A 57,671-nucleotide genomic window follows, 5' to 3' on the forward strand; every position below is an offset into this window, starting at 1 on the left:
CAGTGAGATCGCGCGACAGCCCATCACCGGTCCCGTCGGCGACAACGGCCGGGGGCGGCGTCGTTTCGCCGTGCGCCGGGGCACGGATGGTGTCCCGGCCGTCCTGGAAGGAGCGCGCGATGAGCGTTCACAGTGCTACGACGACCGCTCGGGCCGGTACGGGGTGCTGGCATGAGTGACCCCGAGCGGGCCCGACCCGGACGTTTCCGGCTCGGTGCGGCCGCCCTCGGGCTGGCCCTGCTGGCCCCGTTGGCCGCCTGCGGCTCCGACACCGGCGGGAACGGCGGCGTCCCCACCGTCAACCTCTACTACCCGCCGGAGCAGAACCTCCAGAAGGTGGTCGACGACTGCAACGCCCAGGCCGGCGGGCGGTACCGGATCGCGTACCGGATCCTGCCCCGGGCGGCCGACGACCAGCGGGTGCAACTGGTCCGCCGGTTGGCTGCCGAGGACACCGGGATGGACGTACTCGGGCTGGACGTGACCTGGACCCAGGAGTTCGCCAGCGCCGGCTGGCTGCGGGAGTGGACCGGCGAACAGCGGGCCGAGGCCGAGCGGGGCACCCTGGCCAAGCCGCTGGAGACCGCCCGGTACGAGGACAAGCTCTTCGCCGCACCGAAGAACACCAACGTGCAACTGCTGTGGTACCGGTTCGACCTGGTCGACCAGCCGCCCCGTACCTGGGACGAGATGATCGAGGCGTCCCAGCAGCTCAAGTCGCGGGGCGGGCCGTACCGGGTGATCACCATGGGCGCCCAGTACGAGGGCCTCGTGGTCCTCTACAACACGCTGGTCGCCAGCGCCGGGGGGCAGATCCTCAACGAGGAGGGGACCAAGGCCGTCTTCGACGACGGCGCGGTACGGGCACTGGAGGTCCTGCGTCGGTTCGCCACCGCGGGCATCACCACCCCGTCCTTCTCGAACACGATCGAGGACCAGGCCCGGCTGGAGTTCCAGTCCGGCGGCGGGGCCTTCCAGATCAACTGGCCGTTCGTCTACCCGGCCATGCAGGAGGCCGACCCGGAAATGGCCAAGAAGGTCAGGTGGGCGCGCATTCCCGGCGTGGACCCGCAGACCCCGAGTCGGGTGACCATCGGCGGAGTGAACCTCGCGGTCAGCCGCTACTCGCGCCACCCGGAGGAGTCCTTCGAAGCGGCGAGCTGCCTGCGCAGCCCCGACCACCAGAAGTTCTCAGCGATCAACGACGGCGTACCGCCCACGATCGAGAGTGTCTACGCCGACCCGGAGATGGCGCAGGCGTACCCGATGCGCGACACCATTCTCGAGGAGCTGAAGGACGCGGCGACCCGACCGCGCAGCCCCGCCTACCAGAACATCTCCACCGTCCTGTCGGCGACGCTCTCCCCACCGAGCGGTATCCGGCCCGAACAGACCGCCGACCGGTTGCGGGACGCGGCACAGGACGCGCTGGAGTCCAAGGGGGTACTGCCGTGAGCCGACCCGATACCGACACCACACCGGACCGGGCCGCCTCGGGGAAGGCCGAACAGGCCGGTCCGCCGGCCCGGATCCCGCGACAGCGCGGCGGGCGGGCGCCACTGAGCGAGGGCAAGCGGGCAGAACGCCGACTGGCCTGGCTGCTCTGCGCCCCGGCGGCGTTCGTGATGCTCGCGGTCACCGCGTACCCGATTCTTTATTCGGTCTGGTTGTCGCTGCAACGCTTCGACCTCAAGTTCCCGGACCAGCGGGAGTTCGTCGGGCTCGCCAACTACGCCACCGTGCTGAGCAACGAGTACTGGTGGACGGCCTTCGGCGTGACGATGCTGATCACCGTCGTGACGGTCGCGGTCGAGCTGGTGCTCGGCATGGGACTGGCCATCGTCATGCACCGGACCATCGTCGGGCGCGGGCTGGTCCGCACCGCGGCCCTGATCCCGTACGGGATCGTCACCGTCGTCGCGGCCTTCTCCTGGCGGTACGCCTGGACGCCCGGCACGGGTTACCTGGCCACCCTGTTCGGTGAGGGCGCGCCGTTGACCGAACGGGCGAGCGCGCTCGGGATCATCATGGTCGCCGAGATCTGGAAGACGACCCCGTTCATGGCGCTGTTGCTGATGGCGGGGCTGGCCCTGGTCCCCGAGGACCTGCTCAAGGCGGCCTCGATGGACGGGGCCACCGGCTGGCAGCGGTTCACCAAGGTGATGCTGCCGGTGATGAAACCGGCGATCCTGGTCGCCCTGCTGTTCCGGACCCTGGACGCGTTCCGCGTCTTCGACAACATCTTCGTGCTGACCGCCGGATCGAACGAGACCTCGTCGGTGTCGATGCTCGCCTACAACAACCTGATCAGAGGGCTGAACCTCGGCATCGGTTCGACCATGTCGGTGCTCATCTTCCTGACCGTGGCGATCATCGCGTTCGTCTTCGTGAAGCTGTTCGGCACCGCTGCCCCGGGCAGCACCGACGAGGGGAGGCGCTGATGGCGGCCGCCGACACGACCGTCGCGGCGAAGTGGCGGTGGGGACTGCTGGACCTGGTCGTGGTGGTCTTCGCGCTGGTCCCGGTGCTCTGGATCGCCTCGCTGTCGTTCAAGACCACCGCCACGCTCACCGACGGCAATTTCATTCCCCGCGAATGGACGCTGGACAACTACCGGACCATCTTCGAGACCGACCAGTTCGTCTGGGCACTGGCGAACTCGATCGGGATCGCGTTGATCGCGACGGCGATAGCCGTGGTGCTCGGCACGATGGCCGCGTACGCGGTCGCCCGGCTCGACTTCCCCGGCAAGAAGCTGCTCGTCGGGGTCTCCCTGCTGATCGCGATGTTCCCACAGGTGTCGCTGGTCTCGCCGCTGTTCGAGATCGAGCGGTCGCTGGGACTCTTCGACACCTGGCCGGGCCTGATCCTGCCGTACATCACGTTCGCGCTGCCGCTGGCCATCTACACGCTCTCGGCGTTCTTCAAGCAGATCCCGTGGGACCTGGAGAAGGCGGCCAAGATGGACGGCGCGACCCAGGGACAGGCGTTCCGTCGGGTGATCGCGCCGCTGGCCGCGCCGGGGGTGTTCACCACCGCGATCCTGGTCTTCATCTTCTGCTGGAACGACTTCCTGTTCGCGATCTCGCTCACCTCCACCGAGCGGTCCCGTACGGTGCCGGTCGCGTTGTCGTTCTTCACCGGTGAGTCGCAGTTCGAGGACCCGACCGGGGCGATCTGCGCGGCCGCGGTCGTGATCACCATTCCGATCATTCTGTTCGTGCTGTTCTTCCAGCGTCGCATCGTGTCCGGTCTGACCTCCGGCGCAGTCAAGGGGTGAATTGCAGTGGCTGACATCGTGCTGGACAAGGTGAGCAAGAAGTTCCCGGACGGGACCGTGGCGGTCCACGACGTCGACCTGGAGATCGCCGACGGCGAGTTCGTGATCCTGGTCGGCCCGTCGGGCTGCGGCAAGTCGACCACCCTGAACATGATCGCCGGGCTGGAGGACATCAGCGGCGGTGAACTGCGGATCGGCGGCCAGCGGGTCAACGACAGGGCGCCCCGGGACCGGGACATCGCCATGGTCTTCCAGTCGTACGCCCTCTACCCGAACATGACGGTCCGGGAGAACATGGCGTTCCCGCTCCGGCTGGCGAAGCTGGACAAGGCGACGATCGAGCGGAAGGTCGACGACGCCGCCCGGGTGTTGGAACTGACCGCACTGCTGGACCGCAAACCGGCGAACCTCTCCGGCGGCCAGCGCCAGCGGGTGGCCATGGGCCGGGCCATCGTCCGCAACCCGAAGGCGTTCCTGATGGACGAGCCGCTGTCCAACCTGGACGCGAAACTGCGGGTCCAGATGCGTACGGTGGTGTCCCGGTTGCAGAAGCAGCTCGGCACGACAACCGTCTACGTCACCCACGACCAGACCGAGGCGATGACGCTCGGTGACCGGGTGGTGATCATGCGGGCCGGAGCCGTGCAGCAGGTCGGCCCACCCCAGGAGCTGTACGACAACCCGGTGAACCTGTTCGTCGCCGGGTTCATCGGCTCGCCGTCGATGAACTTCCTGCACGCCGAGGTGGCCGACGGCCGGCTGCGTACGGCCGTCGGCGAACTGCCGCTGGGCGACCGTCTCCGGCGGGAACTGGAGGCCGCCGACGCACCACGGAACCTGATCCTCGGCATCCGCCCCGAACACTTCGAGGACGCGGTCCTGGTCGACGACGACACCCGGGAGCGCGGGGTGGAGTTCGAGGCGCCGGTCGACATCGTCGAGTCGATGGGCTCGGACAAGTACGTCTACCTCAGCGTCGAGGGGGAGCGGGCCACCGCCGCCGAGCTGGAGGAACTCGCCGCCGACGCGGGTGCCGAGGGACTGGGCGGCTCCGGTGCGGACCTGGTGACCCGGCTGTCGGCGGAGTCGACGGTGGCCGAGGGCGAGAGCCGGCGGATCTGGTTCAACCTGGAGAAGATCCATCTGTTCGACCCGACCAACGGCCGCAACCTCACCCTGCACGAGGGCCGGGCGGCGGGCGCTCTCGCCTCCTGACCGGCGCCCCCGGGACCACGAGGGGCTCGGCCCGGTCCGTACGGGCCGAGCCCCTCGTGATCTCCCGGATCGTCCGACCCGTGCCACGGAACTCGGCACCCGAGGCGCCGGCGATCACGTAGCGTCATTTGTGTGCGTACGGGATCAGGGGTGCCTCGGCGCCAGCGGGACGATCCGTGACCCCCCTCGCGATCCTGCTGGCCCTCTGCGCCGCCGCCTGCTTCGCCCTGGGAGCCGCCCTACAGCAACGCGCCGCCCGGCGGGAACCGCCGCACAACACCTTCGACCCCCGGCTGTTCATGCGGCTGCTGCGCCGGCCCACGTGGCTGCTGGGCAAGCTGCCCGACATCACCGGCACCGTGCTCCAGGCGGTCGCGCTCCGGTACGGTCCGCTGACCCTGGTCCAACCGTTGCTGATCAGCGGCATGTTCCTGGCCATTCCGCTGGAGGCGGCGCTGGACCGCAGACGTCCGCACCCCCGCGACGTCATCGCCGTCACCTCGTGCGTGATCGGGCTCGGGGCCTTCCTCATCGTCGCGCGCCCCCGGCCGGGCGTGCCCGAGCCGTCGGTGATGGCCTGGGTCGGGGTGGGGCTCGCCAGCGGCCTGGTCGTGGTGATCTGTCTCGCGCTCGCCCACCGTGCCACGAGCGCGCTGCGCGGCACCCTGCTCGGGGTCGCCACCGGGATCTTCTACTCCGGGGTGGCGGTCCTGCTCAAGGCGTTCACCGGACGGGTCTTCGCCGACCCGTTCTCGGCACTCACCGACTGGCACCTCTACGCCCTGATCCTGGTCGGTCTGGGTGGCGTGATGCTGAACCAGAACGCGTTCCAGAACGGTCCGCTCGCCGCACCGCTGACCGCGATCACCCTGGTCGACCCGGTGGCCAGCGTGGTGATCGGCGTGACCGCGTTCCACGAGACCCTCTCGATCAGCGGGCTGCGGCTGCTCATCGAGGTGCCCGCCGTACTCGCCATGATCTTCGGGATCTGGTTGGCCAGCACCCGGCCCGGTGGTCGGGGCGGCGGCGGGGAGAAACCCGGACCGGATCCCGACGTCTGAGCACCCCGGACGGGGGTCTCGCGGGCGAACCGCCCGCGAGACCCACGGGGTGCCGTGCGGTCGGGGCACACCACCCCTTCCCCCGCTCGGGTCAGGACCTGTCGAGGGCAACCTGGTCGGTGGCGGAGCCGTCCAGCGCCGGGCCGCCGGTCGTGCCGATCGGAATCCGGCGGGGCTTGGCCTGCTCGGCGACCGGGATCGTCAGGGTCAGCACACCGTCCTGCCAGGTCGCGCTGATCCGGTCGAGGTCGAGGCCGTCGCCCATGGTCAGCCGCCGCTCGAACGTGCCGGTGGCGCGCTCGCGCCGTACCCACTGCACGTCGGCGTCGGTGCGGGCGCTGCGCTCGGCCCGGATGGTCAGGACCCGGCCGTCGACGCTCACGTCGACCGAGCCGGGGTCGATGCCGGCGAGGTCGCAGTGCAGCACGAAGTGGTCACCGGATCGGTACAGGTCCATCGGCATCGCCATGGTCGCGGCACCGCCCCCGGCGGTGCCGAACACCTGACCGGCCAGACGGTCGAAGTCGCGGAAAGGATCGAAAGTCAGCACCACGCCAACCACCTCCTCGAGACTGCCCACCGGCGGATCCGGTGGGTCTGTGGCGCTCGGATTCCGAGGTCGCCCCTGCCTCGTCGCGGTGGTCGGTCACCGCACGGGCCAGGTGCGACAGTTAATTTTTTAGCACTCTCCCCCCGTGAGTGCCAACCCGTTCGGGCAGAAAATTTTCGTCCCCGTCGTGCCGCTGCTCGACGCGGCGTCACCCGTTCGTGCGAAAGCGCACCGGCATCGGGTCGTACGACCCCGGTTACCCGGCATTCGCGGCGTTTCCGGGTACCCGTCTCACTACCATCCAGGTGACAGCCAGTGCCCGACCCGGCCCGCCGGGCGCGCCTGGTACGACAACCTCGAAACCCTGTCCCGGCACCGCTTTGCCGGCGGCCTCGCCGTGGCCTTGACCGCCCGATCCGTAGGGAAGCGTGAGGCACGATGAAGGATGCGGAAACCGTAGTCATGCCCCGGCTCGCGGCGGAGGTCGGAGCCGAGGATCCGTGGGGCGAGGACCGGGACGGGCGGGGACGCCGCGACGGGAGGACGGATCGCGGCGAGCGCGGCCGGTCCGGCGTCCACCGGGTCGGCTGGCGGGTCGCCCCATGGCTGGTGCCGGGGCTGCTGATGGGCGGGTTGAGCGCCCGGGGTGTCGCCGCGCCCGGACTCTGGATGGACGAACTCGCCACCTGGGGCATGGCGACCTCGACGTGGCGGGAGAACCTGTCCCCGCAGCGGTGGGCCGATGTCACCGGCACCCCGTACCACCTGTTCATGCGGGTGTGGGTGGAGTACTTCGGTGCCTCCGACCTGTCCCTGCGAGCCCCCTCGATGCTGGCCATGACCGTCGCCGCGGCACTCGTCGGGGTGCTGGGCGCGCGGCTGTTCACCCCGAGGGTCGGACTGTTCGCCGGGGTCATCTTCGCCCTGCTGCCGACCTCGACCAGGTACGCGCAGGAGGCCCGGCCGTACGCGTTCGCCCTGCTCGCCGCCGTACTCGCCACCCTGTTCCTGGTGCTGGCCATCCACCGGCCGAAGCACTGGAGGTTCGCGGCGTACGCGGTCGCGGTCGTGCTCCTGGGGCTCTCCCACGTCGTCGCGCTGGTGCTGATCGCCGGGCACGGGTGGGCGGTGCTCGCCTTCGGCCGGAAGGTGGCGTACCGGTGGGCGGTGGCGGCGTCCGCCGGTGTGCTGCCGGTGGCCGGACTGCTCTGGCTCGGTTCCCGGTACGCGACCCGGATCAGCCGGTTCCCCGATGCCGGCGGGCAGTTGCTCGCCGCCACCCCGAGAGAGCTGTTCGGCGCCACCGCGATCGGTCTGGTGCTGCTCGGGTTGGCGCTGTTCAGCCTCCCGCTGCGCTACTCCGCGGCCATCTACACCGCGTGGGCGGTGGTTCCGCTGCTCGTCCTGTTGCTGGTCGCGCAGGTGACGCCGGTGGGGCTGCCGCAGAGCCTGATCTTCACCCTCCCGGCCTGGGCCACGCTCGGCGCGGCGGCCCTCGGCCGGGCACCCGTCCATCTGGGGATGGTGGCGCTGGTCGCGATCGGGTTGATCGGACTGCCGGTCCAGGCGGCGTTCCGCGCACCCGACGGTCACCGCCAGGCCACCCGGCAGCTCGCCGCGATCGTCGATTCCGGGATGCGTCCCGGTGACGGTGTCGTCTACCGCTCGGCCGGTGGCGACGGGAGCTGGGACGGTAGGGGTGTGCTCGCGCGTTACCTGTCGGACGACCGGCAGCCGGCGGACCTGCTCGCCACCGGCTCGGTACGCGTAGACGGGCAGCTACCGACCAGCGAGTGCGCCGACGTCGCGCGGTGTCTCGGTGACACCCGCCGACTGTGGGTGGTCCGGCTCGGCACGCTGGCCGACCCGATCCACGACCTCGGCGACCGCAAGGAGTACGTGCTGCGTGCGCGGTACGAGGTGGCGCAGGTGTGGCGGGTCACCGGGTTCACCCTGGCCCTGCTGGTCGACGAGCGGACAGCGCTCTGAGGGTTGGCACGCGTCCGGGGCCTCAGGGCCGGGACGAAATTTCGGGGTGAATTGGGCCTGACGCCAGGCTTTCGGGTGACTAGTAGGGATCGCCTGGTTTGTCAGCGCCACCCGCTTAGGATCTGGTCTAGCAGGGTTTGTGCGAGCAGAGTTCAGGTTCTTGGGGGAATTGTGAGCGTCGCCGGCCAGACACGCCCGTCCCAACCCGCCACCCCAACCATGTCCGAGCGCCCCGGCACCATCCGGCCCGGGTCGGCCCGCCGACGTCCCGGCCGCCGGCAGCGCAACATCAGCGCCCGGGTCGCGTACGCGGGCTGCGGGACCACCGCCGGCCCGCTCGTCCCACCACGGGCGGAGGAGTCGCCGGTCGAGTTCCGCCACGTCGCCTCGCCCGCGTCGAGACTGGTCCTGACCGTCCTGGTGTTCGTCAACGCCGGCGCCGGACTGCTCTTCGTCGGCTGGCTGATGCTGCCCGGACACGTACCCGGAGCGGGCGGGTCCGGGTTGGGGGCCTGGCAGACGATGCTGGCCCGGATCGGCTTCTGCGTGGTCGTCGCCGTCGAGCTGATCCGCATCGCGCAGAACGTGTCGGTCTGGGTCTTCGCGTACAACGCCAAGGACCCGGTCCCGGTCGACCCACCGATCGGCCTGCGGGTCGCCCTGCTCACCACGATCGTGCCGAGCAAGGAACCGATCGAGGTCGCCGAGCGGACCCTGCGCCGGATGAGACAGATCGTCTACTGCGGACCGGTGGACGTCTGGATTCTCGACGAGGGCGACGACCCGGCCGTGAAGGAGATGGCCGCGCGGCTCGGCGTACGTCACTTCAGCCGCAAGGGGCGGCCGGAGTACAACCAGCCCAGCGGCGAGTTCCGGGCCCGGACGAAGTCGGGCAACCACAACGCCTGGCGGGCGGAGCACGAGCACCGCTACGACGTGGTCGCCAACGTCGACCCCGACCACGTACCGCTGCCCGGTTTCCTCGAGCGCACGCTCGGCTACTTCCGCGACCCGGACGTCGCGTTCGTGGTGACGCCGCAGGTCTACGGCAACATGCACCAGAACTGGGTCGCCCACGGGGCCTCGGTCCAGCAGTACCTCTACAACGGGCTGATCGCGCGCGGCGGGAACGGACTGGACGCGCCGTTGCTCACCGGCACCGGCCACCTCTACCGGCCCTCGGCGTGGCGGACCATCGGCGGCTACCAGGACTCGATCATCGAGGACCACCTGACCAGCATCCGGATCCACGCCGCGGCCAACCCGACGACCGGGAACCGGTGGAAGGGCGTCTACACCCCCGACGTGGTGGCGATCGGGGAGGGCCCCACGTCCTGGGCGGACTACATGAACCAGCAGAAACGGTGGGCGGCCGGCATCTGGGAGATCCTGGTCCGCCCCGACCTGCGGGCCCCGCGCGACCTCGGCTCCCGGCGGCGCTGGCAGTACCGCCTGCTCCAGTTCTACTACCCGAGCGTGGCGGTCAGCCTGCTGCTGGGCAACCTGGCCACCGCGCTCTACATGCTCACCGGCGTGAGCACGGTCCAACTCGACACCCGGGTCTGGGCGGTGCTCTGGGGCTCGACCATCGTCACCTGGTTCATGCTCTGGCTCTGGCTGCGCCGCTACAACATCGCCCGACACGAACGCGAGGAGATCGGCGTCGTGGGCATGGCACTGGCCCTGTTCGTGGGACCGATCTACGTGGCGGCGGGACTCGCCGCCGTGCTGCGCCGCCGGCTCGCCTTCGTGGTCACCGCCAAGGGCAAGCTGCGTACCACCGAGTCGCTCGGCACGTTCCGGCTGCACTTCCTCTGGGCCGGCTTCGCCGCCGCCATGCTCGTGCTGAGTTTCGTCCTGGACCACAGCTACCCGCTGCTGCGGGTCTGGCCGGCGCTCACCCTGGTGGCGAGCCTGGCCCCGCCCGCGATCGCGATCGTGACCGGACTGGTGGCGCGCGTCGAGCAGCGCGACGACCCGACCGGCGCCCCTACTCAGGGCACGGCGGGGCACGGCGACACGGCCCGGTGGGCCATCTACTACGTCGACGGGCACGGCCGCAACGAGTGGTCACCCCCGGCCGCGGTACGCATCGACGCCGGCGTGCACGGTCGGCTCGATCCGGGCGGGTACGCCCGACTGGACACCGGCGGTCACACACGGTTGGACGCGGGCGGTCACACCCGACCGGCGCACACGCCAAGGAACGGTTGAGGAGCGGGCGATGCTGAGGCTGACGCTACCGCGCGTACTGGTCGCGCTGGTTGCCGTACTCCTGTTGACGTACGCGTTCGCGGTCGCGCCGCGAACCGCGGACCGGTGGGGTGGGGGAGTCGGCGCGGACGTGGCGGCGACGACGCGGCCGAGCGTCTCCCCGCCGACGCCGCCCAGGGAGCCGGAGCTGTTCCCACCCGCGGGCAAGGCGTTCATCGGCGTCATGACGCACGAGGGACCGTACAACTTCAAGGCGGTGGACGAGTTCACCAAGGCCGCGAAGCGCCAGCCGCAGGTGATGCTCTTCAGTGCGGACTGGGCCTCCGGCAGGTTCGACCGGTCGCTGTTCGACCGGATCAGCGACCGCGGCATGATGCCGATGCTGGCCTGGGAGCCGTGGGACTACCGGATCGACGAGAAGGCCCGCAAGCAGGGCCTGCGGTTGCGGGAGATCGACGAGATCCGGTCCGACCAGCCGACGTACCGGTTGGCCCGGATAGCCTCCGGTGACCTCGACGACTACGTGCTCTCCTGGGCGGAGGGGATCAAGTCCCTCGGTTACCCGGTCGCCCTCCGGTTCGGACACGAGATGAACGGCGACTGGTACCCGTGGTCGGAGGCGACCAACGGCAACCGGGCGGGCGACTACGTCAAGGCCTGGCGGCACGTGCACGACCTGTTCCGTACGGCCGGGGCCACCAACGTGACCTGGGTGTGGAGTCCGAACGTGCAGTGGGACGAGTCGACGCCCCCGCTCGAGTCGCTCTATCCGGGCGACGCCTACGTGGACTGGCTGGGACTCTCGGGCTACTACGGCACCGGCTACTTCTCCGACTACCGGAACTTCGACGAGATCTTCGGGGACACCATCGAGGAGTTGCGCACCTTCAGCGAGCGGCCACTGGTCATCACCGAGACGGCGGCCGCCGACGACAACGGTCGCAAGGTCGAATGGATCAAGGAGACGTTCCGGCTGCTGCCGAAGCACAGGGACATCATCGGGGTCATCTGGTTCGAGGTGGACAAGGAGCTGGACTGGCGGATCGTCAGTTCGCGGGCGTCGGCCACGGCGTTCGCCCAGGCCGTTGCCGCCCCACGGTACGACCTGCGCTGGTCACCCGAGATGGTCCCGCGCGGCGAGGTCGACGACTGACGCCCCACGCACACTCCTCCGTACGGGGTGGGTCAAGATGGCGCCATGACCATCCCGATCGACCATCCGCGGGTTCACGGGTACGACCGGACCATCGTCATCGTCCGAGGCGACGCGCTCCCGTCCGAGCTCCTTCCGGCCAGGCTGCCCCGGGAGGCCGACCGGCACACGGTCATCGTGGCGGCCGACCCACCGGTGGAACTGGCCGCCCTGATCGAGTTGCTCGCCCGGCACCTTCCGGTCCGCTGCGAGTCGATCCGACTCGTGCTCTCCGACGCGGGTCAGCCGGGGGTCGCCCAGGTCATCGCGGACCAGCTACGGATCGAGGTGCTCGCCCCGACCGGTCCGGTGATGCTGCTCCGTACCGGCATGCTGTTTGTCGTCGACGGGACCTGGTGGTGCTTCCGGCCCGGCGAACCGGCCCAGCGGGAGGGCGCCCGGCATCCGGCGCCCGACTGGCAGCGGCTGCTGCCGCCGACCCCGCGACCCGCCCCGTCCGGACTGCGGGTCACCGCCATCCCCGCCGGACTGTGGGTGCACCAGGCGGAGCCGTCCACACCGGACCTGACGGCCACGGTCCTGTCCGTGTTCGTGGACCCCGAGCAGTCGACCGTGGTCATCGGCCGTCCCGGTACGCCCGCACTCCCGCCCGAACCGGTCTACGACCTGCTGGAGTCGCTGCCCCGGCAGCTGCGTCGCCGGCTGATCCTGGTGCCGTACGGCGCGGAGAGCGCGACCGCCGACACGGTCGGGGAGTGGTTGGCGGCGCGTACCGGGGGCACCGTCGAGGTGCTGAGCGGGGTGGCCGACACCGACTCCGACGGCGCCACGGTCCGTACCACGGTCGACGCGAGCGGGGAGCCGGGCTGGCGGCCGTTCGCCCAGCGGCTGGTGTACCGGGCCGGGGCGACGCCGCAGGTGACGGAGTGGCGCCGACCGCTCCCGGACGTGCCGGGCACCGGGGGGATCCAGCGGATCGACGAACGCTGGGCGGTCGAGGTGGTCCGCAGTGGCCTCTGGCTGCGCTCGGTCGCACCGGATCCGGAACAGGACCTGGTCCGGCGCCTGCCGATCGACGCCAACCACCCGTTGCTGGTGCTCGGTGCCGCCGTGGTGGCGGCGCCGACGGAGGCGTGGTCGGCGATCGACACGGTGGTGCGGGCCCTGCCGGCGACCGTCACCGGTGCGCTGCGACTGGTGGTGACCAGCCCGCCGGACACCGCCGCGCCGGCCTGGACCGCGCTGACCGCCCGCTTCGGGCCGCTGCTGGCGGTGGTCGGACCGGGGCATCTGGTCGAACTGCCCGCACCGGGAACGACTCCGGACGTGGATCACGAGGCGCCCCCGACGGCCGATGATTCCCCGCCGGACGGGGTGCCGGTGGTGGAGGCGCCGGTAGAGGCGCCGGTGGTGGCTCGGGAGTCGCGTGGGCCGGGCCTGGCGGGCGGGCAGCTGCCCGCGCAGGACGGTGGCCTGCGGGCGGGGCGACTGGTGGTGGCGGACAGCGCGGATCCGTTGCCGGTGCCCGGCCGGCACAGTGATCCGTCGGAGCGGCAGGTGCTGCGCGAGCTGCTCGGCGACCGCTATCCGGGGTACGCCGACATCGTGACGCGTTCGCCGAGGGGTCCCGGGGACGGCCGGGACGGGGACGCCGTGATGGCCGACCTGGTCACGGTGGTCGCGTTCGTCGACGGTGACGAACTGTTCGACACCGCCGAGGGCCGGGACCATGCGGTACGCCGGGAGGTGGCCTCCTGCCTGCACAGTGGGCTGCTGCGGCTGCCCGTACAGCCGGGACCGGTCTTCGCGTCCTGGGCGGTGGCGGGGGAGCCCGTCGAGGGCGGGGTGCTCGGTGCCGCTGACGTACTGGCGGCGGAGGTGTCCCCGTACCGGTGGGAGTCTGGTGCCCCGGCGCTGGCGGTCTGGTCGACGGCCGGGCGGCAGACGGCCGGCGTGACCCGGGCCGGGCGTGAGTGCGTACTCTTTCCGGCCGGCACCCGGTTCCGGGTGGTCGGTCTCGACCACCTCGACCGCCCGGAGCCCGCGTTCGTGTTGCTGCGGGAGCTGGGATCCGGTGAACCGGTCGACGGACCGGACACGGCGGAGGTCGAGGCGGCCGACCGGCGGGCCCGCGAGGGGCTCCGGCGCGCGGTCGAGGCGGTAGGTCGGTCCGCCACCGCCGCCGGCCGGCCCTCAGCTCTGGTCGCGGATGGCGAGTGAGTCGACGATCGAGCTGCACGCCATCAGCCAGGCCCGGCGGGTGGGGATGGCGAGTGCGTCGAACTCGATCCGCCCGCCGGACCGGATGAGCCGGTCGTACGGGATGACCACCACGTCCCGGACCACCTTGCGGTACCGCTCCACGATCTCGTCGAGGAGTTCGGTGTCCGGTTTCGGGTCGGCGCAGGAGACGACGGCGACGGCGTTCTCGGCCAGGTCGGCGCGGCCGGTCCGGATCAGGTGGTCGAGCATCCACAGTCCGCTGTCGGCGACGTCGCGTTGCACGGTGGTCGGCACGACCAGGCAGTCCGCGACGGCGGTCGCCGACTGCCAGTTCGCCGACCGGATGTTGTTCCCGGTGTCGACCACGATCAGCCGGTAGAACCGGCACAGAGCGGTCCAGAGTTTGGTGAACGCCTCGTCGTCGATGATCTCCATGCTCCCGGCGGCGTCATCCGAGGCCAGGACGTCGAACCGGGCGCTCTGCGGTCGCAGGTACGCCGACAGCCGCCCGACGCTCGCCGTGGTGGCGAGGAACTCGTCGATGTTGTGCAGGAGGTTGATCACGGTCTGTTCGTGGGTGGCGGACTCGGCCCGCATGCCGAGGGTGCCCCGGGTCTCGTTGTTGTCCCAGGCCAGGGTGTAACCGCCCCGGTGGAAGCCGAGGGTCGCCGCGGCGAGCAGTGCGGTTGGCGTCTTCGCCGCCCCGCCCTTCGGGTTGGCGACCACGACCGACATGGTCCGGCTGAACGGGCGGAGCAACCGGCGGCGGGCGGCCCGGTGCACCAACTCGTCCCTGGTCGCGATCAGGTTCAGGGTCCCGCCGCTGAACCGGTTCGCCCGCCCGCGCCAGCCCCACTCCGCCCGGGGCTGCCCCGGCTGGCTCGCCGGGATCCCCTCCAGCGGGGCGGGTGCGGTGGCGGCGCCGTCCGGCGCGGTGGGTGGCTGCCGGGGCGCCTGCCAGGCGAGGCCGGCCCGTGTCGGTCCGGTGGGCGGGGGTGCCGCCGCCGACTCCGTCGGACCACCGGCGGGGGGCGCCGGCTCCGGGGTGCGCGACTGGTGCGCCGCGGACACGGGCTCCGGACTGACGGGCTGGTGCGCTGCGGACGCGGGCTCCGGGGTGACGGGCTGGTGCGCTGCGGACGCGGTCATGACGGATCTCCCTGTCGATCAGCCGACGCTCGGTGCTGCCGCCGACCGGGGCAGTCGAATGGCGGGACTGTACGTGAGTCGGGCCGTGGATCCCATGGTGCAAAAACCGGTCCGGCGGGCCGCGGCGGTTGCGCCGCAGGTGGCCGGGGGAGTGCGGCGTGACTTGGGAAATGTCACCTGAACCAGAGTGGCCTCCGCTCCGTAGTCGCTTCGTACGTTCGCCCGGTGCGGGCACTCGGCAGGGTGGGGAGGACGGTCGTGGCGGCAGGTGCGGAAGCGGACGCGCGGGTTCGGTCACGGCTCGACGGGTTGCACGGGCTGCTGCTCCGCCTGGCCGGTCGACTGCCCGACGGACTGGTCGCGCAGGCCCGGCAGTGGTTGGCCGAGGGGAGATCGGTCGAGGTGGCGCAGGCGGTGGTCTTCGGCACGATCGCCGGTCGGGTCGCCGTCACCGAGGCGGACGTCAGCCTGCTCACCGGGGTGCTCGCCGACGCCGGTGAGGAGACCGAGGCGGTGGACGACGTACCGCGCGGGACTCCGGCGCCGATCCTGCACTACCGGTTGGCACCGTACGACCCGACGGTGTCGGCGGAGCCCGGCGAGCGGGTGCCGTACCCGCCGAAGCCGACCGGGCGGTACGACGGGTCCGGCAGGCGCGATCCGGTCGACCTCGCGCTCACCGGGGCGGTACCCGAACGGGTCCCCGGCGTACGGGCGCTCTGGCGGGTCTGGTCGTTTCCGGACCGGGCCACCCGGTGGCCGCCGCCCCGCCGGATGTACCTGGTGCAGGTCATCGGCGACGGTGGCCCCGACCTGCCCGGCGTGGCCGCCGCGGCGCAGGCCGTGCTCCTCGCCGCGGGGGAGCGCGACCCACGGGTCGAGGTGTTCGCCGACCCGGGCGGGTTGCCCGAGTACCAGCGCACCGCCCTGGGTCGGGCCGCACTGCTCTGGGCCGCCGCGCCGCCACGGCCGATCCGGTTCGCCCGCGACGGGCACACCACCACCGGTCCGGGGCCCGGCGGCGACGGGGAGCGGCTCGACGCCGACGAACGGGACCGGGTGCTGGGCTACCTCGACTCGGGTACGCCGTTGCTGCTCACCCCGGACCGCGCCGAGGACCCGCTGGACCGGGCCCGGGGGCCGGTGGTGCCGACGAACGTCCGTACGGACGGGTCGTGGATCTGGACCGACGCGGTCTCCTACCACCTCCGTGAGCACGGCCTGACCCCCGAGGAGGACCTGCTCGCACACGTTCGCCGCAACAATCACGTGATGCCCGAGGTGGACCCGGTCGAGTTGCACCGGGCACGGGCCGTACTCGACGCGCTCGCCTCGGGGGAGTCGGCGGTCGCCGGGGGGTCCGTACCGGGAACCCCGTTCGTACGCCTGTTCGATTGAGGCGTACGCTGGCCGTCATGGCGCACGGCGTTTACCAGCCATCGATGCTGGACACGGCACCCACGGCGAGCCTCGGCCGGCTGGCCGGGGCGATCCGGCGGCACGAGCTGACCCGTGGTGCCTGGGTCGACCACCTGCCCGGCTGGGTGCAGGGCTCCGACCTGGTGCTCGCCACGTTGCTGGACGACGTCGACTGGCGGGCCGAGCGCCGCCGGATGTACGACGGGCAGGTCGACGTCCCCCGCCTGCTGCGCTGGTACGCCGGCCACGAGACGCTGCCGCACCCGCTGCTGACCGAGGCCCGTCGCCGGCTCACCGCGCACTACGCCCCGGAACTGGGGGAGCCGTTCGTCACCGCCGGGATGTGCCTGTACCGCACCGGCCGGGACAGCGTGGCCTGGCACGGCGACACCCAGGGGCGGTCATCGCACCAGGACACCATGGTCGCGATCGTCTCCTTCGGCACGCCCCGCCCGCTGCTGCTGCGGCCGAAGGGCGGCGGGGCCAGCCTGCGTTTCCCGCTCGGGCACGGCGACCTCGTGGTGATGGGCGGCTCCTGCCAGCGCACCTGGGAACACGCGATCCCGAAGACCGCCCGCCCGGTCGGGCCGAGGGTCAGCGTGCAGTTCCGCCCCGAGGGTGTCGCCTGATCCTCAGTGGATGACGGCGCATTCGCGCCCATGCGGATCCGGAGCGATCGAACCTCAAGAATTGCTCAAGATCTTGCGTCATCAACTGAAGTCGATCATGATGGCCAGCACTGCTGTCCCTGATCAACTGCGCCTTCAACACCCTGGAGGTTCCATGCGATACAGACGACCAACGGTAGCCGTCCTGTCCGGTCTACTCGTTGCCACCCTCGGTACCTTCACCGCCCCGGCGGCCGCGCTGGGTAGTCCGAACTCGACCCGGCTCACCGCCCTCGCCGCCGAGGAACCACACCAGGTACAGGGCCTCGCCGTCGCGCAGGCCGACGGTTTCGCGACGCTGACCTGGACCCCGGTTGCCGGCGCCACCGACTACCAGATCGAACGCACCCTGGTGGACGGCGGCGACGCCGCCACCGGTCCGGCCACCGTGGTCGGGGTCTGGCGCCCCAACCGACAGATCAACAACGAGAAGCCCACATTCGCCGACGCCGGATTCAACCCCGGCGACCGGTTCCAGTGGCGGGTACGGGCCCGGTTCGGCACCGAGGTCCAGCCGTACTCGCTGCCGGTCTCCGGCACCACCACGGCACCCTGGGGCGACCCGGCCGTGGCCGGTGAGAACCTGCGTACGCAGTGGGAGACCACCAAGGCCGCGCAGTACACCAGCGACGTCGACGAGTACGCGTACACGGCGGCCGTCGACGAGCTGAGCGAGCGGGTCCGGGTGGTGGAGATCGGGCGTACCGTGCTCGGTCGGCCGATCAACATGTTCGTCATCGGCTACCCCACCCCGCCGGCCACCGCGGCGGCCGTCGCGGCGACCTCGCCCCTGTCGATCAACTGCAACGTGCACGGCGGCGAGCCGGGCGACCGCGAGGCGTGCCTGATCATGGCTCGCAAGCTCGCCTTCAGCAAGGATTCCCGCACGCTCGACCTGCTGTCGCACACGACCGTGCTGATCGTCCCCACGATCAACGGTGACGGCCGGGCGGCCAACACCCGGGGCAACTCCACCGGGCAGGACCTCAACCGGGACTACTCGCTGATCCGCCAGCCGGAGACCTTCGCGTTCGTCCAGATGCTGCGCGAGTACCGGCCGGTGGCCGGGTACGACGGCCACGAGTTCGGCAACTCCAGCGCCGGTGACCTGCCGATGCTGCCGCCGCGGCACCAGAACGTGGCGACCTCGATCTTCAACGAGTCGCAGCACATGATCGAGGGCCACATGTACGAGCAGGGCGCCAAGGACGGCTGGTGGCCGTGCCCGTACGGGTGCGCCAACGGTGGCAACGTGGGCCTGGGCGAGGAGACCATCCTGCGCAACACCCTGGGCCTGAAGAACGTGGTGAACTCCCTGCTCGAGCTGCGCAGCTCCGGTGGCGCCACCCGCCCCGACGAGGGCAACACCGCCAACAACCGGCGGCGCAAGTCGTACTCGGCGATGTGGACGTTCAACCAGTTCCTCGACTACCACCGGGCGAACCTGCCGGCGATCAAGCAGGCCCGGACCGAGGCGATCAAGTTCCAGACCTCGAACAGCAGCCGGATCGTGTTCCGGGGATCGCACCTGATCCCGGCCCACCCGGCACCGCACCCGGGGGAGAGCCCGCCGGTGGCCGACGCGCCCGGTCCGGACCAGATCCTGGACACCGCGCCGTGCGCGTACAAGCTCACCGAGGAGCAGTACAACGGGGCCCGTACGGACGGTCCCGGCGGCGTCGGCACCACTGTCGCCCAGCGCATCCGGGCGCACGGCTGGAAGGTCGTCAAGAGCGGTGACGCGTACTTCGTGCCGCTGAACCAGCCGGAGCGGGGTCTGATCCCGTTGCTGCTCGACGCCCAGGGCGCCGAGGAGTTCGTCGGCGGCGAGCGGGTCTACCCGACCGGCTCCGGCCGGTACAACGGTCCGCTGGTCGTCTCCGGCTTCACCTGTCTGGCCGACGGCACCGTGAACGGCCCGGTCACGGTCCGCCCCGGCGCGACCCTCGTCGCCACCGGGACCACCATCAACGGGCCGGTCAGCGCCGCCGGTGCGGCCGGTGTCTTCCTGACCGACAGCACCGTACGCGGTCCGGTTTCGATCTCGGGCACCACCGGTGCGGTCAACGTGGTCAACGTCAACGTCTCCGGCCCGGTCAGCCTCGCGGCCAACGGCACCGGCGTCGACGTGCCACTGCTGGCCGGCAATTCGGTCAACGGTCCGTTGAGCTGTGCCGGCAACAGCCCGGCGCCGATCAACCTGAACCTCGCCAACACGGTGCAGGGTCCGAAGTCGGGCCAGTGCGCGGGGCTGTGACCCGGCTCCACCGAGCACAATGACACACCGGTGAACCCGTGCCGGCGGGTCGGGTCCCACGCCCGGCCCGCCGGCACGACCGTACCGAGAGGCAGGAGATCATCGTGTCCGAGCCAACCGTTCCGCTCCGCAGCCACGCCCGCCCGGCCCGGCGTACGGGCGGTGTCCGCCGGGTCACCGCGCTCCGGTCCGCCGGGCTGAGCCTCCTGCTGGTCCTTGCCGTCGCCGGCTGCACGAGCGCCGACGGCCGGGACACGGCGACAAGCGGCGACAGTACGGCGGTCGCGGTGACCGGGCCGCTGTGCGACGTGCTCCCCGCCGGCACCGATCCGGGCAACCCGGCCTCGCTGGTCGGCGAACCGGTCGACGTGGCGTTGCAGTGGATTCCCGTGCTGACCACGTTCGAGTCCGCGCTGCGGGCGTCGGGCCTGGCCCCCGAACTGCGGGGCAGGACCGGCCTGACCATTCTCGCCCCGACCGACGACGCGTTCCTGGCCAAGTTCAACGAGGACACGCTCGACGCCCTGTTCATCGAGCGCAAGGACGACCTGCGAGCACTGATCGAGGCCCACCTCGTCGACGGATCGCACTCGCTGTCCGACCTGGTCGACGCCGGTACGGTGACCACCCTGGACGGGACGAAGGTCGAGGTCACCGCGTCCGGGACGATGGCCCGCGTCGCCGGGCAGGCGGACACCCTGTGCACCGACTACCGGGCCGGCAACGCCCGGATCCACATCATCAACAAGGTCCTCGGCAAACTCCCGACCGACGCCGACGGCCGGGGACACCGGGGCTGACCAGCGCTGGGATCGGCCCCGGCGGGTGTAGTTCGGCTCCCGGTGGGTAGGGGGAGAGCATGAAAACCACCTGGAAGCCGCACGAGGAGCACGGCACGCTGTCCAGCAAGACGAAGCGGGAGCTGCCGGATTCGGTCTTCGCCTTTCCCGACAAGCGCAAGGAGCCGCTGGTCGACGCCGGCCACGTACGCAACGCGGTGGCCCGGTTCGACCAGGTCCAGGGCGTCACCGACGCCGAGCGGGAGCAGGCCTTCGCCAACATCCGCGCCGCCGCGAAGCACTACGGCGTCGACATGGCCGAAACCAACTGGCGCGAACTCGGCAAGCTGCCGCACACCCCGAACCCGGCCCACAGCCGAGGCTGACTCTTCCGGGCGCGGGCGATCCGGCTCCGGTCCCCGCTCGACGGGTTTTCACACCCGCCGAGCGGAGTCGACCGTGTCCGTTTCCGGCGTCAGACCGTGACCGTCTCGCCGACGCCGCGTCGGGCGGCGACGGCGCGTACCCGGCGTTCGGTCAGGGCGCCGAACAGCAGCCCGAGGGTGGCCCAGGTGACGAACTGGGTGCCGAGCGAGGCCAGCCGGAACTCCCACAGCACCAGGGCAGGGAAGCCGTCGGGGACCTCGTTGATCGACGGGAGCGCGAGCTGTACGACGGTGATGAACACCGCGTACGCGCCGACCGCCAGCAGGGTGGCGTTCCATGCCCCGTACTGCGGGTGCAGCCAGCGACCGAGGTAGAGGGCGAGCAGCCCGGCGGCGACCGCGATCACGATCATGAGGAAGTACAGGACGGTCCGTTGGCCGAGGGTGTCCGGGTTACCGGTGGCCGGCGGGTTGGCCGGGTACTTCAGGAACGGCACCAGGGCCACCGTGACGAAGCCGGCGAGTCCGACCAGAGCGGCGGTGGCACGGGGTGAGAACCGTCCGATCCGGCCGTACGCGACCGCGAAGGCGAGCGCGAACAGGCCGCCGAGCGCCACCCCGTACACCAGGGCGGCGGTGGCCAGCCCGATGGTGCTCTGCACGGTGCGGCTGACCAGCTCGGGTTCGGCGGCGTCGGTGTGTGCGGCATCGGCCGCACCGTGTGACGCGGCGTGGGCGGCGGCACCGGCGGCGGACTCGAAGTCGATGGCCTGCCCGACCGGTCCCTCACCGAACAGGGTGGCGAACAGGTACGCGGCGACACCGGCGGCGAGGCCGACCAGCATCCCACGGATCAGTAGTGAGCGAGCGGAGAGCACGTGGGTGTCCGGCCGGCTCAGTGGCAGGGGAAACCGAGCAGGTGGCGTCCGTCGTGGACGAACTCGTGCACCGTTTCGCCGGAGATCAGCGAGGTCACACCCTGTTCGGCGCCGACGAAGTAGAGCAGCACGACCGCCAGCACCGCGCCGAAGATCGCCCAGGGGAGGATCTGGCGCAGCGGGATCGGTGCCGGCATCGGCACGGTCACGGCGGTCGGGGTCGGCAGTGCGGATACGTTTGCCATGGCAAACCTCCTCGGGATCACGCGTCCCATAGTGGTATCCGTGACGGTGGAGGGTCTGACTTCCGGACTGCCGCACGGCGGAGAACGGTTACAGTGGCGCGACCGTGCCGGGATCTCACCGGCTTCCTCCCACCATCACGCTGTGGACCGGACGCTACGGGCGGCGGCGCCGGGGTGTCAACCTGCGCGAGCATCGTGTGCGCCACGTCCGACACCATCCATGGCGAGGAGATCGACACCGGCGATGACGACCCGACTGATCCTGATCGCGCACGCGCCGACGGCGGCGGTCCGCCGGGCCGCCTTCCCGGCCGACGAACCGTTGGACCCGCACGGGTTGGCCGATGCCACGGCCGCCGCCGGCTCACTGCCCCGGTTCGACGCCGTGCTCTGCGCCCCGGCCCGTCGGTGCGTCGAGACCGCCGTCGCGCTGGGCCTGGTTCCGACGGTCGACGAGGGGCTGCGAGACGGTGATCTCGGTCGCTGGGCCGGGAGCACGCTCGACCGGGTCGCGGCCGACGAGCCGGACGCGGTGGCCGCCTGGCTGACCGACCCGGCCGCCGCGCCGCACGGTGGGGAGAGCCTCGCCGACCTGCTCGCCCGGACCGGCGACTGGCTGCGTGACCTGGACGGCTCCACCCGTACGGTGGTCGCGGTCACCCATCCGATGGTGATCCGGGCGCTGGTGGTCACCGCGATCGCGGCGACACCCACCTCGTTCTGGCGGATCGACATCTCCCCGCTCACCCGTACCGTGTTGCGCGGGGGCGCGGACCGGTGGAGCCTGCGCGGTCTGTCCGAGCCGCTGGACTGACCTGCGCCGCTATTCCGCGAGGGTGTCCAGGATCTGCTGGCCGTACTTCGCCAACTTGTTCTCTCCGACGCCGCTGACCCGGCCGAGGTCGGCCAGGGTGGCCGGCACATCGGTCGCGATCTGGCGCAGGGTCGCGTCGTGGAAGATGACGTACGCCGGCACGCCCTGCTCCTTGGCGGTCGCGCCCCGCCAGGCCCGGAGCCGCTCGAACAGCGGGGCGGCGGCCGGCGACAGTTCGGCGGCCGGGGCTCCGGCACCGCGGGGCTTGGCGCCGCGGGAGGTGGCGGTCCGCTCCGGTTCGCGTCGCATCATCACCGTACGTCGCCGACCGAGCACCTCCGCGCTGGCCTCGGTGAGCACCAGCGTGCCGTACTCGCCCTCGACCGCGAGCAGTCCCTGGGCCAGCAGGGCTCGGACCACCCCGCGCCATTCGGCCTCGCGCAGCTCGGCGCCGATCCCGAACACGGTCAGCTCGTCGTGGCCGTGCTGGGCGACCTTCTCCGTCTTGCGGCCGAGCAGGATGTCGATCGACTGGCCGGCACCGAACTTCTGGTTCCGCTCGCGGTGCAGCCGGAGCACGGTGGAGAGGAGCTTCTGGGCCGGGATGGTGGCGTCCCACGACTGCGGCGGGGTGAGGCAGGTGTCGCAGTTGCCGCACGGCTCGCTCTGCTGGCCGAAGTAGGCGAGCACCCGGACCCGCCGGCACTCCACCGTCTCGCAGAGGGCCAGCATGGCGTCGAGGTGCCCGGCGAGCATCCGGCGGTGCGCGGCGTCCCCCTCGGAGCCGTCGATCATCTTGCGTTGCTGGACCACGTCCTGCAGCCCGTACGCGAGCCAGGCGGTCGACGGCAACCCGTCCCGTCCGGCCCGGCCGGTCTCCTGGTAGTAGCCCTCGACGGACTTGGGCAGGTCGAGGTGGGCGACAAAGCGTACGTCGGGCTTGTCGATGCCCATGCCGAACGCGATCGTGGCCACCATCACCAGGCCGTCCTCGCGCAGGAAGCGCTTCTGGTTCGCGGCCCGGGTCGAGGAGTCCAGCCCGGCGTGGTACGGCAGTGCGGCGATGCCGTTGCCGACCAGGAACTCGGCGGTCTTGTCCACCGAGGCCCGGGACAGGCAGTAGACGATCCCGGCGTCACCGGGGTGTTCGGTGCGCAGCAGGTCGAGGAGCTGCTTGCGCGGTTCCTGCTTGGCCACGATCCGGTACTGGATGTTCGGCCGGTCGAAGCTCGCCACGAAGTGCCGGGCGTTCTCCAGGTTGAGCCGGGTGGCGATCTCGGCGTGGGTGGCCGGGGTCGCGGTCGCGGTCAGCGCGATCCGGGGTACGGTCGGCCACCGCTCGTGCAGCATCGACAACGCCAGGTAGTCGGGCCGGAAGTCGTGACCCCACTGGGCCACACAGTGCGCCTCGTCGATGGCGAACAGGGCGATCCTGCCCCGGTCCAGCAGCCCGATCGTGCCGCCGGAGCCGAGCGCCTCCGGGGCCAGGTAGAGCAGGTCCAGCTCGTTGGCGAGGAAGGCCGCCTCCACCTGCCGCCGGGCGGCGTAGTCCTGGCTGGAGTTGATGAACCCGGCCCGTACCCCGAGGTTGGTCAGGGCGTCGACCTGGTCCTGCATCAGCGCGATGAGCGGCGAGACGACCACCGCGACACCCTCGCGGACCAGCGCCGGGATCTGGTAGCAGAGCGACTTCCCGCCGCCGGTCGGCATCAGTACGAGCGCGTCCCCGCCGCCGACCACCTGGTCGATGATCTCCTGCTGGTTGCCCCGGAAGGCGTCGTAGCCGAAGACCCGCCGGAGCACCTGCAACGAATCCGTGGTCCGCACCTGCGTCGGGGAAGCCATCCGGGGAGTCTACGAGTCACCGCCGACAACGGCGGTGAGCAACCCCTGTTCGCTGACCACGGGTACGGAAAGCGTCTTGTATCCGACATTCTGGAACAGGACCGTCATCCGGTCGTCCTCGTAGCTCATCACCATCCCCGGCCCCCACTCGGTGTGCTCCACCGTGCTGTGCACCGGGAACGGCCCGCTCGCCCCGTCGGCGGCGGTGCTGGTGCCGGCGTGGCAGCTGTCGCAGTGCCCGCAGGTCGTGGTGAGCTGCTCGCCGAAGTACGCCAGCAGGGCCTGGCTCCGGCAGCCGGTGGTCTCGGCGAACGCCCGCATCATGTCCGTACGGCTGTTCTGTACCGCCTGCTGCCGCTCGGCCTCGGCGACCGCCGCCCGGCCCGCCTCCGCCGGCTCCGGGGCGTACCGGGGGCTGCTGACCCGCTGACTGGTTCCCGTCGTACGGGCCGCGCCGACCCGTTCCAGCAGGGCGAGGAGCTGGCCGAGCTTGCGCGCCCCCATCCCGGTCCGCTCCCGCAGCGCGGTCCGGGTGGCCGGCCCCTCGTGCAGGGCGGCGGCGAGTTCGGTCAGCTCTGCGGCGTCCGGGGTGCCGCCGGTGAAGAAACGCTGCAACCCGATGTCCTCGGCCCGCCACAGCAGCAGCGCGTGGGCGGGCTCCCCGTCCCGCCCGGCCCGCCCGATCTCCTGCAGGTAGCTGTCCGGCGAGTCGGGCAGGGCCACGTGCGCCACCCAGCGGATGTTGGGTTTGTCGATGCCCATCCCGAACGCCGACGTCGCCACCATGATCGGCACCTGGTCGGCGAGGAACCGCTCGTGCAACTCCGTACGGGCGCCGGCCGGCATCCCGCCGTGGTAGAACTCGGCCGCGTGACCGGCGTCGGTCAGCCGGGTCGCGAGCTCCTCGGCGGCGCGTCGGGTCGGCACGTAGACGATGCCGGGCCACTGACCACCGTCGAGCAGGCCGATCAGGCGCCGCCACCGGTAGTCCTCGGTCGGGCAGTGCGCCACCTCCAGGAAGAGGTTCGGCCGGTCCAGTCCGGCGACCACCGTACGCGGATCGACCAGCCCGAGCCGGGCGACGATGTCCTCGCGTACGGGCGGTGACGCGGTGGCGGTCAACGCGACCACCGGCGGTCGGCCCAGTCCCCGGATCAGGTGACCGAGCGCCAGATAGTCGGGGCGGAAGTCGTTTCCCCAGGCCGAGATGCAGTGCGCCTCGTCCACCGCGACCAGGGCCGGGCGCAGCGCGCGTACCTTGGCCAGCACCTCCGGGTTGCTGAGCTGCTCGGGGGTGATGAACAGGAACCGGGCCCGGCCGTCCTCGATCTCGTGCAGTGCCTCGGCCTGCTGGTTCGGCGTCTCGGCCGAGCTGACCCGGACCGCGCGCAGCCGGGGGTTGTCCCGCTCGTTCAGCGTGCGGATCTGGTCCTGTTGCAGGGCGAGCAGTGGTGAGATCACCACCGTCGGGCCGGGCAGCAGTGCCGCCGGCACCTGGTAGATCGCCGACTTCCCGGCTCCGGTGGAGAGTACGACGAGGGCGTCGCGTCCTTTCATCACCGCCCGCATCGCGGCGAGTTGGCCGGGGCGCAGCGAGCGCCAGCCGAAGTGGTGCCGCGCGGCGCGGCGCAGGCGGGTCGAGTGCAGTGGCAGCTTCATCGGAGGCCGGAGGTACCCATGCACGCCGAACGTGAAACGGAGACCGGCTCGGGGGACCGGCCCGACGGCCGGGCGGGATGGTCTCCGCCCGGCCGCCGGTCACTCGAACAGGTCGTCGTCCCGTTACGCGAACGCGTCGCCCTTCCTGATCGAGCGGACGGGCCGTCCCGTTACGCGAACGGGTCGTCGTCCGCCGCGCAGACGACGCCGGGTGCCGGCAGCGCCCCGGTGAACAGGTACTCCCGTTTCACCCGCTCACCGCAGGTACTGGGGACGAACATCCCGGTGTGTCCCGCACCCTCGATGGTGAACAGACGACCCCGGGCCAGTTCCGCGGTGGCGTCGCGGGCGCCGTGCCACGGGGTCGACGGGTCGTACCGGTTGTTGACCACCAGGATCGGCGCGGCGGTCCACCGGTCCCACGGACCCAGGTACCGGTCCGTGTTGCGGGCCGGCCACTTCGCACACGGCATGTAGTCGAAGACCCCGATCGGACCGAAGTACGGCACCCGCCGTTCCTCGCTCGCCCCGAGCCGGCTGTAGATCGCGGTGTTGCCGGGCACGATGCTGTCCGCACAGTTGGTGGCGTAGAACGCCTCGGTGTTGTTGGCCAGGTACTCCTCACCCGGTGTCGGCCGGGCGGCGCGGGCGCCCAGCGTGGCGGTCTGCGGTGCGTTGTAGAGCCGTTCGAGTTGCACGGCGAGGTCCGCCCACCACAGCGGACGCGGCAGGTTGTCGTTGACGGTGCTGATGATGCTGGTGTACGACCAGCTCTCGCCGTCCACCACGACCGGCCGTTGACGGGCCCGCGCGGTCAGCTCGGCGAACTTCGTCCGAGGGTCACCGCCGGCCGCGAACGCACACTTCGCCGCCCCCGCGGCGGCGCAGCGGCGCAGGAACTGGTCGAATGTCTCCGCGATGCCCCGGGGTACGTCCTGGCGGGTGTCGATCGGCTTGGTGAGCCCGTTGATACCGTGCCCGGTGGCGTTGCCGATGAAGTCCAGCGCCCCGTCGAGGACGAGCGCCCGTACCCGGTCGGGGAACAGGTTGGCGTAGGTCGCCCCGACGTAGGTGCCGTACGACAGCCCGAAGTAGTTCAGGTGGCTGTCGCCGACCGCACGGCGGAGCAGGTCGAGATCCCGCGCCGTGTCCGCACTGGACAGGTGGTCGAGCAGGTCGCCGTTGCGGTCGCGGCAGCGGCGGCCGAGATCCTCCGCGGCGGCGTAGAAGGCCCTCTCCTCGCTCGCCCCGACCGGGAAGGCCGGGATGGTGGAGAAGAACTCCTGCTGTTCCGCCTCGGTGCCGAAGCACCGTACGGCGCTGCTGCGGCCCACCCCTCGGGTGTCCCACGACACCAGGTCGAACCGGGCCCGCAACTCGGGCGAGAACAGCCACTCCCACCGACCCCGGGCCCGCAGCCGCTCCACCCCGGAGGCGCCGGGGCCACCGAAGTTCACGAACAGCGTGCCGATCCGGTTCGCCGGATCCGTCGCCGGATCCTTGATCAGGGAGAGGCTGATCTGCCGCCCTCGCGGCTGGTCGTAGTCCAGCGGCGCGGCCACGGTCGCGCACTGGTAACCGTCGTCGCAGTCCGACCAGGTGACCGGTGGTGCCGTCGCCGTACCCGGCCGTTGCGCGGCTGCCGGTGCGGCTCCGACCAGCGCCGGTGCGACCGCGATCAGCACCGTGGCGACCAGCAGCCGCGTTGTTCTTCTTCTCATCCGCAACCATCCTCGACAGAGGGGTCGATCTTCTGACACGGGTCACACGCGCGACCGGGGGTCAAGGTTGCGGGGCATCGACCGACACCTGCACGGCCACCGTCCCGGACCGGTGCGTGACCGATCCGGGACGGTGCCCCACGCATGGTCCTACCAGTTCGAGTTGGTCACGCCGGTACCCAACAGGACCTGGTCGAACTGGTTGCCGTCGTTGTCGTCGGTGTAGCAGACCGCCACCTCACCCCAGGCCGAACTGGTGATGGCCATCTGCTCCTGGCGGCCGACGGTGGACTGGCTGAGCACCTGCGCGGCCAGCCGGCCGGTGTCCGTACCGTCCGGGTTGAGGCCGCGGACCCGGACGTCGGTGTCGGTCGCCTGCACCGTCCACCCGACCACCACGTTGGCCTGGTCGTCGATGCCGACCGTCGGCGCGGCGGCACCCGTACCGGCGGAGGTCTCGACCTCGCTGTGCCGGGCGACACCCGTCGTGGTGAACGAACGGGTCCACACCCCACGGGTGCCGGTGTGGTCGGACTCCCAGGCGACGGTGAAGTCACCGTTGAAGTTCGCCGCCACGGCGGGTCGCACCTGCTGACCACCGCTGTTCGCGTTCGCGGTCCGGCGGGAGAGCGTGACCGCCCCGTTCGCCCTGGCCAGACGGGTGAGCCCGACGTTGTAGGAGCCGTTGGCGTCACCGTCCTCGTCCCACACCACGGTCGCCTCGCCGGACGCCGACACCGCCACGTCCGGCCGGTGGTGCTGACCAGTGGTCTGGCTCGCCGTCACCTCGTACGCCTTGGTGGTGATGTTGGTGTAGCCGGCGGCCCTGACCGTCGCCGGGCTGGTGCCCTGGACGTCCTCCCAGACCACGGTGAACGCCACCGCGGCGTTGTTGTTGGCCACGCCGTCCGGGTCGACCGCGACCCTCGGCCAGGTCTGCTGGCCGGCGGTGCTGGCGTTGGCCCGGCCCGAGGCGAGGACCGTCCCGGTCGGGGACACCACCCGGTACGGGACGTTGTAGACCCCGTTGCCGTCCGGGTCGTCGGACCAGACCACGACCGCGTTGCCCTTGTCGTCCAGGCCCACGTCCGGGTTCACGTGCCGCCAGGCGGCGCCACTGGTGCCACCGGCGGAGAGCTTGACCTCGTACACGGCGGCGCCGTTGTTGAACACCCGCAGGTAGATCTCCGAGTGCAGGTTGTCGCCCGGGTTGGTGTCGTCCCGGTCGTCCTCCCAGACGACCGCGACCCGCCCGTTGCGGTTGGCCGCGACGGCCGGGGTGTCCTGGTCGCCGGTGGCGACGCTGTTGGCGGTGGACCAGGTCGCCGCGGCGGCGGCCACGTCCGACGGGATCGGTGCCGCGAGGAGGGACGCGACGAGCAGTGAGGTGATGGCTGACATCGGGTGGTTTTCTCCTCTTACGCGGGACGCAGGCCGGGCTGGCCGTCGACGACGACGAACGAACCGACGGTGGACACCGGGGCGCCGTGCTCGGTGACCGTGGCCACCGCGCGGAAGTCGGCCCGGACCTGGGTGGGACTGATGGTCGTACGGACGTAACCGCGCCGGTCGGAGGAGAACTTCAGGTGCGGGTTGTTCGACACGTTCGGGATGGTGGTGCTGGCGCTCCCGTTGCCACCGGAGGTGATCGAGGTGCAGACCAGTTCGGTGCCGATGGTGGCCGACGACGAGTTGGTGTAGTCGGCCTTGAGGTCGTTGGCCCAGGCCCGGTGCACGTCGCCGGTGAGCACCAGCGGGTTGCGTACGCCCCGCTGCGTCCAGCCCTGCTGGATCCGGGAGCGGGACGCGCGGTAACCGTCCCAGGCGTCCATGTTGGCCGCCCCGGCGGCGTCGAGCTGGCGGGCGAAGAAGACCTGCTGGCCCAGGATGTCCCAGGTGCCGTAGTGCTGGGCCAGCCCGTCGAGCAGCCACGTCTCCTGGGCGGCACCGGTGAGGCTGCGCGAGGCCAGGTCGGCGTCGGTGGAGACCTTCCACCCGTCACCGCTGGCCTGGTCGTCGCGGAACTGGCGGGTGTCGAGCATGTGGAAGGTCGCCAGTTGCCCCCACCGGACCCGGCGGAACAGCGAGATGGCGTTCCCGCTCGGCGCGGAACTCGGCCGCAGCGGCATGTTCTCGTAGTACGCGCGGTACGCGGCGGTACGCCGGGCGGTCCACTGGGCGGTGGTCAGCGCCGGGGTGTTGTTGGCCCGGACCATGTTGGCGTAGTTGTTCTCCACCTCGTGGTCGTCCGGCACCACCAGCCACGGCGCCGCCGCATGCGCCGCCTGGAGGTCCGGGTCGGACTTGTACTGGGCGTACCGGCGGCGGTAGTCGGCCAGGCTGACGATCTCGCTGCCCAGGTGCTCGCGTACCGCGCCGGCGGTCGCGCCGCCCTCGTAGATGTAGTCGCCCAGGTGCAGGATCAGTCCGGGATTGTCCTCGGCGATCCGCCGGTACGCCGTGTAGTAGCCCGACTCGTAGTGCGCGCAGGACGCGAAGGCCATCACCAGTTCGCGGCCGAAGGTACCGACGGCCGGTGCGGTACGCGTACGTCCGACCGGGGAGATGTGCCCCTGGGCCCGGAACCGGTAGTAGTAGTCGGCGTCGGGGGCGAGACCTCCCGCCACCACGTGCACCGAGTGCGCGTCGGCGTAACGGGCGGCGACCGAGCCGGATGCGACCAGTGAGGTGAACCGGTCGTTGGCCGACACCTGCCACTCGACGGTCACGTCGGCGTTGGCCATGCCGCCCTGCCCGTCGGCGTTGAGCGGCGTCGGGGCCAGGCGGGTCCAGAGCACGACACTGTCGGGCGCCGGTTCGCCGGAGGCGACCCCCAGCTTGAACGGAAACGGTACGGCGGCCTGGGCGATGCGCCAGGGGGCGACCACCGTGCCCGCGGTGGCCAGTCCACCCAGGACGATGGTGCGACGGCTGAGCCTCTTCATGGTCGATAACCCTGGAGGGCGTCCGTGAACGCCACGGTCCGAGGCGGAGAAAGCCACATGACGCCGAGGTGGTCGCATCGAGGCTAACGGATGTACGGGTCACCCGGTGGTGACTGCCGGTGCTCAGCTCGGTGTGTCGCTCGGCGTGTCGCCACGTTCACCCGGCGCGAACATCGTCCGCCCCAGTTCGCCGCGCGAGCTGATCCCCATCTTCGGGTAGATCCGGTACAGGTGAGTGCTGACGGTGCGTCGGGACAGGAACAGGCGCTCGGCGATCTCGGGGTTGCTCAACCCCGTCGCGGCCAGCTCCGCGATCTGCAACTCCTGTGGCGTGAGCAGGCTCTGCCAGTCGACCGGGCGGCGGCTCGCCTCGCCGGCGGCCCGCAGCTCCCGCCGGGTCCTGTCCGCCCACGGCACCACACCCAACGCGTCGAACGCGGCGCACGCCTCGCGCAACAGCGGCCGCGATTCGGCCACGCGCCGCCGTCGCCGCAGCCACCCGCCGTAGGCCAACTGGAGCCGGGCCCGTTCGAACGGCCACCCGGACAGGTCGGTGCCCAGACGGGCGCGGAAGACCTCGTCCGTGCCGGCGTCGCCGTCCGCGTCGGTGCCGGCCGAGAGGACTGCTTCCGCGTACGCCACGGTGACCCGCAGGATCGGGGACCGGGTCGCGGCGACGATCGGTTGCAGCGTACGCAGGATCGCGGCGACCTGGTCGTGGTGCCCGCTGCGGGTACCGGCGTCGGCGAGGTGGCCGAACGCCGAGAACCGCAGGTACTGGTGGTACGCGCCGTCCGCCGGGTCGAAGATCCGGTACAGATGCCGGTACGCGTCCGCGTCCCGCCCGGCGGCGAGCGCCTCGACACCCCGGGTGAGCTGGACCATGCCGAGGATCGGGCTCGCGCCGCTCGGCAGCAACAGCCGCTCCACCTCGTCGGCCAACTCCCGGGCGGTCTCGCCGTTGCCCCGCAGGGCCTCCACATGGGCCCGGTTGAGGTCGGCGGTCATCGCCCACCGGGGTTGGCCGGTCTCCAGCGACAACGCCCGACCCTCGGTGGCGGCGGTCAGGCCGAGCCGGATGTTGGCCAGTTGGGCGGCGGTCCAGGCCTGGTTCACCAGTGTGACCGCCAGCAGACCGAGCCGGCCCTGGCTCCGGAGGCCGGCGACCGACGAGGCGAGGAAGGTGGTCGCCAGCCCGAGCGCCCCGATCGCGTTGGCGGCGTTGCCGAGCAGGAACAAATCACCCGGATCGCTGTCCATCCGGCGCATCAGCACGGACAGCCGGTCGAGTGCCTCGGCCCCGCGTTCGATCGGGGCGACCCCGGCGAGCACGTTGACCAGCCGTGGATCCAGCGCCGGCACGTCCAGCCGTTCCGCGGCGGCGAGGAGCAGTCCACGGGTCTGCTCGTCCGGGTTCGACCACCAACTCCGAACGCTCAGCGTGACCAGGCTGTGCAGTGCGAGTTCGGTGTCCCCGTTGCGTCGCATCAGGTCCACGATGTCGACGAACGCCGGCAGCGGCGCGGCCCCGGACCAGCCCCCGCCGAGGAACGCCTCCCGCAGCCAGGACAGCCGGGCCTGGTCGGTGGGCTGGAGGTACTGCTCCTCGACATCCCGGACCAGCCGTACGACGCTCGGGTGGTCGCCGAGGTCGACCGCGTACCCGGCCGCCCGCAGCAGCCGGTCGGACCGCTCGCGGGCGTCCTCGCTGAGCTGCGCGGCGCGTTCCATCGTGGTCAGCGCGGAGGCGACCGCGCCCCGGCGGGCGGCCCGGTCGGCGGCGGCGGTGAGGTCCCGCGCCACCTGCTCGTCGGCCCCGATCGTGGCGGCGGCCCGGTGCCGGACCCGGCGGTCGTCCTGCCCGGCGAGCTGCCGGGCGAGCGCGGCGTGCACCTGCCGTCGCCGGGCGACCCCGGCCGCCTGGCGTACCGCGGAGCGGACCAGCGGGTGCCGGAACCGGATCCGGAACCCGTCGTCCACCTCGACCAGGCCGGCGGTGACCGCCGCCTGGACGTCGGCAACCGTGACCGGCGTGGTCTCCAGCCCGGCGGTCGCGCCCAGGATCTCGTCCAGGCCGTCCCCGTCGTCGAGCGCGGCGACCAGCAGCAGCGTCCTGGTCGCCGGGGGCAGCTCGCCGACGAGTGCGGTGAAGGTCCGTTCCACCCGGGCGGTCAGCGGCAGCGAGGCCGGCAGCAGGGCGTCCGGGCCGAACCGGGCCGCGACCACGGCCAGCTCGACCAGACCGAGCGGGTTTCCGCCCGCCTCGGACAGGACCCTCGCCCGCAGCGCGGGTGACAACCCGGGTGCCCGGTACGCGAGCAGTGCCACCGCCGGCTCCTCGGCCAGCGGCTCGACGCGCAGTTCCGGCAGACCGGCCGAGGCGAGCCGGCGTTCGCACTCGGCGCCGTCACGCATCGCCATGACCAGCACGACCGGGTCGGACGTCAGCCGCCGCGCGACGAAGGTGAGCACGTCCCAGCTCGGCCGGTCCAGCCACTGCGCGTCCTCCACCGCCAGCAGGACGGGCTGACCGGCGGCGGCGGTGGTGGTGGTGAGCAGGTCGAGCACGGCCAGGGCGACCCGGAACGGTTGACCGACCGGCGCGTCGACCATCCCGACCGCAGCCAGCACGGTGTCGCGGGCGGCCGGCTCCCGTTCACCGTCCAGGACCGTACGGAGCAGGCGGTGCAGCCCGGCGAACGGAACCTCGATCTCCGCCTGCACCCCGGTTGTGGTGAGTATCCGCATCCCCCGCCGGGCTGCCTGCGACGTGGTCGCCGCCAGCAGCGAGGACTTGCCGACGCCGGCCTCGCCGCGCAGCACCAGGGCACCGCCGGTGGCCGGAGCCCGGTCGAGCTGACCGGTCAGCCGGGCCTGCTCCGACTCCCGCCCGAAGAGGACCTCGTCCACCACCCGTACCCCCGGTCCGACCGTCCCGTACTCCGGCGCGGCGGCGGGTGCCGGGCCGTCACCGTCGACCACCGGACGGGATCGCGGTGGAGCCTAGGTGCGCCGGAGCGTTCGGCCGATGCCGCGCCCGGCCAATGGTGTGCCCGGTCACCCGCGTGCCCGCGACGGTCCCTCCACCCGCACAGCGGCAAAAGGAGAACCTACGTCACCTGACGTATAGCCGCCGGTCGGGCAGCGAGAGTACGTTCGGCGCGTCCGTGCAGGTGAACCTGGGAGAGAACATGACTGAATCCGTACACCCGCTACCAGTGGGCACCGAGCAGCAGATTGCCGCGGCCAACGCGAGCGGCCGTACGCCGGTCGTGTTCATCCACGGCCTCTGGCTCCTGCCGAGCAGCTGGGACCGGTGGGCGGAGGTGTTCGAGGCCGCCGGCTACGCGCCGCTGACCCCGGGCTGGCCGGACGACCCGGAGACGGTCGAGGAGGCGAACGCGCACCCGGAGGTCTTCGCCGACAAGACCATCACCCAGGTGGCCGACCACTACGCCGACGTCATCGGCAAGCTGGACCGAAAGCCCGCGGTGATCGGGCACTCCTTCGGCGGGCTGCTCACCCAGATCCTCGCCGGGCGGGGCCTGTCGGCGGCGTCGGTGGCGATCGACGCCGCGCCGTTCCGGGGCGTGCTGCCGTTGCCGATCTCGGCGCTGCGGTCGGCCGCACCGGTGCTCGGCAACCCGGCCAACTGGCACCGTGCCGTGCCACTCACGTACGACCAGTTCCGGTTCGCGTTCGCCAACGCGGTGACCGAGGACGAGGCGCGGCAGCTCTACGACACGTACGCCGTACCGGCGCCGGGGGCACCGCTGTTCCAGGCCGCGGCGGCGAACCTGAACCCGTGGACCGAGGCGAAGGTGGACAGCACCAACCCGGAGCGGGGGCCGCTGCTGGTCGTCTCCGGCGAGCGGGACCACACGGTGCCGAGGGCGATCTCCGAGGCGACGTACGACAAGCAGAAGCGCAACGAGGGCGTGACCGAGTTCGTGGAGATCCCCAACCGCGGACACGCGCTCACCATCGACAGCGGCTGGCGCGAGGTCGCCGACACCGCTCTGGCCTTCGTCAAGCGGTTCGTCTAGCGGTTCACCGGCGCGGCCGGCGACGCCCACGGGCACCCGCCGGCCGCACCGCCGCAGGCGAGCGAGGAGCGGGACCCCTGTTGGACGACATCTTCCACGAGTGCGAGCTCCGGCCCGTACGGCTGGTCCTGCCGGAGCGGACCGGCTGGTCCCTCTGGGGCGGGAACACGCCCGAAGGCCGCGACTACCTGCTGCCGGTCGGGCGGCGGTACGCGCTGTTCGACACACCGGAGGCGCTGTGCCGGTACGTCGGAGGTGACCGGTCCTCGCACGTGCTCGCCCGTACACCGGGCTGGACGCGCCTGGTCGAGGCCATCGCCAGCGGTACGCCCGAGATGTCCGACCCGGACGACTTCCGGCTCGACCGGCTGTTCGCCTGGCGTACGGGAGATGGGCTCGGCGGTCTGCTCGACTGCCTCAATCTCGTGTGGGACCTCGGCGCGCAGTTCGACGATCCGCTGCTGATCGGGTTCAGCCGACCCGGTGGTCCGTTGCGCCGCATGTATGACGCGCTGTGGCTCGACTGTGACGAGGTCGCCGAGCCGGACCAGGTGCAGCGGGCGTCGCGGCAGGCGGTCCTGCGCGTGGCGGAGCTGGCCGTCTGGAATCCGGCCCACGTCGACCACTCCTGACCGGTCCGGGTCCCGGTGGCCCGGCGCGACCTTCGATAGGCTCCGCCGGAGCCGTGTCGAAGGGATGTCCGATGACCGGGCGGGCAGGTGTACCGCGAGTGGAGTGGCCGCAGGTGTGTGCCCGGCGCCTGGAGCGGCACGCACTCGGACCCGTGTCGGTCGACGCGAGCCCGGCCGACGTCGCCGGGGCGATCTGCGGCGCACACGCCCAGGTCCTCTCCGCGGCCGAACTCTCCCTGGGCCTGCGGCTGCAAGGCGCGACCCGGACCGACGTACGCGACGCGTTGTGGACCGAACGCAGCCTGGTCAAGACGTACGGGCCGCGCGGGACCGTACACCTCTTGCCGACCCGGGACCTGCCGATGTGGACCGGCGCACTGTCGGCGATCCCGTCGACGAACCAGTTCCCGGACGACGTGCGGTTGACGGCCGGGCAGACCGAGGAGGTCGTGGGGGCGATCGGCCAGGCGCTGGAGGACGCCGAGTTGACCGTCGAGGAGCTGGGTGAGGCGGTGCTGGCGGCCACCGGGACGTGGGCGGGTGACCTCGTCGTACCGGCGTTCCAGGAGAAGTGGCCGCGCTGGCGGCAGGCGATCACGGTGGCGGCGCACCGGGGCGCGCTCTGCTTCGGACCCAACCGTGGCAGGCGGGTCACGTACACCAATCCGCACCGGTGGTTGCCCGGCTTCCGGCCCAACCGGGGCAAGACGGCCCTCACGAAGGTCGTACGGCAGTACCTGCACGCGTACGGACCGGCGACGTCGAAGCAGTTCGCCCAGTGGATCGGGGGACCGCCCGGCTGGGCGGCGGAACTGTTCGACTCGCTCTCCGGCGAGTTGCGCGAGGTCGAGTTCGACGGCTCCCCGGCCTGGTTGGCGGCCGACGACAAGGTGCTGCCGGAGATCGAGCCTGGCGGCGTACGGCTGCTCCCGTACTTCGACGCGTACACGGTCGGCAGCCATCCCCGCAAGCGGCTCTTCCCGGGCCGGGCGGCGGAGCGGGCGCTGAGCCGCACCGGTCAGGCGGGAACCTTCCCGGTGCTGCTGGTCGACGGCACGGTTGCCGGGGTCTGGCACCTACGTCGCGCCGGGCGCAAGCTCGACGTCACCGTGGAGTCCCTGCACCGGCTCGGCAAGGGCAGGCAGGCCGAGCTCGAGGACGAGGTGGAGCGGGTCGGTCGGATCCTCGAGGGCACACCCCGGTTGACGATGGGCACCGTGACCGTGGGCGGCCACGCGTAGGGCGTCACGCGTGCCTGGTGGAGCGCGACGGGATCCGGTCAGCGGTCGGCCAGCCCGGCGAGCCGTCCGACCACCCGGCCCCGGGCGGTCGGGTGGCTGGACAGCAGCCGGAGCGCCGCGTTGCGCAGCGGGCGCAGTGCGGGCGGGGTGGTGGCGATCCGGGTGAGCCGTTCGGCGAACCCGACCATCTCCCGCGCCACCGACCGGCGGCTCGTCGCGTACGCGTCGAGCACGGTTTCGGGGGCGCCGGAGAGGACGTCGGCCAGGGCGTCCGCGAGCGCCGCGCCGTCGCGCAGGCCGAGGTTCATGCCCTGTCCGCCAGCGGGGCTGAACACGTGCCCGGAGTCCCCGGCGAGCAGCACCGGACCGGCCCGGAACGACTCCGCCACCCGGTGGTGCACCCGGAAACGCGAGCCCCAGACCAGTTCGGTCACCGTGCTGCGTCGTGCGGCCGGGCCGCGGGCGTCGAGCAGTGACTGCGCGTACGCCACGTCGGGGTGTTCCGGCGGGTCGTCGACCTCGGCCACGATCCGGATGCTGCCGTTCGGCAGTGGTGCCCAGACCAGCAGTCCGGTGTGGGAAAAGAAAAGCACCAGTTCGTCGCGGGGGAGTGTGGTGTCGACCCGGATGTCGGCGAGGACGAACGACTTCGCGCTGTCCGTACCGGGGAAGTCGATGCCGGCCTGTTGCCGGACGGTGCTGTGGATGCCGTCCGCGCCGACCACGTAGCGGGCGCGGACGGTCTCCCCGCCGGCGAAGGTGACCCGGCTGCCGGGTCCGTCGGCCGCCAGGCCCACCACCGGGTACGGCCGGAGCACCCGACCGCCGAGCGCGGTGAGCCGGTCGAGGAGCACCTTTTCGGTTACCGACTGCGGCACCAGCAGCACGTACGGGAACGGGGTCGGCAGGCCGTCGAAACGCATGGTCAGCAGGGTCCGGTCGTGATCTCGGAGGGTGACCCGGGTGGCGGGGACGCCCTGCTCCACCAGTGGTCCGGCGGCACCGAGGGTGGCCAGCACCTCGAGCGTCCGGGCGTGTACCCCGTTGGCGCGGGAGGTGTTGTGGCCCTCGGCCACCCGGTCGACCACGGTGACGTCGACGCCGCGCCGAGCGAGGGCCACGGCGGTGACCAACCCGGTCGGACCGGCACCGACAACGAGTACGTCGCAGTTGCTGGGCAGCATCGTTACCTCCGGCAGAGCCAATGCCAACACTTGTTTGCCAACGCCTGTTGACAACGGTAGGTGTGTGTTGACGTCGATGTCAACGGCCGTTGGCCTACACTCGTTGACATGTCTCCGCGTGATCGAGGTGCGGCCTCGGCCGCCGCAGCCCCCGGCGCCGGGTCCGGGCCGGCGGCGGCTGATCCGGCGGCGCCGCCGCGCCGGTCCGACGCCACCCGTGCGGCGATCCTGCGGGCAGCCCGCGAACGGTTCGCCGCCGACGGCTACGACCGGGCCACCATCCGGGCGATCGCCACGGACGCGGCGATCGACCCGTCGATGGTGATGCGTTACTACGGCAGCAAGGAACGGCTGTTCGCCGCCGCCGCCGAGTTCGACCTGCGGCTGCCGGACTTCGGCGACCTACCGGCGGACAGGATCGGGTCCGCGCTCGTCGCGCACTTCCTCGACCGGTGGGAGGAGGACGAGACGATGATCGCCCTGCTCCGGGCGGGGGCGACCAACCCTGCGGCGGCAGAGCGGATGCGGCAGATCTTCGCCGACCAGGTCGCTCCGGCGATCGGTGCCTTTGCCGTACGCGTCGGGGTTCCCTCGCCCGGCGGGGATGCGGCGCTGTCAGCCGAGCAGCGGGCCGGCCTGATCACCAGCCAGGTGCTCGGCCTGGCGCTGACCCGCTATGTTCTCCGGCTGCCGCCGGTGGTCGGGATGGACCGTGCGGTGCTGGTCGACTGGCTCGGCCCCACCATCCAGCGCTACCTGCTCGGGCGCCCGTAGCCCGACGGTCGGAAACTTCCCCACGACGGGTACGACGTCGGTGCCGAGTCGTTCGAGCACGTCCAGGCGTGGTAGCTGCGGCACCGCGCCGATCGCCACGTCGAGCCCGAGTTCGCTGAGCCGGCCGAGTTCGTCGATCAGCTCGCCGGTCTTCTCGCCGTTGTCCCCGATGTCCATGAACTGGTAGACGGTCTTGGTGATCTCGTCGTAGTCGCGGCCCTCGTTCTCGCAGTGCTGGCGGAGTACGTCGAGCTTGCGGGGCAGTTCGGGGGTGTTGAACAGGTTGCACGCCTGCGCGTACTTCGCCACCAGTCGCAGGGTCTTCTTCTCCCCGCTCCCGCCGACCATGATCGGCGGGTGGGGCCGGGCCAGCGACTGCGGCGAGTTCAGCAGGCGGGTGGCCTCGATGTGCCGGCCGGAGTAGGGACCGTCGTCGTCCGACCACATACCGAGCACGAACTGGAGGGTCTCCTCCAGCAGCTCGAAGCGCTCGGCGAGCGGCGGGAATCCGAAACCCAGCCCGCGCGACTCCTCCTCGTTCCAGCCGGCCCCGAGGCCGAGCACCGCTCGCCCCCCGGACAGTACGTCCAACGTCGTCACGATCTTCGCGAGCAGCCCGGCCGGCCGGTGGTGTACGCCGCTGATCAGGGTCAGGAGTTTGACGCGCTCGGTGTGGGCGGCCAGGAACCCGAGCGTCGTGTACGCCTCCAGCATCTCGGCCTCGGTCGGCCCGACGGTCGGGATCTGGAAGAAGTGGTCCATCAGGGCGAGATACTCGAAGCCCGCCTGGTCCGCCGTACGGGCGACCGCCGCCAGGTCGCTACCGAGACCGGCCGGCCCGTTCGGCCAGGTGAAGGTGGCGATCTGCATACCAAGCAACATGGAGTACCACGCTTTCCCTTTTATCCGCTGATTGCTCTCATAGAACACCCGTTGGTGGCTCTCCGTGGTCAGGTGGCGCCCCACCGTCGCGGCGTGTCGCCGACGGCGGGACGGCAGACGGCCCGGACGGCAGACGGCCCGGAAATGTCCCAGCCGCGTGCGATGCTGGCCCCGCCCCCGATCGGAGCACTCCCACCGCAACCAGTACGAGGACGCGCATGCCCACCGCCGACGAACTCATCAGCACAACGACGGTGACCCACCTCGTGCGCGTACTCGCCGACGTGGCGCCGCGGCGCCGTTGGGACGGTGTCGCCGCGAGTGGCGCGGCGCTGGTCGGTCTGACCCTCAGTGAACGGGCGCTGGCCATCCGCGACGCCCTGCTGGCCGATCTGCCCGACTCCTACCGGTCCTCTGCGGCGATCCTGCGCGACGCCCTGGCCGACCCGTCCTTCACCGGCTGGATGATCTGGCCGGTCACCGAGGCCGTCGCGGTACGCGCACTCGCCTCACCCGAGGCCGGTGACTTCGAGTCCGGGCTCGGCCTGCTCGCCGAGCTGACCGGCCGGCTCACCGGCGAGTTCGCGCTGCGTACGTTCCTCAACGCCGACCTCGACCGGACCCTGGCGACCGTCATCGGGTGGACTACCCATCCGGACGAACACGTACGCCGGCTGGCCAGCGAGGGCACCCGGCCCCGGCTGCCGTGGGCCAAGCGGGTTCCGGAGCTGACCCGGCGCCCCGACGCCACCGTCGCGATCCTCGACGCCCTCTACCGGGACGAGGTCGAGTACGTCCGACGCTCGGTGGCGAACCACCTCAACGACCTCAGCCGGCTCGATCCGGAGCTGGCGGTCACCACCGCGACGCGCTGGCTGGAGCGACCCGAGCCGTCCACCCCGCGCCTGGTCCGGCACGCGATGCGCACCCTGGTCAAGGCCGCCGACCCCGACGCCCTGGCGCTGCTGGGCTTCCCGCCCCCGGTCGGGGTCGTGGTCACCGGCCCGCACCTGGACAGGACGGCCGTACCCCTCGGGGGTGAGGTCGGCTTCGAGATCGTGGTCGGCAACAACGGCGACCGGGACGCCAACCTCGTCGTCGACTACGTCGTGCACTTCCGCAAGGCGAACGGGAGCCTGGCGCCGAAGGTCTTCAAGCTGGCCAACCGGGTCCTCGCACCCGGACAGCAGCTCACGCTGAGCCGCCGGCACTCCTTCAAACCGATCACCACCCGCCGGTACCACCCCGGCCAGCACGCGATCGAGGTCCAGGTCAACGGCGTACGGTCCGGAATGGTCGACTTCGACCTCGGCTGATGCGGCGACTGCCCGGCACCGGCTACCGGTTGCTGGGCACCTGGCCCGACGCCTGTCGGACCTCGTCGTCGCCACCGGCCGACTCACCCGACCGGGGACGCAACCGGACCTTCGTGATCGCGTGTCCGGTCACCTCGACCACCGCCGCGGTGAACGCCGGCACCTCGATGGTCTCGCCGGGCGCGGTCGGGATGTGACCGAGGCGGGCCAGTACCAAACCGGCGATGGTGGTGTAGTCGCCGTCGTCGGCCTCGTCCAGGTCGAGCCCGAGATCGGGCAGGTCGTGGATGGGGAAGGTGCCGGAGAGCAGCAGGGTGCCGCCCGGCTCCCGGATCACCGCCTGGACGTCCCGGTCGGTTTCGTCGTAGATCTCCCCGACGATCTCCTCGATCAGGTCCTCCATCGTCACGATGCCGTCGATCGAGCCGCGCTCGTCCACCACCAGGGCGAACTGCTGCCGTTGCTGGCGCATCTGCCGGATAGCGTCGGTCACGCCCAGGGTCTCCGGCATGAACAGCGCCTCGGACGCGTGGTCGGCCACCACGCCGGTGCCGTCGAGCAGGTCCCGCAGGTGCACCACCCCGACGACGTTGTCCAGACCGGCCCGGGTGACCACAGGTGCCCGGGACTGACCCGACTTCGCGAGCACCCGCAGCCCCTCGGCGGTCGGCATGTCCGCCGGCAGGGTGGTCACCTCGCCCCGGGGCACCAGGATCTCCCGCAGGATCCGGTCGGCCACCTCGAAGGCACCGCTGATGATCGTCCGGTGTTCGGCGGTCAGGCTCGGCTGCGCGGCGACCATGTCCCGCAGCTCCTCGGCGGTGACCTCCTCCCTGCCCCCGTCGGGGTCGGCGCCGGTCAGCCGTACGACCGTGTTCGTGGCCCGGCTGAGCAGCCACACCGCCGGTCGGGAGAACGTGGAGAGCATGTCCAACGGGCGGGCCACGACCAGCGCCCAACCCTCGGTACGTTGCATCGCGATCCGCTTCGGGGCCAACTCGCCGAAGACCAGGGTGAGGAAGGTCAGCACGATGGTCACCAGGACGATCGAGACCGGCTCGGCGGCCGACCCGAGAAAGCCCAGCGGCTCGACCAGCGGCGCGGAGAGCGAGACCGCGGCGGCGGCCGAGGCGAGGAAACCGGCCAGGGTGATGCCGATCTGGATGGTGGCCAGGAACCGGTTCGGATCCCGGGCCAACCGGGCCAGTACCCGCCCCGTACGCGACCCGCGCTCCAACCGTTGCAGCTGGCTCTCCCGCAACGACACCAGGGCCATCTCGCTACCCGAGAAGACCGCGTTGACCAGCACCAACACTGCTACCAGCGCCACCTGAAACCCGTAGCCACCCACGCCGCGACGCCTTCCTCACCTGACTGGTCGAAGCACAAAACTAACCGGCCGCACCGTCATGCCCAATCCAGCCGGGAACCACGCCCATCGTACGCATCGACGTGGCTCTACTCCGTGCTCGACAGCCCGTTCACACTGGGATTGAGCTGGCCCGCCGCGCGGGTGGACAGGCGCGGCAGACATCGAAGGGAAGGAACCGACATGGAGATCAGTGGCATCTTCACCGCCCTCGTCATCGGCCTCGTCATCGGCGCCCTCGGGCGTCTCGTCGTACCCGGGAGGCAGAGCATCCCGATCTGGCTCACCCTGGTCATCGGCATCCTCGCCGCCCTGCTCGGCACGATCATCGCCGGGGCGATCGACGTCGCCGACACCGACGGTGTCGACTGGATCGAGATCGCCCTGCAGGTCGGCCTCGCCGCCGTGGGCGTCGCGCTGGCCGCGGGTGCGTACGGCCGACGTACGCCGTGATCGGTAACGACGGACAGCACGCTCCCGGAATGCCCAGCACCGATTCCGGGAGCGTCGCCGCCGCACGCTTCTCGCGGCCCCTCCGGTCCTACCGGCCGTTCACCCTGGAAGGGAACCGCTCGTCCAGGGAAGGAAACGGAGCCGGACCGCGCGCCACAGGGTGCTTGGCCGGGCAAGCGCGGTCGGGTGGTCGAGCATCGTGGTCACCCGGGCCAGCCGGTCGTTGATCACGCCGTCGGTCATCGACGCGCGGAACAGCAGGTCGGTGAACCACCTGATCAGCCGGTACCCGCGCGGGTACGGCCCGTCGACGTGCGGCAGGTCGAGGTCGGCGAAGGTGGAGATCTGCCAGGCGGCGTCGACGATCACCCGTACCCGGTCGAAGTAGGCTCGCGCCGGCTCGTGCAGTGCCGGATCCGACCGCAGGTACGCCGACAGGCAGGAGGCGTGCAGTGCCGCCGAGGTCATGCCCTGACCGTAGATCGGATTGAACGACGCGACCGAGTCCCCGGCGGCGACCAGTCCGGCCGGGAGCCGGTCCAACTCGTGGAAGTCCCGCCGGCGGCTGTCGGCCTGGTGGTACGTCGCCACGTCGCCGATCCGCTGGCCGTGCTCGGCGATGTCCCGGAACGCCTTCGGGAAGTGTTCCCGGCAGCGGTTGGTGAAATCCTCGACGTCGCGGGTGGGTCGGTCGTTGTCGTAACCGGCGACCAGCATGATCCACTGGTCGTTCTCGACCGAGTTGATGCCGCCGATGCGGGCGACCCGGCCGTCCCCCGGAGTCGTCTGCGCGACCGCCACCCAGGCGTCGCTCACCTGCTCGTCGCGCTTGTAGAGCGCGGTGGCGTAGTTCAGTTTGATCGGCATCCGGCGCATCGGGGGGCGCGTCCACCCGGAGTTGTCGAGCCAGTCGCCGAGCCGGCTGGAACGCCCCATCGCGTCCACCACCAGATCCGTGGTGACCGTCACCGGCTCGGTCCCGCCGTCCGGGACGTACCGGGTAGCGGCGACCCGGTTGCCGTCGAAGACCAGCCCGTCGGCGCGACCGGGCACCATGGTGATGTTTCCGATGGCCAGGGTGCGTTTCCGGACCAGCGCCTCGAGGAACGGCCGGGTGGTGATCAGCCCCGGGACCTGCGGCCGGGACATCGGCGCCGTACGCAGCACCCCGTTGAGGAAGACCTTGCCCGTACCCCCGGTCGGCAGCGGCGCGCCTGCCTGGAACGCCTCCTTCGCGAAGCCGGGGAACCACCGCTCCAGTTGCGCCTGTCCCGCCGGCAGCAGCGCGTGCACCTGACTGCCCTGCGGTACGCCGGGACGCGGCCCCACGTCCACCTCGGACGGATCCCGCTCGATGATCAGGACTTCCTCGGCGTGGTCGCTGAGCACCCGTGCGGCCATCAACCCGGCGATGCTCCCACCCAACACCACCGCCCGCCGCATGATCACTCTGGTGTCGGTGGGCCGTTCCGACGTTGTTATCTGGGCGAAAAGCCGTGACGCTGAGGGCGGCACTCGGCACTCCTTCTCCGAAGCGGAATCCGCCACCCGGAAGTCGGTTGCCACTGGCCCGTGCCCCGCCTTCGGTCACAGTGGGTCACCGACTGACCGCGCAGCGGGAACTTGACGGAGACTATCACTGGCTGAACGTCCAGGCGACGTACTGGCGTCTATGTCGCGCGTCGCGTCGACCCTGCCTATTGCCGGCTCAGGAAGCGGCGCTCGCCGCGGCGGCCTGCTGGTTCCACATGGTGATGACCACGCCGAGGACGAAGATCTGCACCGGAAGCGGCAGACCGGGTAGATCGGCGACGATGTCTCCCCGCAAGGAGCTGGTCCTGCGTACCGACCCGACCCGAACGCCGCCTGCATGCAGTTCCTGCTCGCTGCCCCAGAACGACGCGCGCCGGAAGTGGTGGGTCCGGCCGCCGGCCCCGACCGTCCACCGCCTGCGGCCCACCCGCTCGGCCGAGGCGACCGTACGGTCGCCCTCGTCAACCAGGTTGAACCGGCTGCCCCACGTCTTGCCGCGCACCTCGTAGTGCCGGCCGTCGAGATCGAAACCGCCACCACTCTTCCAGAACGCACCGTCCCAGGTGGTGACCGCGCGGCCGTCGACGCTGATCTCGTAACGGCTACGCCAGACGCTGGTTTTTTGCGCCTTCAACATGTCGCCAGGCTAACCCGACCGGTCATCCTGCCCCGTTCGGTAATCCCTGAACATCAATGACATGGTGGATGCTTACAACTCCTAACGGAATGATGGTGGGCGTATCCGGTAGGGGGCTGAGGGTCGTTCCTCCTGAACGTGAGGAGGGGTGAGCAGCCGCCGTGGATCGTCGCGGACGAGTTGTGGGCCGAGATCGAACCACTGCTGCCACCCCGGTCGCTACGGCGGACCCGGTTCCCGGGTCGTAAGCAGGCGGCTCCGTTGCGTTGAGCGTCGCCGAGATCGAGGCAGACTTGAGCTCTGAAGTCATCGACCCGACCTGACCCATGGCTTCCTCCGAAGTCGGCGCTTGACGGGTCGACCCGGCCCGCGAGACTGGTACGGTGATCAAGACGCGGCGGCCCGAGAGCTACGTCGACGTCTTCTACGTCGGGCACTACGTCTGCGAGGCAACACTGTGGTGATGGACCTGACCAGCATGGTGGGTCCGGTTGCCACGCCGTTTGTCGACTTCGCGGCCGGCCTCGTCGTGGCCCGGGGCTGCGCCATGGACCTCGTCGCGCCCGGGATGTTCGTGCTGGTTCCGCCCGGGAAGTCTGGCCCCAGGACCGCCGGGCACCCGGTCGGCGTGCCGGCCTGAGGACCGAGGCATGGACGCGCGTACGCACGCGGACCGGTGGCTCGCCGCCTGGAACGCGCACGACCTGGATGCGATCATCGCGTGCTACGCCGAGGACGTGGACTTCGCGGCACCGACAGTGGTCCGCCGGTGGGGCAGGTCGGACGGCCGGTTGGCGGGTCGGGCCGAGTTGCGCGAGCACTTCGCCCGCGGCCTCGCGCTCGCGCCGGGGCTGCGGTTCGACGAGGAGGCGCTGCTGACCTCGCCGGGCGGCTACGCCCTGCTCTACCGGCGGGAGAACGGCAACCGCGTGCTCGACGTCGTCGAACTGGACGATCGGGGCGACGCCGCCCGCGTCCGCGCCTTCTACGCGGCCGAGCAGCCGTAGCGCTATGCGGCCGGGCGGCCATGTTGCGCTGCGGGCGGTCCTAGCGGGCCGGCGCAGGCAGCCGTAGCGCTGAGTGACCGGGCAAGCCGTCACCGGCGCAAACTTCACTCCTGACGCCACCACCGTCACTTTCGATGGTGTACCGGCTCCGGGGAACTGATGCGGGTGCAACCGAGCCGGACGCGTAGCCCCGTTCGAGCCGTACCGGACCCTGACCTACCGAAAGCTATTTCGACGAAAGCACGTACCGGTACTCGATCTCCTGTCCGGTCGGAGGACGCCTGTGGCGTAGTTTGGACGAATATGGACAGTTCCCGCGTATCGGCCGCACCTGGACTGCTCCGGTTGGCGGGGTCACAGCGCACGCAGGGGCTCGCGTGACCGGGCGAACCATCCCAAGTTACCCTCGTTGCCCATGAGGGGTTGGTGCTCATGAAGGGGCGGCGTCTGGCCGCAGCGGTCACCGGTGCCGTGCTCGCCGTATCGGCCACGGGGGTCACACCGCAGGAGGCCGCCAGCGCTGCGACGGCGCCGCCGGCCATCGCGACCTCGGCCGCCGCACCGGTGCCCTGCCCGGTGCCGTCGCCACCGGTGCCCCGCCCGGCCTCACCGCCCCGCCCGTCGCCACCTCCCGGGGACCCCGAGCACCGCGCAATCGGTGGCCCGGAGCTCGCGACGCCGGGACTGGTCGTCCCGGCCGGGGCGCCGAAGCCGCCGGCCGTGACCGCGACCTCGTGGGTGGTCGCCGACCTGGACACCGGTGCCGTCCTCGGTGGCTGCGGCCCCCACGAGTACAGCACCCCGGCGAGTGTGCAGAAGCTCCTGCTGGCCGCGACCGCGCTGCCGAAGCTCGATCCGAAGCAGGTGATCACAGTGACCCGCGAGGATCTCGACATCGAACCGGGCAGTTCCGCGGTGGGCCTGCTGGTGGGCGGACGCTACCCGGTGGAGACGCTCTGGCTGGGGCTGCTGCTCAACTCCGGCAACGACGCGGCCAACGTCCTTGCCCGGCTGGCCGGTGGAGACACCGGGGTCGAGGGCACCGTCGAGGCGATGAACGAGGAGGCGCACCGGCTGGGCGCGTTGCAGACCCATGCCGTCACGCCGTCCGGTCTCGACGGACCGGGGCAGTTCACCAGCGCGTACGACCTGGCGCTGATCGCCCGGGTCTGCTTCGCCAACGAGGCCTTCCGCCGGTACGCGATGACCGAGCGTACGCAGATCCCGGCGCAGGGGGCGCAGAAGGGCTTCCAGATCCAGAACGAGAACCAGCTGATCTTCCGTTACCGGGGCGCGCTCGGTGGCAAGACCGGATACACCACCCTGGCCCGGCACAGTTACGTCGGTGCGGCCGAGCGCAACGGCCGACGGTTGGTGGTGACGCTGCTCGGCGGGGAGGCCCGGCCGTTGCGCGGCTGGCAGCAGGGTGCGGCGCTGCTCGACTGGGGTTTCTCGGTGGCGGGGGACGCGTCGGTCGGCCGCCTGGTCGACCCGGGTGAGGCGACCGCCCCCTCCCCGTCACCGGGGTCCGGGGGAGCACCGGGTGAGCGCTCGTCCGCGCGTGCCACCGCCCGCGGCGAGACCTGGTTCGCGGGCCTCTCCCCGCCGGTGGCCATCGGCGTGGCGGCCGTCCTCACCGTCGCGCTGGTGCTGACGATCGTGGTCCTGCTGGTGTCGGCCCGCCGCCGCCCGCGCCGCCCGGTCGGGCGGCGCCGTCGGCCGGGACTGCTCGGATAGCGGTCGGTCCGTCACCGGGCGGTCACACGGCCGGCGGCCCACCGGCCATGATGGACGGACCGCAACCGCAGGAGGATCCGTGGAAGCTGTTCCGACCGACGAAACCGATCACGTACGGCCACGGGCGACGATCGACCTCGACCATCACTCGTCCGACTACCAGCGCCGCTGGCGCGAGATCTCCGACGACAACGTCACCCGGTGCCCGGTCGCGTACACGCCCGCGCACGGCGGGACCTGGGTGGTGTCCGGCTACGAACACCTGGTCGAGGCGCTGCGCGACTACTCGACGTTCTCGTCCTTCTACGACCACAGCGATGCCGACAGCCCGATGCGCGGTACGAGCAACCCGCCGACGCCGTACCTGAACGTGCCCCAGGAGCTGGACCCGCCGGAGTTCTTCACCTACCGGCGGTTGCTGAATCCGCCGCTGTCCCCGGAACGGTCCCGGCGGAGGGAACCGTTCATCCGCCAGGTGACCGCCGCCTGTCTGGACCGGGTGACCCCGACCGGGAGCGCCGACCTGGTGGACGCGCTGACCAATCCGGTGCCGGCGATCGTCACCATGAGCATTCTCGGCATCCCGCTGGCCGACTTCGAGCGCTACGCGCAGCCGATCCACCGGATCGTGTACAGCCCGCCGGGAAGTCCCGAGGCGGCGCAGGCCATGGTGGGCCTGGCCGAGATGATGGGGCTCATCGCGCAGTTGGTCGGTCAGCGCCGAGCCGAGCCCGCGGACGACCTGATCAGCGTGCTCGCCACCGCGACCGACGACAACGGCGCGCTGCTCCCGCTGGATCATGTCATTTCCGCGTCCGGACTGGTCATCGCCGGGGGAGTGGACACCACGACCGCGCTGGTCTCGCACGCGCTGCACTGGCTCTACCGCAACCCGGCCGAGCGGGCCCGCCTGGTGGCCGACCCGGCGCTGATCCCGGCCGCGGTCGAGGAGTTCCTGCGGGTGCTGGCCCCGGTGCAGTTCATGTCGCGTACCGCGACCCGGGACGTCGAGCTCGGCGGGCAGCACATCGCGGCCGGCGAGCGGGTCATGCTGGCCTTCGCGGCGGCGAACCGCGACCCGGCGGCCTTCGACGACCCGACCGAGGTACGCCTCGACCGGACCCCGAACCGGCACGTGGCGTTCGGTTCCGGCATCCACCGCTGCGTCGGCGCTCATCTGGCGAAGGTCCAGGCCGTGGTGATGCTGGAGGAGGTGTTGCGCCGGATTCCCGACTACGTGGTGGACGAGGAGCGGCTGCGGCCGTACCCCTCGATCAGGGCGATCAACGGCTACATCAACCTGCCCGCGACCTTCACCCCGTCGCCGGCGGTAGGTGCCACGTTCCCCGAGTGACCCACCGTCGCCGGGCGGACAATTCGGTTGTCCCCGTCGACTCGGGGCAGTACCGTGCCGGCCGTGCTGATCAGGGAGTTCGTCGAGGTCGACTGGTCGATGGTGTGGCCGATCGTGCGGGAGGTCGTACGGGAGCAGGAGACGTTCCCGTACGACCCGGGGCTGACCGCCGAGCAGGCGTACGGCATGTGGGTCGAGACACCGCCGGGGCTCACGGTCGTCGCGGTCGACGGTGACCGGGTGCTCGGTACGGCGAAGATGGGGACCAACCGCCCCGGACCGGGCGCACACGTGTCGACCGCGAGTTTCATGGTCGCCGCGGATGCCCGGGGCCGGGGCGTCGGCACGGCCCTGTGCCGGTACGCGTTGGCCTGGGCCCGGCAGCGTGGCTACGCCGGCATGCAGTTCAACGCCGTGGTGGAGTCGAACACCACCGCCGTCGAGCTGTACCGGCGGCACGGTTTCGAGGTGATCGGGACGGTTCCCCGCGCGTTCGCCCACCCGGCCCTGGGACGGGTCGGCCTGCACCTGATGTACCAGGAGTTCTGACCGGTCCCGCCCTACGCCGAGCCGAGCTGGAGCAGTGCCGCCGGCAGATCGAAGATCGAGTCGAGCCGCCGGTCGGCGGGTACGGGGGTCCGGCGGTCCGGGTCGATGAGAAACGATCGGATGCCGGCCCGTTCCGGCCCTTCGAAGTCCGCCCGGTACGAGTCGCCGACGAATACCGCCTCGTCGGGCCGGATGCCGAGTTCGCCCAGCGTCGACTCGTAGATCACCGGGTGCGGCTTGCGCCAGCCGACCTCGACGGAGAGGACAACCGCGGTCATCAGGGACCGTACGCCCAGGGCGTCGAGATGGTCGGGCACGAGCCGGAGATCGTGGGTGTTCGACACGACCGCGAGCCGATGGTCCCGGCCGAGTACGGCGAGCAGCTCGACCAGCCCGTCGAGATACCGGACCCCCGTGTTCCACTCCGTGATGTACGCGGCCAGGAAGCTCCGCGTCTCCTCGGTCGTCGGCTCCCGTCCCAGGGTCGACCGGAGGTAGGCCGTGCCCACGTCGGTGACCGAGAACTCGTGGTCGTCAACGTCACTGAGCAGGTCGAACTCGGCCCAGGTGGCCGACCATCCGGTGAGGAACCCGGCGTAGTCCACGCGCGCGCCGAAGTCGAGCAACCGGTCGTACGTTCCTCGGTGGTCGAGTGCCGTACGGCTGTCGGAGTAGGCGACCAGGGTGCCGAAGAAGTCCAGCAGGATGTGCGTCGGCCGGGGCATCGGTGGATGATGCCAGACCGCGCCGAGGCTCCGGGTACCCGCCCTCGACCCGACCCGACCCTTCACCTGCGCCGACCCGGTCGGACGGACGATAGGCTCTACCAGCCGGCCAGCGACGACCGGTATGCGACGGATATCCGAAGACAACCGGAATGCGACGGGAGATCCGAACCTTGACCGCGGGACACGAGGATGCCCGGGACGCGTCGGGCGGGGCACGCCCCGAGCTACGAGCAGACTGCACCCGATGTTTCGGGTTGTGCTGTGTCGCACCGGCCTTCGCCGCGTCGGCGGACTTCGCCATCGACAAGGCTGCCGGGCAGGCCTGCCCGAACCTGCACCAGGACTTCCGCTGCGGCATCCATCAGGACCTGCGACAGCAGGGCTTCGTCGGCTGCACCGTCTTCGACTGCTTCGGGGCCGGTCAGCGGGTCGCCCAGGTCACCTTCGGTGGCCGGGACTGGCGGCAGGCGCCGGAGACCGCGAAGCAGATGTTCGACGTGTTCGCCGTGATGCGGCAGCTCCACGAGCTGCTCTGGTATCTCACCGAGGCGCTGAACCTGGCACCGGCCCGTCCGATCCACCGGGACCTCCGTACGCTGCTCGACCGGACCGAAGCGCTCACCCGGTACGCCCCCGAGGCGGTCCTCGAACTGGACGTGGCGGCACACCGGCAGGACGTCGACGTGCTGCTGAAACGGACCAGCGAGCTGGTCCGGGCGCCGGTTCGGGGACGCCGGACCGACCGGCGGGGCGCCGACCTGATCGGGGCCAGGCTGCGCGGCGCCGACCTGCGGGGCGCGAACCTGCGGGGCGCGTACCTGATCGGGGCGGACCTCGGCCGGGCCGACCTCGGACTGGCCGATCTCATCGGTGCCGACCTGCGGGGCGCCGACCTGCGCGGTGCCGATCTCGGCGACAGCATCTTCCTCACCCAGTTCCAGGTCAACGCGGCCAGGGGCGACGAGAACACCCGGTTGCCGGCCGCGCTCGCCCGACCGCCGCACTGGACCGCCGCGGGCCCGCCGCCGGGACGGGCGTTGCTGCCGATATCCCAGCGGCGCGGTGGAGTCAGGCCCCGACGGCGGTGAATGTCCGGTATCCGACCGCAGATGACTCCGAAAGGATGGGACGCCGCCGGTTGGCGTACGTCTACTGGAAGCTCGCCCTCGGCGCGCCCTTGCCCGGCTTGATCCTGACCGGACCGCCGGCCGACGGGCGTACGTCGAAGTCGAAGATGGCGGTCGGGAGGTAGACGGTGGCGCAGGAGTTCGGGATGTCCACCACGCCGGAGAACCGTCCCTCGATCGGCGCGGCACCGAGGATCAGATACGCCTGCTCCGGGGTGTAGCCGAACTTCGTCAGGTAGTCGATGGCGTGCAGGCAGGCCCGCTGGTACGCCAACTGCGAGTCCAGGTAGCGCTGTTCCCCGTCCAGGGTGACCGAGGTGCCGGAAAAGGCCAGCCACTGGCTGTACTGGGGGCTGACGTTACCGGGCATGAAGATCGCGTTCTCGGCGACGCCGTACGTCTCCATCCCGCCCTTGATCAGGTCGACGTGCAGGTCGAGGATCCCGCCCATCTCGATCGCCCCGCAGAAGGTGATCTCACCATCGCCCTGGGAGAAGTGCAGGTCGCCCACGGAGAGGTTCGCGCCCGGTACGAAGACCGGGTAGAACACCCGGCTTCCCTTGGTGAGGTTCTTGATGTCCTGGTTGCCACCGTTCTCGCGGGGTGGTGCCGTACGCGCCGCTTCGGCCGCCACCCGGTCGAAGTCGGCGCCGGTCAGCGTGCCGAGGATCGCGTCCTGCGGCTCGGGTGGCAGGGCGAGCGGCGGCACCCGGTCCGGGTCGGTCGCCCGCAGTGCCCCTTCCCGCGCGTTCCACCTGGTCAGCAGGTCGGCGGAGGGGGCGGTGCCCATCATGCCGGGGTGGGTGATGCCGACGAAGGACACTCCCGGGATGTGCCGGGAGGTGGCCTGCTGCCCGCTGAAGTCCCAGATCGCCTTGTACGCGTCCGGGAACTGGTCGGTGAGGAAACCGCCGCCGTTCTGCTTCGCGAAGACACCGGTGTAGCCCCAGCCCTGGCCGGCGAGCGGACCGGAGTCCTCCTGCGGCAGCGGGGCGACGTCCAGGATGTCGACGATGAGCAGGTCACCCGGTTCGGCGCCGTGCACCGCGAACGGTCCGCTGAGCGCGTGCACGGTGGTCAGCGGTGCGTCCCGGATGTCCTCGGCCGAGTCGTCGTTGTGGATCGCGCCGTCGAACCACTCCCTGCAGTACACCCGGAACGTCTGGCCCGGCCGTACGGTCGCCACCGGCGGAATGTCGGGGTGCCACCTGTTGTGACCGACCTTCTCCTGGTCGGTGAACCTCTTCGTCGAGTCCAGCGGAAAGATGACCTCGGGCATCGTGTTTTCCCTTCACCCCGGAGCAAGCCGTAACTGTGTGTAGCGACCTGACCCGTGCCGTCGCGCCCGGTGTTCAGGGTCGGGGCAGGCGGAGGTGGGCCGGGTTGGTCGACCCGCGCCCACCGGGGCCCCGAACGGCCGCCGGACGGTGTCCGGGAATCCGGGACACCACCTCGGGCGCCTCCGCGCTCCGTCCGGTCCGGTCGACGGCCGCGACCAGCGGCCGGGCGATGGCGTTGACCAGTGGCGCGGTGAAGATCCTGGTGGACTCGCCGCGGCAGACGGCACAGTGGACGCTCGCCGTGGCGGTACCGATCGGGAACCGCACCTCGAACTCGCCGTCACGCGGGCAGCGATATCCGTACGTGGCCAAGCGGGTCTCCTCTCCGGGCGCCGGAGTCCGTCCGGCCCTCAGCATCGGCCGGCCCCGTGTGGGTGCGCAGGACAACGGCGCAAGTCGTGAACCCTGATGCTCCAGTGGCCCCTGTTACCCGCGCCCCGGAGCCGGGCTCTCGAACCGGGCAAGGCCCAGTCGAAAATTTTCTGGGTTCCGATGGATTCTTGCAACCATCGGCGCTAATCTATCGCTCAACACACCGCCGAAACATGACCGCAACACCCGCGCAGCGGGGGTGGTCGCGGTCCTCGCCTAACACCCGATGCGGGCACCGCCATGGCACCACGGTCCAGCCGAGCCGATGGCGCCTGTCCCGGTGCCGCCACCGGGAAAGGAGACCCCCCGAATGTTCCGGTCCCCCCACCGCTCCCCGCGCCCGTCGGCGCAACGAAGACTCGCCCGACTGCTCACCGGGCTCGTCGCCGCGGCGACGGCCACGGTCACCGCGCTCAGCGCGGCGGCCCCGCCCGCCACCGCGACGCCGCCCGGACCAGCCGCCGCGAACGCCGAGAGCACCCAGAACGGTACGGGTGCCCGGAACAACGGGAACACCCGCGACGCCGCAGCCGGGCAGGCCCAGGCCGCCGCGGCGGCGTACTCGGTGCTGGTGTTCTCGAAGACGGCCGGGTTCCGCCACGAGTCGATCCCGGCCGGGATCACCGCCATCCAGCAACTCGGCGCGGCGAACGACTTCACCGTCGACGCGACCGAGGACGCGACCGCGTTCACCGACGCCAACCTGGCCCGCTACCGGGCGGTCATCTGGCTCTCCACCACCGGTGACGTGCTCGACCCGACCCAACAGGCCGCGTTCGAGCGGTTCATCCGGGCCGGCGGCGGTTACGTCGGCGTCCACGCCGCGGCCGACACCGAGTACGACTGGTCCTGGTACGGCAACCTGGTCGGCGCGTACTTCACCAGCCACCCGGCCAACCAGCAGGCCACGGTGAAGGTCGAGGACCCGGCGCACCCGTCCACGGCGGCCCTGCCGTCGCGGTGGAGCCGGTTCGACGAGTGGTACAACTTCCGGACCAACCCGCGGGGTTCGGCGCACGTGCTGGCCAGCCTCGACGAGACCACCTACACCCCCGGTACGGGCGCGATGGGTGCGGACCACCCGACCGCCTGGTGCAAGAACTACGACGGGGGCCGGTCCTGGTACACCGGCGGCGGCCACACCAACGAGTCGTACGCGGATCCGCAGTTCCGGTCCCACCTGCTCGGCGGCATCCAGACGGCGGCCGGGGTGGTCGGTGCCGACTGTGGTGCGACGCAGACCAGCGGTTTCGAGAAGGTGACCCTGGACAGCAATACGAGCAACCCGATGGAGCTGGACATCGCGCCGGACGGCCGGGTCTTCTACCTCGAACGTGACGGCCGGTTGCGGATCATCAAGCCGGACACCCAGACCACCGTCACCGCCGCGACGCTGAACGTCTTCACCGGCAACGAGGACGGGCTGCTCGGTCTCACCCTCGACCCGAACTTCGCCACCAACCGGTGGGTCTACCTGTACTACTCGCCCAACGGTGGGGCGGCGCGCAACCTGCTGTCCCGGTTCACCATGAACGGCGACACCCTCGACCTGGCCAGCGAGCGGGTCGTCCTCCAGGTCGACACCCAGCGCAACACCTGCTGCCACTCCGGCGGCACGATGACCTTCGACAGCGCGGGCAACCTCTACCTCGCCACCGGCGACAACACCAACCCGTTCGAGTCCGGCGGCTTCACGCCCATCGACGAGCGGTCCGGCCGGCAGGACTTCGACGCCCAGCGCAGCTCCGGCAACACCAACGACCTGCGCGGAAAGGTGATCCGGATTCGCCCGGAGGCGAACGGCACCTACACCGTGCCGACCGGCAACCTCTTCACGCCCGGCACCGCGCAGACCCGTCCCGAGATCTACGCGATGGGCTTCCGCAACCCGTTCCGGATCGGCGTCGACCCGAGGACGAACGTGCTCTACGTGGCCGACTACGGCCCCGACGGGCAGGCCAACGCCGACCGGGGACCCGGCAACACGGTGGAGTGGAACATCGTCGGCCAGGCCGGCAACTACGGCTGGCCGTACTGCGTGGGCAGGAACGCGGCCTACCGGGACTACACCTTCCCGAACGGGCCGAGCGGAGCGGCGTTCAACTGCGCCGCGCCGGTCAACAACTCGCCGAACAACACCGGGCTGACCACCCTGCCGCCGGTGGTTCCGGCCACGGTCGACTACGACTACGACGCCAACCCGCTCTTCCCCGAACTCGGCGGGGGTGGCGCCCCGATGGCCGGGCCGGTCTACCGGTACGACCCGGCCCTCGCCTCCAGCCGCAAGTGGCCGGCGTACTACGACGGCAAGGCGATCTTCGGCGAGTGGAACCAGAACAAGCTGTACACAATGCAGGTCACCGCCGACGGGAAGTCGCTGGTGGACATCAACCAGCTGCTGACCGGGATGTCGACGATCCGGCCGATGGACTTCGACTTCGGCCCGGACGGCGCGCTCTACCTGATCGAGTGGGGCAGCGGTTTCGGCGGCAACAACGACGACTCCGGCATCTACCGGATCGACTACCGGTCCGTCGACCCGGCACCCATCGCCGCCGCGACCGCGCAACCGGTCAACGGGCGGGCGCCGCTCACCGTGGCGTTCAGCAGCGCCGGGTCGCGGGACCCGGAGGGACAACCGATCACGTACGCGTGGCGCTTCGGTGACGGAGGCACCTCGACCCAGGCGAACCCGACCTACACGTACACCACCAACGGCAACTTCACCGCCCAGTTGACGGTGACCGATCCCGGTGGCCGCAGCGCGGTGGCGAACGTGCCGATCACGGTCGGCAACACCGCACCCGTGGTGACCCTGACCCTGCCCCCGAACGGCGGGTTCTTCGACTGGGGCGCCCAGGTGAACTACGCGGTGACCGTCACCGACCCCGACGGCGGCACCATCGACTGCTCCCGCGTGACCTTGCAGTACCTGCTCGGGCACGACGAGCACGCGCACCCGTTGCAGCAGAAGACCGGCTGCTCGGGCTCCGTACAGACCTCGCTGGACAGCGGGCACGGCGGTGACGCGAACATCTTCGCCGTACTGGAGGCGACCTACACCGATCTGGGCGGACCCGGCGGGGCCGCGCCGCTGACCGGCCGTTCGCTGGTCCAGTTGCAGCCCAAGCGGAAGCAGGCCGAGTACTTCACCGGCACCGGTCGGATCGCCGGTGCACCCACCGGCGGTACGCCGGGCGTGCAGCGGGAGGCCACCACCGACCCGCAGGGCGGCTTCCAGAACATCGCCTTCGTCGAGAACGGCGACTGGTGGTCGTACACGCCGACCAACCTCACCGGGATCCAGTCGCTGCGGCTGCGGGCGTCCTCCGGTGGCACCGGCGGCACGGTCGAGGTGCGTACCGGTTCGGCCACCGGAACACTGCTCGGCTCGGTGGTCGTACCGGGGACCGGCGGGTGGCAGAACTTCACCGACCTGACCGTACCGCTGGCCGCCAGCGCCACGACCGGGCCGCTGTTCTTCGTGGCGAAGGCCGCGTCGGGCACCGCGGCGGGGACCTCCCTGCTCAACGTCAACTGGGTGGACTTCGTCGGGGCGGGCGTGGGCGGCAACACCCCGCCGCAGGTGACCGCGGCGGCGACACCCACCTCCGGCGCCGCGCCGCTGCCGGTGACCTTCACCGGCAGTGCCACCGACGCCGAGGGCGACACCCCGCTGACGTACGCCTGGGACTTCGGCGACGGCGGTACGGCGACCACCGCCAACACCACCCACACGTACGCCAGCGCCGGCACCTTCACCGCGACGCTGACCGTGACCGACGCGCGTGGTGCCCGGAGCACCGCCACCGTCGTGATCACCGTGACCGGCGGCCCGGCACCCACCGGATCGTCGAACGTGCACCTGTTCTACTACCCCTGGTACGGCAGCCCGACCGGACCCAACGGCGGCTGGCGGCACTGGCAGCAGGGTGGGCGCACCCCGCCGAACGACGTCGGGGCGGACTTCTACCCGACCCTGGGCGCGTACGACTCGGGTGACCCGGCGGTGCTCGCGCAGCACATGGCCTGGGTGAAGCAGTCCGGTGCGAACACGCTCGTCTACTCCTGGTGGGGCCAGGGCTCGTACGAGGACAACCTGGTCACCACCGTGATGAACGCGGCGGCCCAGCAGGGCATCAAGATCGCCTGGCACCTGGAGCCGTACAGCGGTCGCACCGCCGCCTCGACCGTCGCCGACATCAACTACATCAACACCCGGTACGGCAGCCACCCGGCCTTCTACCGGGCAGCGGACCAGGGCAACCGGCCGGCGTTCTACGTCTTCGAGAGCCTGCTCATCCCGGACTGGTCGGCGCTGAGCCAGGTCAACGCGAACAACATCATCCTGGCCCAGACCACCGACACCTCGAAGATCGCCGGCTTCTCCGGCATGTACACCTACGACGCGATCGCCGCGACGACCGCACCCGGCTGGGCCAACGCCAGCGCGTACGCGAAGGCGAACAACCTGATCTGGGCACCGTCGATCGGCCCCGGCTACATCGACGACCGGGCCGTGCCCGGCAACACCACCCCCACCCTGGCCCGCAACAACGGCGCCACCTACGACCAGGTGTGGAACAACGCCCTGGGTACGGCAACCGGTGGCCTGCCCACCTGGGTGTCGATCACCTCGTTCAACGAGTGGCACGAGGGCTCGACCATCGAGCCGGCCCGGAGCACGCCCCCGTCCGGGTTCAACTACCAGACCTACTCCGGCGCGTACGGGCGCACCGGGGCGTCGGCGGAGACGGCGTACCTCGACCGGACCGCGTACTGGGCGGCCGAGTTCGAACGGCTGCGCGGCGGCACCGGCGGTGGACTGGTCGCACAGCCGACCAGCGTCACCTTCGGCGCGCAGAACGTCAACACCAGCAGCGCAGCCCAGGCCGTCACCGTACGCAACACCGGCACCACCGCGGTGGCGCTGACCGGTG

Annotated in this window: 45 protein-coding genes and 1 pseudogene (1 of these 46 cut by a window edge); 28 read left to right on the forward strand and 18 right to left on the reverse strand. The window is 71.1% G+C overall.

Going from position 1 to position 57,671, the window contains the following annotated elements; translation table 11 throughout:
- The first annotated feature begins 171 nt into the window (after positions 1-171).
- The 5 genes from OIE47_RS29070 (at position 172) to OIE47_RS29090 (ending at position 5,556) form a co-directional block, all read left to right on the forward strand.
- A complete protein-coding gene (locus OIE47_RS29070) occupies positions 172-1,455 on the forward strand; it encodes an ABC transporter substrate-binding protein (protein WP_326557703.1) in 1,284 nt (427 codons plus the stop codon).
- Entirely contained in the window at positions 1,452-2,441 is a 990-nt protein-coding gene (locus tag OIE47_RS29075) for a carbohydrate ABC transporter permease (protein ID WP_442792001.1), read from the forward strand. Before OIE47_RS29070 ends, OIE47_RS29075 begins: the two co-directional genes overlap by 4 nt.
- The gene (locus OIE47_RS29080; protein WP_326557704.1) at positions 2,441-3,280 is read left to right on the forward strand and encodes a carbohydrate ABC transporter permease; all 840 of its coding nucleotides are present in this window, start codon (positions 2,441-2,443) and stop codon (positions 3,278-3,280) included. The genes OIE47_RS29075 and OIE47_RS29080 overlap by 1 nt, the downstream gene beginning before the upstream one ends.
- A gap of 6 nt (positions 3,281-3,286) precedes the next feature.
- A complete protein-coding gene (locus OIE47_RS29085) occupies positions 3,287-4,495 on the forward strand; it encodes an ABC transporter ATP-binding protein (protein ID WP_326557705.1) in 1,209 nt (402 codons plus the stop codon).
- A gap of 176 nt (positions 4,496-4,671) precedes the next feature.
- Positions 4,672-5,556, forward strand: a complete 885-nt coding sequence (locus tag OIE47_RS29090) for a DMT family transporter (RefSeq protein WP_326557706.1) — start codon at positions 4,672-4,674, stop codon at positions 5,554-5,556.
- Positions 5,557-5,647: 91 nt separating this feature from the next.
- On the opposite strand, the gene OIE47_RS29095 is transcribed toward OIE47_RS29090, so the two are convergent.
- A complete protein-coding gene (locus OIE47_RS29095; protein WP_326557707.1) occupies positions 5,648-6,109 on the reverse strand; it encodes an Hsp20/alpha crystallin family protein in 462 nt (153 codons plus the stop codon).
- A 435-nt stretch (positions 6,110-6,544) separates the two neighbouring features.
- Here OIE47_RS29095 and OIE47_RS29100 point away from each other — a divergent pair, with 435 nt between their 5' ends.
- The 4 genes from OIE47_RS29100 to OIE47_RS29115 all read left to right on the forward strand — a co-directional run bounded on the left by OIE47_RS29100 (position 6,545) and on the right by OIE47_RS29115 (position 13,682).
- A complete protein-coding gene (locus OIE47_RS29100) occupies positions 6,545-8,095 on the forward strand; it encodes a glycosyltransferase family 39 protein (RefSeq protein ID WP_326557708.1) in 1,551 nt (516 codons plus the stop codon).
- Positions 8,096-8,314: 219 nt separating this feature from the next.
- A complete protein-coding gene (locus tag OIE47_RS29105) occupies positions 8,315-10,309 on the forward strand; it encodes a glycosyltransferase family 2 protein (RefSeq protein ID WP_326557709.1) in 1,995 nt (664 codons plus the stop codon).
- A 10-nt stretch (positions 10,310-10,319) separates the two neighbouring features.
- A complete protein-coding gene (locus tag OIE47_RS29110) occupies positions 10,320-11,462 on the forward strand; it encodes a glycoside hydrolase family 26 protein (protein ID WP_326557710.1) in 1,143 nt (380 codons plus the stop codon).
- Between the two features lie 45 nt (positions 11,463-11,507).
- Positions 11,508-13,682 carry a hypothetical protein gene (locus OIE47_RS29115; protein WP_326557711.1) on the forward strand — a complete coding sequence of 725 codons (2,175 nt, stop codon included), beginning with the start codon at positions 11,508-11,510 and terminating at the stop codon, positions 13,680-13,682.
- Here the strand turns inward: OIE47_RS29115 and OIE47_RS29120 are convergent.
- Complete coding sequence (locus OIE47_RS29120) at positions 13,656-14,834, reverse strand: MinD/ParA family ATP-binding protein (RefSeq protein WP_326557712.1); 1,179 nt, start codon at positions 14,832-14,834, stop codon at positions 13,656-13,658. The two genes, OIE47_RS29115 and OIE47_RS29120, sit on opposite strands and share 27 nt — an antisense overlap.
- A 258-nt stretch (positions 14,835-15,092) precedes the next feature.
- On the opposite strand from OIE47_RS29120, the gene OIE47_RS29125 reads away from it, so the two are divergent.
- From OIE47_RS29125 to OIE47_RS29145, 5 genes are all read left to right on the forward strand, one after another.
- Positions 15,093-16,232, forward strand: coding sequence for a hypothetical protein (locus OIE47_RS29125; RefSeq protein ID WP_326557713.1), 1,140 nt, complete (start codon positions 15,093-15,095; stop codon positions 16,230-16,232).
- Between the two features lie 17 nt (positions 16,233-16,249).
- Entirely contained in the window at positions 16,250-16,882 is a 633-nt protein-coding gene (locus tag OIE47_RS29130; RefSeq protein WP_326557714.1) for an alpha-ketoglutarate-dependent dioxygenase AlkB, read from the forward strand.
- 154 nt (positions 16,883-17,036) lie between these two features.
- Entirely contained in the window at positions 17,037-19,178 is a 2,142-nt protein-coding gene (locus OIE47_RS29135) for a M14 family zinc carboxypeptidase (protein ID WP_326557715.1), read from the forward strand.
- 104 nt (positions 19,179-19,282) lie between these two features.
- Positions 19,283-19,978 (forward strand): fasciclin domain-containing protein, encoded by a 696-nt coding sequence (locus OIE47_RS29140; RefSeq protein WP_326557716.1) that lies wholly within the window; start codon positions 19,283-19,285, stop codon positions 19,976-19,978.
- 59 nt (positions 19,979-20,037) lie between these two features.
- Positions 20,038-20,343 carry a DUF6582 domain-containing protein gene (locus OIE47_RS29145; RefSeq protein ID WP_326557717.1) on the forward strand — a complete coding sequence of 102 codons (306 nt, stop codon included), beginning with the start codon at positions 20,038-20,040 and terminating at the stop codon, positions 20,341-20,343.
- An 89-nt stretch (positions 20,344-20,432) separates the two neighbouring features.
- Here the strand turns inward: OIE47_RS29145 and OIE47_RS29150 are convergent, their stop codons facing one another.
- The gene (locus OIE47_RS29150; protein WP_326557718.1) at positions 20,433-21,221 is read right to left on the reverse strand and encodes a CbtA family protein; all 789 of its coding nucleotides are present in this window, start codon (positions 21,219-21,221) and stop codon (positions 20,433-20,435) included.
- 17 nt (positions 21,222-21,238) lie between these two features.
- Positions 21,239-21,466 (reverse strand): CbtB domain-containing protein, encoded by a 228-nt coding sequence (locus OIE47_RS29155; RefSeq protein ID WP_326557719.1) that lies wholly within the window; start codon positions 21,464-21,466, stop codon positions 21,239-21,241.
- 244 nt (positions 21,467-21,710) lie between these two features.
- On the opposite strand from OIE47_RS29155, the gene OIE47_RS29160 reads away from it, so the two are divergent.
- Positions 21,711-22,280 (forward strand): histidine phosphatase family protein, encoded by a 570-nt coding sequence (locus tag OIE47_RS29160; RefSeq protein WP_326557720.1) that lies wholly within the window; start codon positions 21,711-21,713, stop codon positions 22,278-22,280.
- A gap of 9 nt (positions 22,281-22,289) precedes the next feature.
- Here the strand turns inward: OIE47_RS29160 and recQ are convergent, their stop codons facing one another.
- From recQ to OIE47_RS29190, 6 genes are all read right to left on the reverse strand, one after another.
- Positions 22,290-24,125, reverse strand: coding sequence for a DNA helicase RecQ (recQ, locus tag OIE47_RS29165; protein ID WP_326557721.1), 1,836 nt, complete (start codon positions 24,123-24,125; stop codon positions 22,290-22,292).
- Between the two features lie 9 nt (positions 24,126-24,134).
- Positions 24,135-25,784 carry a RecQ family ATP-dependent DNA helicase gene (locus tag OIE47_RS29170; protein ID WP_326557722.1) on the reverse strand — a complete coding sequence of 550 codons (1,650 nt, stop codon included), beginning with the start codon at positions 25,782-25,784 and terminating at the stop codon, positions 24,135-24,137.
- Between the two features lie 170 nt (positions 25,785-25,954).
- Positions 25,955-27,505 (reverse strand): alpha/beta hydrolase, encoded by a 1,551-nt coding sequence (locus tag OIE47_RS29175; RefSeq protein ID WP_326557723.1) that lies wholly within the window; start codon positions 27,503-27,505, stop codon positions 25,955-25,957.
- A gap of 150 nt (positions 27,506-27,655) precedes the next feature.
- Positions 27,656-28,906, reverse strand: coding sequence for a hypothetical protein (locus OIE47_RS29180; RefSeq protein WP_326557724.1), 1,251 nt, complete (start codon positions 28,904-28,906; stop codon positions 27,656-27,658).
- Positions 28,907-28,923: 17 nt separating this feature from the next.
- Positions 28,924-30,450 carry an alkaline phosphatase D family protein gene (locus tag OIE47_RS29185; RefSeq protein WP_326557725.1) on the reverse strand — a complete coding sequence of 509 codons (1,527 nt, stop codon included), beginning with the start codon at positions 30,448-30,450 and terminating at the stop codon, positions 28,924-28,926.
- A gap of 123 nt (positions 30,451-30,573) precedes the next feature.
- Entirely contained in the window at positions 30,574-33,432 is a 2,859-nt protein-coding gene (locus tag OIE47_RS29190; protein WP_326557726.1) for an ATP-binding protein, read from the reverse strand.
- A gap of 209 nt (positions 33,433-33,641) precedes the next feature.
- Here OIE47_RS29190 and OIE47_RS29195 point away from each other — a divergent pair, with 209 nt between their 5' ends.
- From OIE47_RS29195 to OIE47_RS29205, 3 genes are all read left to right on the forward strand, one after another.
- Positions 33,642-34,496, forward strand: a complete 855-nt coding sequence (locus OIE47_RS29195) for an alpha/beta hydrolase (protein WP_326557727.1) — start codon at positions 33,642-33,644, stop codon at positions 34,494-34,496.
- 80 nt (positions 34,497-34,576) lie between these two features.
- A complete protein-coding gene (locus OIE47_RS29200; protein WP_326557728.1) occupies positions 34,577-35,128 on the forward strand; it encodes a hypothetical protein in 552 nt (183 codons plus the stop codon).
- A gap of 71 nt (positions 35,129-35,199) precedes the next feature.
- Positions 35,200-36,369, forward strand: a complete 1,170-nt coding sequence (locus tag OIE47_RS29205) for a winged helix DNA-binding domain-containing protein (protein ID WP_326557729.1) — start codon at positions 35,200-35,202, stop codon at positions 36,367-36,369.
- Positions 36,370-36,407: 38 nt separating this feature from the next.
- Here the strand turns inward: OIE47_RS29205 and OIE47_RS29210 are convergent, their stop codons facing one another.
- Positions 36,408-37,553: an FAD-dependent oxidoreductase gene (locus OIE47_RS29210; RefSeq protein ID WP_326557730.1), complete on the reverse strand. Its 1,146-nt coding sequence runs from the start codon at positions 37,551-37,553 to the stop codon at positions 36,408-36,410.
- 108 nt (positions 37,554-37,661) lie between these two features.
- On the opposite strand from OIE47_RS29210, the gene OIE47_RS29215 reads away from it, so the two are divergent.
- On the forward strand, positions 37,662-38,327 hold the full coding sequence (locus OIE47_RS29215; protein WP_326557731.1) for a TetR/AcrR family transcriptional regulator: 666 nt from the start codon (positions 37,662-37,664) through the stop codon (positions 38,325-38,327).
- Positions 38,328-38,492: 165 nt separating this feature from the next.
- On the opposite strand, the pseudogene OIE47_RS29220 reads toward OIE47_RS29215, so the two are convergent.
- Positions 38,493-39,209, reverse strand: a pseudogene (locus OIE47_RS29220) (LLM class F420-dependent oxidoreductase); the annotation flags it as partial.
- 218 nt (positions 39,210-39,427) lie between these two features.
- On the opposite strand from OIE47_RS29220, the gene OIE47_RS29225 reads away from it, so the two are divergent.
- On the forward strand, positions 39,428-40,525 hold the full coding sequence (locus OIE47_RS29225) for a DNA alkylation repair protein (protein WP_326557732.1): 1,098 nt from the start codon (positions 39,428-39,430) through the stop codon (positions 40,523-40,525).
- 22 nt (positions 40,526-40,547) lie between these two features.
- Here OIE47_RS29225 and OIE47_RS29230 read toward each other — a convergent pair whose 3' ends face one another.
- Entirely contained in the window at positions 40,548-41,876 is a 1,329-nt protein-coding gene (locus OIE47_RS29230) for a hemolysin family protein (RefSeq protein WP_326557733.1), read from the reverse strand.
- A 201-nt stretch (positions 41,877-42,077) separates the two neighbouring features.
- Between OIE47_RS29230 and OIE47_RS29235 the strand changes: the two genes are divergently transcribed.
- A complete protein-coding gene (locus OIE47_RS29235) occupies positions 42,078-42,347 on the forward strand; it encodes a GlsB/YeaQ/YmgE family stress response membrane protein (protein ID WP_326557734.1) in 270 nt (89 codons plus the stop codon).
- Between the two features lie 99 nt (positions 42,348-42,446).
- Here the strand turns inward: OIE47_RS29235 and OIE47_RS29240 are convergent, their stop codons facing one another.
- Together OIE47_RS29240 and OIE47_RS29245 are read right to left on the reverse strand one after the other, a co-directional pair.
- Positions 42,447-43,790, reverse strand: a complete 1,344-nt coding sequence (locus OIE47_RS29240) for an FAD-dependent oxidoreductase (protein ID WP_326563275.1) — start codon at positions 43,788-43,790, stop codon at positions 42,447-42,449.
- Between the two features lie 265 nt (positions 43,791-44,055).
- A complete protein-coding gene (locus OIE47_RS29245; RefSeq protein ID WP_326557735.1) occupies positions 44,056-44,517 on the reverse strand; it encodes a hypothetical protein in 462 nt (153 codons plus the stop codon).
- Positions 44,518-44,974: 457 nt separating this feature from the next.
- Between OIE47_RS29245 and OIE47_RS29250 the strand changes: the two genes are divergently transcribed.
- From OIE47_RS29250 to OIE47_RS29270, 5 genes are all read left to right on the forward strand, one after another.
- Positions 44,975-45,157: a cell division protein SepF gene (locus tag OIE47_RS29250; protein ID WP_326557736.1), complete on the forward strand. Its 183-nt coding sequence runs from the start codon at positions 44,975-44,977 to the stop codon at positions 45,155-45,157.
- 10 nt (positions 45,158-45,167) lie between these two features.
- Entirely contained in the window at positions 45,168-45,524 is a 357-nt protein-coding gene (locus tag OIE47_RS29255) for a nuclear transport factor 2 family protein (protein ID WP_326557737.1), read from the forward strand.
- 432 nt (positions 45,525-45,956) lie between these two features.
- Positions 45,957-47,261 carry a D-alanyl-D-alanine carboxypeptidase family protein gene (locus OIE47_RS29260; RefSeq protein WP_326557738.1) on the forward strand — a complete coding sequence of 435 codons (1,305 nt, stop codon included), beginning with the start codon at positions 45,957-45,959 and terminating at the stop codon, positions 47,259-47,261.
- Between the two features lie 79 nt (positions 47,262-47,340).
- The gene (locus OIE47_RS29265) at positions 47,341-48,615 is read left to right on the forward strand and encodes a cytochrome P450 (RefSeq protein WP_326557739.1); all 1,275 of its coding nucleotides are present in this window, start codon (positions 47,341-47,343) and stop codon (positions 48,613-48,615) included.
- Positions 48,616-48,678: 63 nt separating this feature from the next.
- Entirely contained in the window at positions 48,679-49,164 is a 486-nt protein-coding gene (locus OIE47_RS29270) for a GNAT family N-acetyltransferase (RefSeq protein ID WP_326557740.1), read from the forward strand.
- Between the two features lie 11 nt (positions 49,165-49,175).
- Here the strand turns inward: OIE47_RS29270 and OIE47_RS29275 are convergent, their stop codons facing one another.
- On the reverse strand, positions 49,176-49,889 hold the full coding sequence (locus tag OIE47_RS29275) for an HAD family hydrolase (RefSeq protein ID WP_326557741.1): 714 nt from the start codon (positions 49,887-49,889) through the stop codon (positions 49,176-49,178).
- A 257-nt stretch (positions 49,890-50,146) separates the two neighbouring features.
- Between OIE47_RS29275 and OIE47_RS29280 the strand changes: the two genes are divergently transcribed.
- Complete coding sequence (locus OIE47_RS29280; protein ID WP_326557742.1) at positions 50,147-50,980, forward strand: pentapeptide repeat-containing protein; 834 nt, start codon at positions 50,147-50,149, stop codon at positions 50,978-50,980.
- Between the two features lie 61 nt (positions 50,981-51,041).
- Here OIE47_RS29280 and fmdA read toward each other — a convergent pair whose 3' ends face one another.
- Both fmdA and OIE47_RS29290 read right to left on the reverse strand, forming a co-directional pair.
- Complete coding sequence (fmdA, locus tag OIE47_RS29285) at positions 51,042-52,298, reverse strand: formamidase (protein WP_326557743.1); 1,257 nt, start codon at positions 52,296-52,298, stop codon at positions 51,042-51,044.
- A gap of 73 nt (positions 52,299-52,371) precedes the next feature.
- Positions 52,372-52,671, reverse strand: coding sequence for a zinc ribbon domain-containing protein (locus tag OIE47_RS29290; protein WP_326557744.1), 300 nt, complete (start codon positions 52,669-52,671; stop codon positions 52,372-52,374).
- A 370-nt stretch (positions 52,672-53,041) separates the two neighbouring features.
- On the opposite strand from OIE47_RS29290, the gene OIE47_RS29295 reads away from it, so the two are divergent.
- Positions 53,042-57,671: the 5' portion of a ThuA domain-containing protein gene (locus tag OIE47_RS29295; RefSeq protein ID WP_326557745.1), read on the forward strand. The gene runs 1,340 nt beyond the window's last position; only the first 4,630 of its 5,970 coding nucleotides appear in the window; it begins with the start codon at positions 53,042-53,044; its stop codon lies off the right edge, out of view.

It is taken from the genome of Micromonospora sp. NBC_01796 (assembly GCF_035917455.1).
Lineage (GTDB): Bacteria > Actinomycetota > Actinomycetes > Mycobacteriales > Micromonosporaceae > Micromonospora_G.

Excerpts from the sequence above, each read along its gene's own strand:
- OIE47_RS29070 (WP_326557703.1), top strand. The coding sequence starts at position 172 with ATGAGTGACCCCGAGCGGGCCCGACCCGGACGTTTCCGGCTCGGTGCG.
- OIE47_RS29080 (WP_326557704.1), top strand. The coding sequence starts at position 2,441 with ATGGCGGCCGCCGACACGACCGTCGCGGCGAAGTGGCGGTGGGGACTG.
- OIE47_RS29100 (WP_326557708.1), top strand. The coding sequence starts at position 6,545 with ATGAAGGATGCGGAAACCGTAGTCATGCCCCGGCTCGCGGCGGAGGTC.
- OIE47_RS29105 (WP_326557709.1), top strand. The coding sequence starts at position 8,315 with ATGTCCGAGCGCCCCGGCACCATCCGGCCCGGGTCGGCCCGCCGACGT.
- OIE47_RS29110 (WP_326557710.1), top strand. The coding sequence starts at position 10,320 with ATGCTGAGGCTGACGCTACCGCGCGTACTGGTCGCGCTGGTTGCCGTA.
- OIE47_RS29115 (WP_326557711.1), top strand. The coding sequence starts at position 11,508 with ATGACCATCCCGATCGACCATCCGCGGGTTCACGGGTACGACCGGACC.
- OIE47_RS29120 (WP_326557712.1), bottom strand. The coding sequence starts at position 14,834 with ATGACCGCGTCCGCAGCGCACCAGCCCGTCACCCCGGAGCCCGCGTCC.
- OIE47_RS29130 (WP_326557714.1), top strand. The coding sequence starts at position 16,250 with ATGGCGCACGGCGTTTACCAGCCATCGATGCTGGACACGGCACCCACG.
- OIE47_RS29135 (WP_326557715.1), top strand. The coding sequence starts at position 17,037 with ATGCGATACAGACGACCAACGGTAGCCGTCCTGTCCGGTCTACTCGTT.
- OIE47_RS29145 (WP_326557717.1), top strand. The coding sequence starts at position 20,038 with ATGAAAACCACCTGGAAGCCGCACGAGGAGCACGGCACGCTGTCCAGC.
- OIE47_RS29155 (WP_326557719.1), bottom strand. The coding sequence starts at position 21,466 with ATGGCAAACGTATCCGCACTGCCGACCCCGACCGCCGTGACCGTGCCG.
- OIE47_RS29160 (WP_326557720.1), top strand. The coding sequence starts at position 21,711 with ATGACGACCCGACTGATCCTGATCGCGCACGCGCCGACGGCGGCGGTC.
- recQ (WP_326557721.1), bottom strand. The coding sequence starts at position 24,125 with ATGGCTTCCCCGACGCAGGTGCGGACCACGGATTCGTTGCAGGTGCTC.
- OIE47_RS29170 (WP_326557722.1), bottom strand. The coding sequence starts at position 25,784 with ATGAAGCTGCCACTGCACTCGACCCGCCTGCGCCGCGCCGCGCGGCAC.
- OIE47_RS29175 (WP_326557723.1), bottom strand. The coding sequence starts at position 27,505 with ATGAGAAGAAGAACAACGCGGCTGCTGGTCGCCACGGTGCTGATCGCG.
- OIE47_RS29180 (WP_326557724.1), bottom strand. The coding sequence starts at position 28,906 with ATGTCAGCCATCACCTCACTGCTCGTCGCGTCCCTCCTCGCGGCACCG.
- OIE47_RS29185 (WP_326557725.1), bottom strand. The coding sequence starts at position 30,450 with ATGAAGAGGCTCAGCCGTCGCACCATCGTCCTGGGTGGACTGGCCACC.
- OIE47_RS29195 (WP_326557727.1), top strand. The coding sequence starts at position 33,642 with ATGACTGAATCCGTACACCCGCTACCAGTGGGCACCGAGCAGCAGATT.
- OIE47_RS29205 (WP_326557729.1), top strand. The coding sequence starts at position 35,200 with ATGACCGGGCGGGCAGGTGTACCGCGAGTGGAGTGGCCGCAGGTGTGT.
- OIE47_RS29210 (WP_326557730.1), bottom strand. The coding sequence starts at position 37,553 with ATGCTGCCCAGCAACTGCGACGTACTCGTTGTCGGTGCCGGTCCGACC.
- OIE47_RS29215 (WP_326557731.1), top strand. The coding sequence starts at position 37,662 with ATGTCTCCGCGTGATCGAGGTGCGGCCTCGGCCGCCGCAGCCCCCGGC.
- OIE47_RS29225 (WP_326557732.1), top strand. The coding sequence starts at position 39,428 with ATGCCCACCGCCGACGAACTCATCAGCACAACGACGGTGACCCACCTC.
- OIE47_RS29235 (WP_326557734.1), top strand. The coding sequence starts at position 42,078 with ATGGAGATCAGTGGCATCTTCACCGCCCTCGTCATCGGCCTCGTCATC.
- OIE47_RS29240 (WP_326563275.1), bottom strand. The coding sequence starts at position 43,790 with ATGCGGCGGGCGGTGGTGTTGGGTGGGAGCATCGCCGGGTTGATGGCC.
- OIE47_RS29245 (WP_326557735.1), bottom strand. The coding sequence starts at position 44,517 with ATGTTGAAGGCGCAAAAAACCAGCGTCTGGCGTAGCCGTTACGAGATC.
- OIE47_RS29255 (WP_326557737.1), top strand. The coding sequence starts at position 45,168 with ATGGACGCGCGTACGCACGCGGACCGGTGGCTCGCCGCCTGGAACGCG.
- OIE47_RS29260 (WP_326557738.1), top strand. The coding sequence starts at position 45,957 with ATGAAGGGGCGGCGTCTGGCCGCAGCGGTCACCGGTGCCGTGCTCGCC.
- OIE47_RS29275 (WP_326557741.1), bottom strand. The coding sequence starts at position 49,889 with ATGCCCCGGCCGACGCACATCCTGCTGGACTTCTTCGGCACCCTGGTC.
- fmdA (WP_326557743.1), bottom strand. The coding sequence starts at position 52,298 with ATGCCCGAGGTCATCTTTCCGCTGGACTCGACGAAGAGGTTCACCGAC.